The 57,671-nt window shown below is 37.8% G+C and carries 54 protein-coding genes (1 of these 54 running past the window's edge); 39 read left to right on the plus strand and 15 right to left on the minus strand.

Annotated features, from left to right (window positions below; all coding sequences use genetic code 11):
- Window positions 1–313 precede the first annotated feature (313 nt).
- Window positions 314–946, plus strand: a complete 633-nt coding sequence (locus QYB95_RS16510; protein ID WP_301139478.1) for a FusB/FusC family EF-G-binding protein — start codon at window positions 314–316, stop codon at window positions 944–946.
- A 46-nt stretch (window positions 947–992) separates the two neighbouring features.
- On the opposite strand, the gene QYB95_RS16515 is transcribed toward QYB95_RS16510, so the two are convergent.
- Window positions 993–1,763 carry a TSUP family transporter gene (locus tag QYB95_RS16515; RefSeq protein WP_301139479.1) on the minus strand — a complete coding sequence of 257 codons (771 nt, stop codon included), beginning with the start codon at window positions 1,761–1,763 and terminating at the stop codon, window positions 993–995.
- A gap of 327 nt (window positions 1,764–2,090) precedes the next feature.
- On the opposite strand from QYB95_RS16515, the gene QYB95_RS16520 reads away from it, so the two are divergent.
- From QYB95_RS16520 to QYB95_RS16585, 14 genes are all read left to right on the plus strand, one after another.
- A complete protein-coding gene (locus QYB95_RS16520) occupies window positions 2,091–2,438 on the plus strand; it encodes a PadR family transcriptional regulator (RefSeq protein WP_301139480.1) in 348 nt (115 codons plus the stop codon).
- A complete protein-coding gene (locus QYB95_RS16525; RefSeq protein WP_345783729.1) occupies window positions 2,422–3,420 on the plus strand; it encodes an HAAS signaling domain-containing protein in 999 nt (332 codons plus the stop codon). The genes QYB95_RS16520 and QYB95_RS16525 overlap by 17 nt, the downstream gene beginning before the upstream one ends.
- A gap of 566 nt (window positions 3,421–3,986) precedes the next feature.
- Entirely contained in the window at window positions 3,987–5,624 is a 1,638-nt protein-coding gene (locus tag QYB95_RS16530; RefSeq protein WP_301139542.1) for a peptide ABC transporter substrate-binding protein, read from the plus strand.
- Between the two features lie 131 nt (window positions 5,625–5,755).
- On the plus strand, window positions 5,756–6,685 hold the full coding sequence (locus QYB95_RS16535; RefSeq protein ID WP_301139481.1) for an ABC transporter permease: 930 nt from the start codon (window positions 5,756–5,758) through the stop codon (window positions 6,683–6,685).
- Complete coding sequence (locus QYB95_RS16540) at window positions 6,685–7,620, plus strand: ABC transporter permease (RefSeq protein WP_301139482.1); 936 nt, start codon at window positions 6,685–6,687, stop codon at window positions 7,618–7,620. Before QYB95_RS16535 ends, QYB95_RS16540 begins: the two co-directional genes overlap by 1 nt.
- A 14-nt stretch (window positions 7,621–7,634) precedes the next feature.
- Window positions 7,635–8,687: an ABC transporter ATP-binding protein gene (locus QYB95_RS16545; RefSeq protein ID WP_301139483.1), complete on the plus strand. Its 1,053-nt coding sequence runs from the start codon at window positions 7,635–7,637 to the stop codon at window positions 8,685–8,687.
- Complete coding sequence (locus tag QYB95_RS16550; protein WP_301139484.1) at window positions 8,680–9,588, plus strand: ABC transporter ATP-binding protein; 909 nt, start codon at window positions 8,680–8,682, stop codon at window positions 9,586–9,588. The genes QYB95_RS16545 and QYB95_RS16550 overlap by 8 nt, the downstream gene beginning before the upstream one ends.
- Window positions 9,589–10,004: 416 nt before the next feature.
- Window positions 10,005–11,639, plus strand: coding sequence for a peptide ABC transporter substrate-binding protein (locus QYB95_RS16555; RefSeq protein ID WP_301139485.1), 1,635 nt, complete (start codon window positions 10,005–10,007; stop codon window positions 11,637–11,639).
- Window positions 11,640–11,768: 129 nt separating this feature from the next.
- Window positions 11,769–12,698 (plus strand): ABC transporter permease, encoded by a 930-nt coding sequence (locus tag QYB95_RS16560; RefSeq protein WP_301139486.1) that lies wholly within the window; start codon window positions 11,769–11,771, stop codon window positions 12,696–12,698.
- A complete protein-coding gene (locus QYB95_RS16565; protein ID WP_301139487.1) occupies window positions 12,698–13,633 on the plus strand; it encodes an ABC transporter permease in 936 nt (311 codons plus the stop codon). Before QYB95_RS16560 ends, QYB95_RS16565 begins: the two co-directional genes overlap by 1 nt.
- Window positions 13,634–13,649: 16 nt before the next feature.
- Window positions 13,650–14,708 (plus strand): ABC transporter ATP-binding protein, encoded by a 1,059-nt coding sequence (locus QYB95_RS16570; protein ID WP_301139488.1) that lies wholly within the window; start codon window positions 13,650–13,652, stop codon window positions 14,706–14,708.
- Window positions 14,698–15,606: an ABC transporter ATP-binding protein gene (locus QYB95_RS16575; RefSeq protein WP_301139489.1), complete on the plus strand. Its 909-nt coding sequence runs from the start codon at window positions 14,698–14,700 to the stop codon at window positions 15,604–15,606. Before QYB95_RS16570 ends, QYB95_RS16575 begins: the two co-directional genes overlap by 11 nt.
- Before the next feature lie 635 nt (window positions 15,607–16,241).
- Window positions 16,242–17,312 (plus strand): ribosome small subunit-dependent GTPase A, encoded by a 1,071-nt coding sequence (rsgA, locus tag QYB95_RS16580; RefSeq protein WP_301139490.1) that lies wholly within the window; start codon window positions 16,242–16,244, stop codon window positions 17,310–17,312.
- A 202-nt stretch (window positions 17,313–17,514) separates the two neighbouring features.
- A complete protein-coding gene (locus QYB95_RS16585; protein ID WP_301139491.1) occupies window positions 17,515–18,123 on the plus strand; it encodes a DedA family protein in 609 nt (202 codons plus the stop codon).
- A 41-nt stretch (window positions 18,124–18,164) separates the two neighbouring features.
- Here the strand turns inward: QYB95_RS16585 and QYB95_RS16590 are convergent, their stop codons facing one another.
- The 6 genes from QYB95_RS16590 to QYB95_RS16615 form a co-directional block, all read right to left on the minus strand.
- Window positions 18,165–19,376: an MFS transporter gene (locus QYB95_RS16590; RefSeq protein WP_301139492.1), complete on the minus strand. Its 1,212-nt coding sequence runs from the start codon at window positions 19,374–19,376 to the stop codon at window positions 18,165–18,167.
- Window positions 19,377–19,561: 185 nt separating this feature from the next.
- A complete protein-coding gene (locus tag QYB95_RS16595) occupies window positions 19,562–20,746 on the minus strand; it encodes an NAD(P)/FAD-dependent oxidoreductase (protein WP_301139493.1) in 1,185 nt (394 codons plus the stop codon).
- A 38-nt stretch (window positions 20,747–20,784) separates the two neighbouring features.
- Entirely contained in the window at window positions 20,785–21,207 is a 423-nt protein-coding gene (locus tag QYB95_RS16600; RefSeq protein ID WP_301139494.1) for a DUF1641 domain-containing protein, read from the minus strand.
- Between the two features lie 389 nt (window positions 21,208–21,596).
- The gene (locus QYB95_RS16605) at window positions 21,597–22,160 is read right to left on the minus strand and encodes an isoprenylcysteine carboxyl methyltransferase family protein (RefSeq protein ID WP_301139495.1); all 564 of its coding nucleotides are present in this window, start codon (window positions 22,158–22,160) and stop codon (window positions 21,597–21,599) included.
- 2 nt (window positions 22,161–22,162) lie between these two features.
- On the minus strand, window positions 22,163–23,245 hold the full coding sequence (locus QYB95_RS16610; protein ID WP_301139496.1) for a type III polyketide synthase: 1,083 nt from the start codon (window positions 23,243–23,245) through the stop codon (window positions 22,163–22,165).
- A 577-nt stretch (window positions 23,246–23,822) separates the two neighbouring features.
- A complete protein-coding gene (locus QYB95_RS16615) occupies window positions 23,823–24,587 on the minus strand; it encodes a MerR family transcriptional regulator (RefSeq protein ID WP_301139497.1) in 765 nt (254 codons plus the stop codon).
- Window positions 24,588–24,763: 176 nt separating this feature from the next.
- Here QYB95_RS16615 and QYB95_RS16620 point away from each other — a divergent pair, with 176 nt between their 5' ends.
- The 5 genes from QYB95_RS16620 (at window position 24,764) to QYB95_RS16640 (ending at window position 29,619) form a co-directional block, all read left to right on the plus strand.
- Window positions 24,764–25,399 carry a GntR family transcriptional regulator gene (locus tag QYB95_RS16620; protein ID WP_301139498.1) on the plus strand — a complete coding sequence of 212 codons (636 nt, stop codon included), beginning with the start codon at window positions 24,764–24,766 and terminating at the stop codon, window positions 25,397–25,399.
- Window positions 25,400–25,586: 187 nt separating this feature from the next.
- A complete protein-coding gene (locus QYB95_RS16625; RefSeq protein WP_301139499.1) occupies window positions 25,587–26,786 on the plus strand; it encodes a quaternary amine ABC transporter ATP-binding protein in 1,200 nt (399 codons plus the stop codon).
- Window positions 26,779–27,627 carry an ABC transporter permease gene (locus tag QYB95_RS16630; RefSeq protein WP_301139500.1) on the plus strand — a complete coding sequence of 283 codons (849 nt, stop codon included), beginning with the start codon at window positions 26,779–26,781 and terminating at the stop codon, window positions 27,625–27,627. Before QYB95_RS16625 ends, QYB95_RS16630 begins: the two co-directional genes overlap by 8 nt.
- Before the next feature lie 16 nt (window positions 27,628–27,643).
- On the plus strand, window positions 27,644–28,549 hold the full coding sequence (locus tag QYB95_RS16635) for a glycine betaine ABC transporter substrate-binding protein (protein WP_301139501.1): 906 nt from the start codon (window positions 27,644–27,646) through the stop codon (window positions 28,547–28,549).
- 155 nt (window positions 28,550–28,704) lie between these two features.
- The gene (locus tag QYB95_RS16640) at window positions 28,705–29,619 is read left to right on the plus strand and encodes a glycine betaine ABC transporter substrate-binding protein (RefSeq protein WP_301139502.1); all 915 of its coding nucleotides are present in this window, start codon (window positions 28,705–28,707) and stop codon (window positions 29,617–29,619) included.
- A gap of 73 nt (window positions 29,620–29,692) precedes the next feature.
- Here the strand turns inward: QYB95_RS16640 and QYB95_RS16645 are convergent, their stop codons facing one another.
- The 5 genes from QYB95_RS16645 to QYB95_RS16665 all read right to left on the minus strand — a co-directional run bounded on the left by QYB95_RS16645 (window position 29,693) and on the right by QYB95_RS16665 (window position 34,069).
- On the minus strand, window positions 29,693–30,142 hold the full coding sequence (locus tag QYB95_RS16645) for a hypothetical protein (RefSeq protein WP_301139503.1): 450 nt from the start codon (window positions 30,140–30,142) through the stop codon (window positions 29,693–29,695).
- 255 nt (window positions 30,143–30,397) lie between these two features.
- Window positions 30,398–31,099, minus strand: coding sequence for an ABC transporter permease (locus tag QYB95_RS16650; protein ID WP_301139504.1), 702 nt, complete (start codon window positions 31,097–31,099; stop codon window positions 30,398–30,400).
- Entirely contained in the window at window positions 31,096–31,944 is an 849-nt protein-coding gene (locus QYB95_RS16655) for an ABC transporter ATP-binding protein (RefSeq protein ID WP_301139505.1), read from the minus strand. Before QYB95_RS16655 ends, QYB95_RS16650 begins: the two co-directional genes overlap by 4 nt.
- Before the next feature lie 147 nt (window positions 31,945–32,091).
- Entirely contained in the window at window positions 32,092–33,042 is a 951-nt protein-coding gene (locus tag QYB95_RS16660; RefSeq protein ID WP_301139506.1) for a LytTR family transcriptional regulator DNA-binding domain-containing protein, read from the minus strand.
- Between the two features lie 160 nt (window positions 33,043–33,202).
- On the minus strand, window positions 33,203–34,069 hold the full coding sequence (locus QYB95_RS16665) for an AraC family transcriptional regulator (RefSeq protein WP_301139507.1): 867 nt from the start codon (window positions 34,067–34,069) through the stop codon (window positions 33,203–33,205).
- A 165-nt stretch (window positions 34,070–34,234) separates the two neighbouring features.
- Here QYB95_RS16665 and QYB95_RS16670 point away from each other — a divergent pair, with 165 nt between their 5' ends.
- The 13 genes from QYB95_RS16670 (at window position 34,235) to QYB95_RS16730 (ending at window position 46,680) form a co-directional block, all read left to right on the plus strand.
- Complete coding sequence (locus tag QYB95_RS16670; RefSeq protein ID WP_301139508.1) at window positions 34,235–34,900, plus strand: nuclease-related domain-containing protein; 666 nt, start codon at window positions 34,235–34,237, stop codon at window positions 34,898–34,900.
- Between the two features lie 184 nt (window positions 34,901–35,084).
- Entirely contained in the window at window positions 35,085–36,341 is a 1,257-nt protein-coding gene (locus QYB95_RS16675; protein WP_301139509.1) for an MFS transporter, read from the plus strand.
- A 60-nt stretch (window positions 36,342–36,401) separates the two neighbouring features.
- Window positions 36,402–37,238, plus strand: a complete 837-nt coding sequence (locus tag QYB95_RS16680; protein ID WP_301139510.1) for a putative RNA methyltransferase — start codon at window positions 36,402–36,404, stop codon at window positions 37,236–37,238.
- A 78-nt stretch (window positions 37,239–37,316) separates the two neighbouring features.
- Window positions 37,317–37,913, plus strand: a complete 597-nt coding sequence (locus QYB95_RS16685; RefSeq protein WP_301139511.1) for a lysophospholipid acyltransferase family protein — start codon at window positions 37,317–37,319, stop codon at window positions 37,911–37,913.
- A 54-nt stretch (window positions 37,914–37,967) separates the two neighbouring features.
- Window positions 37,968–38,423: a GNAT family N-acetyltransferase gene (locus QYB95_RS16690; RefSeq protein WP_301139512.1), complete on the plus strand. Its 456-nt coding sequence runs from the start codon at window positions 37,968–37,970 to the stop codon at window positions 38,421–38,423.
- 1 nt (window position 38,424) lies between these two features.
- Window positions 38,425–38,886, plus strand: coding sequence for a low molecular weight protein-tyrosine-phosphatase (locus tag QYB95_RS16695; protein WP_301139513.1), 462 nt, complete (start codon window positions 38,425–38,427; stop codon window positions 38,884–38,886).
- Window positions 38,887–38,993: 107 nt separating this feature from the next.
- Window positions 38,994–39,848 carry a KPN_02809 family neutral zinc metallopeptidase gene (gene ypfJ / locus QYB95_RS16700; protein WP_301139514.1) on the plus strand — a complete coding sequence of 285 codons (855 nt, stop codon included), beginning with the start codon at window positions 38,994–38,996 and terminating at the stop codon, window positions 39,846–39,848.
- Between the two features lie 153 nt (window positions 39,849–40,001).
- Complete coding sequence (locus tag QYB95_RS16705; protein WP_301139515.1) at window positions 40,002–40,721, plus strand: YebC/PmpR family DNA-binding transcriptional regulator; 720 nt, start codon at window positions 40,002–40,004, stop codon at window positions 40,719–40,721.
- A 210-nt stretch (window positions 40,722–40,931) separates the two neighbouring features.
- Window positions 40,932–42,680, plus strand: coding sequence for a methyl-accepting chemotaxis protein (locus tag QYB95_RS16710; RefSeq protein WP_301139516.1), 1,749 nt, complete (start codon window positions 40,932–40,934; stop codon window positions 42,678–42,680).
- A 259-nt stretch (window positions 42,681–42,939) separates the two neighbouring features.
- Entirely contained in the window at window positions 42,940–44,637 is a 1,698-nt protein-coding gene (locus QYB95_RS16715) for a M3 family oligoendopeptidase (RefSeq protein ID WP_301139517.1), read from the plus strand.
- 198 nt (window positions 44,638–44,835) lie between these two features.
- Window positions 44,836–45,915 carry an AI-2E family transporter gene (locus tag QYB95_RS16720; protein ID WP_301139518.1) on the plus strand — a complete coding sequence of 360 codons (1,080 nt, stop codon included), beginning with the start codon at window positions 44,836–44,838 and terminating at the stop codon, window positions 45,913–45,915.
- Between the two features lie 122 nt (window positions 45,916–46,037).
- On the plus strand, window positions 46,038–46,496 hold the full coding sequence (locus tag QYB95_RS16725; protein ID WP_301139519.1) for a hypothetical protein: 459 nt from the start codon (window positions 46,038–46,040) through the stop codon (window positions 46,494–46,496).
- Between the two features lie 10 nt (window positions 46,497–46,506).
- On the plus strand, window positions 46,507–46,680 hold the full coding sequence (locus tag QYB95_RS16730) for a hypothetical protein (RefSeq protein WP_301139520.1): 174 nt from the start codon (window positions 46,507–46,509) through the stop codon (window positions 46,678–46,680).
- Window positions 46,681–46,721: 41 nt separating this feature from the next.
- On the opposite strand, the gene QYB95_RS16735 is transcribed toward QYB95_RS16730, so the two are convergent.
- From QYB95_RS16735 to QYB95_RS16745, 3 genes are all read right to left on the minus strand, one after another.
- Window positions 46,722–47,738, minus strand: coding sequence for an inorganic phosphate transporter (locus tag QYB95_RS16735; RefSeq protein WP_301139521.1), 1,017 nt, complete (start codon window positions 47,736–47,738; stop codon window positions 46,722–46,724).
- Window positions 47,739–47,755: 17 nt separating this feature from the next.
- Window positions 47,756–48,376, minus strand: coding sequence for a DUF47 domain-containing protein (locus tag QYB95_RS16740; protein ID WP_301139522.1), 621 nt, complete (start codon window positions 48,374–48,376; stop codon window positions 47,756–47,758).
- Window positions 48,377–48,625: 249 nt separating this feature from the next.
- On the minus strand, window positions 48,626–49,786 hold the full coding sequence (locus tag QYB95_RS16745) for a class I SAM-dependent methyltransferase (protein WP_301139523.1): 1,161 nt from the start codon (window positions 49,784–49,786) through the stop codon (window positions 48,626–48,628).
- 272 nt (window positions 49,787–50,058) lie between these two features.
- Here QYB95_RS16745 and putP point away from each other — a divergent pair, with 272 nt between their 5' ends.
- The 6 genes from putP to QYB95_RS16775 all read left to right on the plus strand — a co-directional run.
- On the plus strand, window positions 50,059–51,549 hold the full coding sequence (putP, locus tag QYB95_RS16750; RefSeq protein WP_301139524.1) for a sodium/proline symporter PutP: 1,491 nt from the start codon (window positions 50,059–50,061) through the stop codon (window positions 51,547–51,549).
- Window positions 51,550–51,776: 227 nt separating this feature from the next.
- On the plus strand, window positions 51,777–53,063 hold the full coding sequence (gene hflX, locus QYB95_RS16755) for a GTPase HflX (protein WP_301139525.1): 1,287 nt from the start codon (window positions 51,777–51,779) through the stop codon (window positions 53,061–53,063).
- 296 nt (window positions 53,064–53,359) lie between these two features.
- The gene (locus QYB95_RS16760; RefSeq protein WP_301139526.1) at window positions 53,360–54,847 is read left to right on the plus strand and encodes a peptide MFS transporter; all 1,488 of its coding nucleotides are present in this window, start codon (window positions 53,360–53,362) and stop codon (window positions 54,845–54,847) included.
- A gap of 179 nt (window positions 54,848–55,026) precedes the next feature.
- Window positions 55,027–55,911, plus strand: coding sequence for a DUF6612 family protein (locus QYB95_RS16765; protein WP_301139527.1), 885 nt, complete (start codon window positions 55,027–55,029; stop codon window positions 55,909–55,911).
- Between the two features lie 212 nt (window positions 55,912–56,123).
- Window positions 56,124–57,398, plus strand: coding sequence for a DUF5068 domain-containing protein (locus tag QYB95_RS16770; protein ID WP_301139528.1), 1,275 nt, complete (start codon window positions 56,124–56,126; stop codon window positions 57,396–57,398).
- Between the two features lie 189 nt (window positions 57,399–57,587).
- On the plus strand, window positions 57,588–57,671 hold the start of the coding sequence (locus QYB95_RS16775; protein ID WP_301139529.1) for an ABC transporter permease. It continues 870 nt past the right edge of the window; the window shows 84 of its 954 coding nt (coding positions 1–84); its start codon is at window positions 57,588–57,590; its stop codon lies off the right edge, out of view.

The raw sequence follows: 57,671 nt of genomic DNA on the forward strand, positions 1-57,671 counted from the left end.
CGGCAGGTGCAAGTTTTACTCTGCACCGAAAGTGTAGCGGCAGGTGCAAAGGCACGCAGGCGAGCGAAGACGCGAAGAGAATGGAGAAGTACGCGAACTAAAAACGGCACGTCCTGTGCCAAGGTTCGCATGACAAACATCCAGTTTGCCCCATAAGCGGACGAGCGAGGCAAGTAACGCAGGATGAAAGCGTTTGTCAACAGTCTGGAGCTGGTGTAATGCCAGCTTTTTTATGTATAGATTAATTAAAAAAATACTTGGCATTGCTGTTTTCATTCTTTTTCTGTACGCTAGAAATCAAGGAGTTGAGAATATGTATTTTATGACCCCAGAACAATATCAATTTGTAAAAAAACAAGCTAAGAAAATCTTAAACACATATACAACATCAAAGGATCAAAAAGTGATTCAAGCCATTCAAGCCCTTGTTCAAGAAGAAATTGATGGCAAAATTACCTTCCTGGAAATACAGCAGCAATTAGTACTTCAGCCAATCTTTGATATCCAATCAAAAGAACAGCTCGAATTATTCCTGAAGGAAATAAAGCAATATGTGGAACCGTTTAAACAGCCAACAGAAGCAGAGCTTAAAAAGTTATTTCCCAAAGATAAAAAATTAAAGCTGCCAAAACTCGAAATGTTCGATTGGCAAGAAACATCCTATTTAAGTTGGTTGGATTCAGGGACCAATCGGAAATACATCGTGTACCGAGAAGATGGGAATTTAAAAGGTGTGCGAGGTACATTCAGCAATTCGGCTAAGGTAGGGATTTGTTCGGTATGCAACCAACATGCTAAGGTGGGCATGTTGTTAGTGGCGAAAAAAGGAACCGATATGGGGACTTACACAAAAAAGGGAAACTATATTTGTGAAGATAGTGCAGCTTGTAATGAGGCATTATCAGACCTAGATAAATTCACCAATTTTGTTCATAATTTAAATTAATATAAAAAATCGAGGTGCGCTAAAAAACGCAGTCTCGATTTTTTGCTTAGTTGGTAAAATAATCATATGTATTCTTAGTTAGTAAAAGAACCGTCACGACGATAAATAATACACGAACGTAACCACTACCTTGTTTTATTGCAAATTTCGAGCCGCATATAGCTCCGATTATTTGGGCAGCTCCCATAATAAGACCATAGGCAAAATTGATTTGACCTAAAAATAAGAACATCACTAATGCCCCAATGTTACTAGCAAAATTTAAAAATTTCGCATTTCCTGCAGATTTTAAGAAATCAAAGCCAATCATTAAGAAAGCAAACATAAGAAATGAACCTGTTCCAGGCCCCAAGAAACCATCGTAAAAACCAATAGCAGAAACTAATAGTAAAAACCCTATGTATTTCTTTGTAGTAAGCTTTTTATAGGTTGAAATGCTTCCCCAATCTTTTTTAAACACTGTATAAACCGCTACGGCAGCCAACATCACGAGCATCAACGGTTTTAATAGACTTGGGTCCAATAAGTGGACAACCCATGCACCCAGCATCGATGCTATAAAAACAAAGGGAAAGATTTTAGCGATCGATTTTAAATCGATATTTCCCGAACGGTAGAATGTAATGGTGCTCGTTAAAGAACCCATTGTTCCTGCGAGTTTATTTGTTGCAACAGCAGCTGAGGGGCTCAGGCCGGTAAACATCAAGGCAGGTAGCGCTATTAATCCCCCTCCACCAACAACAGAATCAATAAATGCAGCTAAAAATCCAAAAATAAATAAGGTAACGATAAGAGAAGGATCTAAATCAATAAACATATGTAGTAACTACCTTTCAAATGAACTTAGAATATGCGGTATTTATCTATTTGAAAAAATAGTAGGAATGGAACCTTCGAGTAAAGGAGTTTTCCTACTAGGAAAGTATTTTTTGAGTTTTAAAGATTAATAGTGTTGTCATACACATATTAGTCCTAAAATTGATGGTTTTCAAGATGTTTGGGAAATAAACCCATGGATGGCCTTTGCTTTGGAGCGATTTCAAAGTGAAGGTCTATTTATTTAAATCATATTAAATATTGGTAAACATTTAATACTGTATTACATATACTGTACTATACACAGTATCAAGTAGGAGGTGAGCAGTTGAGCAACATACTGGATTCATTAAGTATAGAACTTAGAAGAGGTACCTTGACTTTAGCTGTTTTAAGTCAATTACGAACACAACAATATGGCTACTCATTAGTCCAGAAGCTGGAAAAGTCAGGAATCATCATTGAACAAAGCACTTTGTATCCGCTCTTGCGCCGCCTTGAAAAGCAAGAGCTAGTAAAAAGTATTTGGGATACGACAGAATCCAGACCCAGGAAGTATTATCTTTTAACTGAATTCGGACGTGACGTATACGAAACGCTTAAGGAAGAATGGTTAAAGAACTCAAGTGAGCTTTCTAAATTACTGGAAGGAGATGGTCATGATGAATTTAATTGAAGTTTATATAAATGAAGTAACAAGAAGATTACCGATTAAAAATCGAGAAGATATAGGTCTTGAATTGAAGTCGACAATCGAAGATATGCTCCCTGATCAATATACGGAAGAAGATGTGAAAAACGTACTTGAAGAGTTGGGAAACCCGGCAGTTTTGGCAAGCGGCTATAATGAGCGACCGATGCATCTAATTGGCCCAAAATTTTATGATATCTATGTTTCATTATTAAAAATGATTGTACCTATAGCTGCAGTTATCGCTTTTATCGTAGTTTTGACAGAATATGTTGTGGGGTTCGGTAAGGGAGATACAGTTCTAAATGTTGGCCTGATGATTTTAGGAGAAGGGATATGGAATATCGTACATGTATTTATACAGGTTTTCTTTTGGCTGACATTAACCTTTGTAATACTTGAACGAATGGATTGCAGTAAAGACGATTACCCACGTACAATGAGCTTGAATAAATGGACACCGGATGACCTAAAGAATATCCCTTATATTCCAAAGGAGAGAGTGGTTTCAAAAGGCTATGTATTGGGTAGTTTGCTTTGGACGGCCGTTTGGGGAACAATTTATTTTAATGCGGATCACTTGGCCGGTGTATATAAAGATTCCGGCAGTGGACTTGAATTTCTAATGCCGGCATTAAATCAAGATGTCCTGAACTCATTTTGGCCGTTAATCATTCTAGTTCTAGGGTTAGAGGTCGCCTTTGCCTTATTTTTGTTTATTAAGCATCAGTGGACTAGGCAAGCCGCAATCCTTAATACGATTCGTGAAATAGTGGCTATAATTGTGCTAGTTTTGCTAATATCAAATTCTAATTTCTTCAACCCGGAATTCCTGGCATATATGAACACCATCCTTGAATTTACTGAAGAACAAATTAAGCGTTTTATCATAATAATAACATTGATTTTATTCCTCCTATTTTCAATCATCAATTGTATTGATGGCTTTCGAAAAGCCAACCGATAATGTTTTCGCAAGTGCGGGTGATCTGTGATTTAGAACGCTTGGAAAATGAATGATTTACTTTGTGCATATTAATCAAAATATCCGGGGTAAAATTTACCTTTCTGCTATTAAACGGATGCTTTTTTTGCACTCCTTTCCTCCTAGAATCCAACTACTTTTTTAATAAATTTACATTATAATTACAAATATTTATTATGTATTTAAAAGTATTTTGCAACTTGAAAATTATAATCATAGAACTATTAATAAATAAAAGTCCGCAGTTGGTTTCAATGAATGAGAAGTGAACTTAATCATATCTTTATAGAGTTTGAAGGGGCATGGAGCGGGAAATAAAATAGGTTCAAAAATAAAATTTAACTTTAAAAATAGATTAATTAATAATTTTTGTGAGTGTCTTAAATTATACTAAGATAGGAAATTATCAAAATATTCAATAAAAAAATAATTTTTTGTTTATTTCGTAAATATTTTTTGCTATGATGAGAATTGTTACTCCTATTATCAGAAAATAGGGAAAAAACAAAAAAGGGGGATTTGCATTGAAAAAGAGTAATTTATTTTTGATGCTAATGTTACTAGCTTTAACTCTAGTACTTGCAGCGTGTAACTTCGGTGGCGAAGAAGAAGAACCGGCATCTGAAGATGGATCAACAGAAGGTTCTACTGAGGAGACTGCAGAAGGTGGTACAAAGGAACTTAATTTAGTTGTTACATCTGAGCCGCCATCAATGCATCCGCAATTAGCGACGGATAGTACTTCAAGTGCTGTGCTAAAACAAATTTATGAAGGTTTAACAACTTATAAAGACGGCGAAGTAGTTGAAGGTGCTGCAGAAAAGATAGAAACTAGTGAAGATGGCTTAGTTTATACATTCACTTTACGTGATGCAAAGTGGTCAAATGGAGATACAGTAACTGCTGAAGATTTTGCATATGCGTGGACTTTTGCACTTACTCCGGAAAATGCATCTGAGTATGCTTCAATCCTTTACCCAATTAAAGGAGCACAAGCTTATAACTTAGGCGAAGGTTCTGTAGAAGATTTAGGAATTAAAGTGGTTGACGAAAAAACTTTAGAAGTAACTTTAGAAAACCCAACGCCTTATTTCTTAGAATTAACAGCGTTTAAAACTTATTTCCCTATTCATAAAGCAACAGCGGAAGCAAATGAAACTTGGTATGCAGAAGCTGGGGAAACATATATCACTAACGGACCGTACACTTTAGCTGATTGGCAGCATAGTGGTTCAATGACATTGGAAAAGAATGCAAACTACTGGGATGCTGACAATGTAGCAATCGATAAAGTTAATATCGGTATGGTTGAATCGGAAGCTACTGCTGCAACAATGTTTGACGCAGGAGAAATCGATTTCTTGGGTGCTCCTTTCCAAACTGTAGCTTTAGATGTAATTGATCGCTACAAACAAGAAGGTATTTTAAATATTTCTGATTATTCAGCGATCTACATGTACAAATTCAACACAACTGACGAAGTGATGGGTAATGCCAACATTCGTAAAGCATTAACTCTTGCTATTGACCGTCAAGGGTTAATCGACAATATTACTAAAGGGGAACAATCTCCTGCACTAGGTATGGTTCCAACAGCAGTTAAAGGATTCGAAGAAGATGCTGGATATATGAAAGATAATGATGTTGAAGAAGCGAAAAAAGCGCTTGAGTTAGGTTTGCAAGAACTTGGTTTAGGTGATGCTAGCGAATTGGAGATTAAATTATCATTCAATACAAGTGAAGCACACGCTGCTATCGCTCAATTCATCCAAGAAGGATGGCGTACAAATCTAGGAATCGAAGTAACTCTGGATAACTCTGAGTGGCAGGTATACCTAGATAAATTAACTAACTTAGATTACCAAGTTGGTCGTCTAGGCTGGATCGCGGATTACAACGATGCTTATACATTCTTGGAACAATATGATTCTGCAGAAAACGGCAACAACGATACTGGTTGGGAAAATGCTGAATACACAGAGTTATTAAAGCAATCAAATAGTGAAACAGATCCGGAAAAACGTATTGAATTACTAAAACAGGCAGAAGCAATCTTAATGTCTGAATACCCTGTAGCACCAATTTACTACTATACAAACCTTTCTGTTAAGAAAGACTACGTAGAAAATATGGAACTTGACCAATTGGGTAATGTCTACCTTAAATATGTAGATATCAATAAATAATCAATAAAATAAAAAGAGTACAAACTTACCTAGGCTGCTTACAATCGAATAATCGATTCAAGCAGCCTTTTATAATGGTTGATACTTGGTTTCTGAACTGTTCGGAGTGAATAAAAAAAGGAGGTATTCATGTGCTGAGGTACATTTTTAAACGGTTGGTTTATATACTGATTGCGTTATTTATTATTATTACAGCAACATTTTTCCTAATGAAATTAGCACCTGGTAGCCCGTTTGCTAGTGAACGTGATTTCCCGCCGCAAATAGAAGAACAATTGAATGCAAAATATGGATTGGACAATCCTTGGTATATTCAATATAAGGATTACTTGGTTGATACAGTTTCTTTTGACTTCGGAGAATCGATGAAATATAAGGGGCGCTCCACAAATGATATTATTTCCGAAAGTTTCCCCATTTCTTTAACTCTTGGTATCGAAGCAATGATTCTATCAATAGGGTTGGGGATTTTCCTCGGAGTTGTTGCCGCCCTCTATCATAATAAGTTTCCTGATTACCTTGCCTCCACAATCGCGGTACTTGGGATCTCTGTACCTTCCTTTATTTTGGCAGGGCTTATGCAGTATTTCTTGGCTTTCAAACTGGATCTTTTCCCTGTTAGTGGTTGGAAGGGCTTTAATTATAGTATATTGCCAGCCCTTGCGATTGCTATTACGCATGCAGGTTTTATTGCGAAACTGACAAGGTCGAGTATGCTCGAACAAGCCAATAGTGATTATGTAAAAATGGCCCGTTCGAAGGGACTTGGAAAGTGGTCTGTCGTAATACGCCACTCCTTAAGAAATGCTCTTATGCCCGTTATAACTTATTTGGGTCCTCTTACAGCGGGAGTAGTTACAGGAAGCTTTATTATTGAACAAATATTTGCCATTCCAGGACTGGGAAGGCATTTTGTTACCAGTATAACAAACCGTGATTATACGGTGATTATGGGAACAACTGTGTTCTATTCGATTATTCTTCTATTTGCAGTACTTGTAGTTGATATTTTATATAGTGTAATTGATCCGAGAATAAAACTGAAAGGAGCGAAAAAATAATGGCTAAGAAAGATTTGCAGTTTGGAAATATAGAACCGGATAAGTTTAGAGTTGTCGGTATAAAACAAGATGAAACTGAAAAGCTTGCAGATAAATCTGTGTCATTTTGGAAAGAAGTATTTCTTCGCTTTTCACAAAATAAGCTAGCTATCTTTGGAATAATTGCTTTGGTAATTATTGCTCTATTAGCCATTTTCGTTCCTGTTTTTTCGCCTTACAGTTATCGGGAGCAATTGGGGATCTACAATGCCCCGCCATCAGCAAGCCATTGGTTTGGGACGGATGACTTGGGACGTGACGTATTCGTCCGAGTTTGGCAAGGAGCACGCATCTCGTTATTTATCGGGATTACTGCCGCAGTCATTGATTTAATTATCGGTGTTTTATGGGGAAGTATTTCCGGCCTTGCGGGGGGAAGATTAGACAACATCATGATGCGTATTGCGGACGTTTTGTCAGCGGTTCCTTATTTGCTTGTCGTTATTATTTTACTTGTAGTACTAGAACCAGGATTACTTCCGATGATTATCGCCTTGTCGATAACAGGATGGATCAATATGGCCCGAATCGTACGTGGGGAAGTGCTATCGATCAAGAATCAGGAGTATGTGCTGGCGGCTCGCACACTTGGTGCAAGTACCTGGCATTTAATCAAAAGGCATTTGGTGCCGAATGCATTGGGTGCAATTTTAGTAACGATGACTTTAACCATTCCTTCTGCCATTTTCACGGAATCTTTCTTAAGTTATTTAGGGTTGGGTGTTCCTGCACCGACTGCGAGTTGGGGAACGATGGCCTCAGAGGGAAATAAAGCACTAACCTCTGCACCATGGAGACTTTTCTTCCCGGCGTTCTTTATTTCATTAACAATTTTTGCATTCAATGCAGTGGGTGATGGACTGCGGGATGCTTTGGACCCTAAATTACGAAAATAGAGGAAGGTGAAAAAATGAAAAAGAAGTTACTGGAAGTAAATGATTTGAAGATAAATTTCAAAACGTATGCAGGAATTGTTCAAGCGGTAAGAGGAGTTAGTTTTGAGTTGTTTGAAGGAGAAACGTTGGCAATCGTGGGTGAGTCGGGTTCGGGGAAAAGTGTAACAAGCAATGCAATCATGAAACTGATTCCGCAACCACCCGGGCTCTATGCAGGCGGTGAAATAAAATTGGAAGGCCGGAATCTGATTCCATTAACAGAAAAACAAATGTCCAAGGTGCGCGGAAATGATATTGCCATGATTTTTCAAGACCCCATGACGGCTTTAAACCCAACGATGCGTATTGGACGGCAAATCACCGAAGTAATTTTAAAGCATCAAAAGATCTCGGCAAGCGAAGCAAAAGACCGAGCGATTAAATTATTGGATCTGGTTGGCATCCCAATGCCGGAGAAGCGATTTAAGCAATTTCCACATGAATTTAGTGGAGGGATGCGGCAACGGGTCGTGATTGCGATCGCACTGGCAGCTGATCCGAAACTATTAATCGCAGATGAACCAACAACTGCACTGGATGTTACCATACAGGCGCAAATTCTAGAATTAATGAAGGATATACAAAAAAAACGTGGTACATCGATTATATTCATCACGCATGATTTAGGTGTTGTTGCAAATGTAGCAGACCGTGTAGCTGTTATGTATGCTGGTCAGATTGTGGAGTACGGGACTGTAAATGATATTTTCTATAACCCCAAGCATCCTTACACTTGGGGATTGTTAGGGTCGATGCCTGATCTGAAAAACAACGTCAAGGAAGAACTGCGAACAATCCCTGGATCACCGCCCGATTTAATTCATCCCCCAAAGGGTGATGCATTTGCACCTCGTAATGAGTATGCGATGGCCATCGATTATGAAGAAGAACCGCCGATGTTCCAAGTTTCGGAAACGCATTTCGCAAAAACATGGTTATTGCACCCAGATGCTCCCGCAATTGAAGTGCCCGAATCAATATCTCGCAGAATTGAAGGTTATTTAAAGGAGGCACAAGGTAATGGCTAATAAATTACTGGAGGTCAAGAATTTAAAACAATACTTTGGTGCAGCGGGTAACCCGATTAAGGCAGTTGATGGAATCAGCTTCGATATATATGAAGGAGAGACATTGGGATTAGTGGGTGAGTCTGGATGCGGCAAATCAACTACCGGACGTTCCATCATTCGATTATATGATATTACAGACGGGGAAATCTTATTCAAGGGGAAGAACATTCATGGGAGCAAATCGAAAAAAGAATTAAAGGAATTTAATCGCGAAATGCAAATGATCTTCCAAGATCCATACGCTTCATTAAATCCCCGAATGACAGCTGGAGAAATCATTGGTGAGGGCTTTGATATCCATGGTTTATATCGGAACATGAAAGAAAGACGCGAAAGAATTGCAGAATTATTGGAGGCTGTTGGTTTAAATCGGGAGCACGCCAACCGATACGCGCATGAATTTTCAGGTGGGCAGCGTCAGCGTATCGGGATAGCTCGTGCTCTTAGCTTGAATCCAAGTTTTATCATTGCGGATGAGCCGATATCTGCACTGGACGTATCGATTCAAGCACAAGTAGTAAACTTATTAAAGAAACTACAAAGGGAACGGAATTTAACCTATTTATTTATTGCACATGATCTATCTATGGTGAAGTATATAAGCGATCGAATCGCGGTTATGTACAGAGGGAAAGTTGTGGAGCTAGGGAAATCGGATGAAATTTATAACAACCCGATACATCCTTATACAAAATCCCTGCTGTCTGCTGTGCCACTTCCTGACCCATTAACAGAAAGAGTAAGAGAGAGAATTCCATATTCGCATGAGGAAACGGAAGAATCAGGAAAATTGCATGAAGTGTTGCCGGCACATTTCGTTTATGGGACAGATAATCAAATGAAAAAATGGACAAAATGATAGAGATGATAATTCATTCGAATTTTATGGATGAATTATCATCTTTTTTTTTGAAGCATGCTAGGGAAAAATGAAGGCTAGTGGGGGAGTGAGAATATAGTGATAATTATCAATATTCTAAAATATTAGTAAAATGAATATTGTAATCATTCACTATATTCAGAAAATAATAATAACTATCTTTAGGATAGTGTTCCGTAGTATAAATTACAAAAAATTGAAATAAAGAAGAGAAAATAGTGTTTTATAAATAAATTAAATAATTTATTAGAAAAATAAAATTTTTGTTTATTTCGTTAAAACTTTTTGTTAATATAGTAAATGTTAGCTCTAATATTTCTGAAAAATGAAAATTACCAAAGTAAATTTTCTGAAAAATGGGAAATATATTACAACATTATGATAGGGGGATCCTTATGAAGAAAAATAAATTTCTGCTTCTTTCATTGTTATTAGCTCTTTCAGCAGTTTTGGCAGCTTGTAACTTTGGCGGAACAGAAGAAAAAGATAGCAGTTCATCCGATAATGGGACAGGCGCTAAAGAACTTAACTTGGTTATCGCATCTGAACCACCATCATTACATCCTCAATTAGCGACAGATAGTACTTCGAATGCAATTTTACAGAACGTTTTCGAAGGTTTAACAACTGTTAAGGATGGAGAAATCGTAAATGCGGCAGCAGACGATGTAAAAATTAGTGAAGATTTATTAACTTATACATTTACATTAAAAGATGCAAAATGGTCAAATGGTGATGCAGTTACTGCAGAAGACTTTGCTTATGCTTGGAAATTTGCATTGGATCCTGCAAATGCATCTGAATACGCTTCAATTCTTTACCCAATCAAAGGCGCTCAAGCTTTTAACTTAGGTGAAGGTACTGAAGAAGATTTAGGGATTAAAGTAATTGATGAAAAAACTCTGGAAGTTACTTTAGAAAACCCAACACCTTATTTCCTAGAGTTAACAGCATTTAAAACTTACTACCCAATTCACAAAGCAACTGCAGAAGCGAACGAGACTTGGTATGCAGAAGCAGGGGACACTTACATTACAAATGGTCCTTTCACATTAGCTGATTGGCAGCACTCAGGTTCTATCACGTTAGAGAAAAACGATTCTTACTGGGATGCTGAAAATGTTGCGTTAGATAAAGTAAACATCTCAATGGTAGAAAATGAAGCAACTGCATCTACAATGTTCGATGCTGGTGAAATTGACTTCCTAGGTGCTCCATTCCAAACTGTAGGTTTAGATGTTATTGATCGTTACAAAGAAGAAGGTATTTTAAATATCGCGGATTATTCAGGAATTTATCTATATAAATTCAATACAACAGGTGAATTCACTTCAAATGCGAACATCCGTAAAGCGTTAACATTAGCGATTGACCGTCAAGGTTTAATTGATAACGTATTAAAAGGCGAACAAACTCCAGCTTTAGGTATGGTTCCAGAAGCAGTTCCTGGATTTGAAGAGGATCGCGGCTACTTCAAAGATAACGATATCGAAGAAGCAAAAGCTGCGCTAGAAGCAGGTATGAAAGAACTTGGCATCTCTGATCCAAGTGAAATTTCAATCGGCCTTTCAATTAATACAAGTGAAGCCCACTCGGCTATCGCTCAATTTATCCAAGAAGGCTGGCATTCAAACTTAGGTATCGAAGTTACAATTGATAACTCTGAATGGCAAGTATACTTAGACAAGCTTACAAACCTAGACTATGATGTTGCTCGTATGGGTTGGATTGGTGACTACAACGATGCTTATACATTCTTGGAGCAATATGATTCTGCTGACAATGGCAACAATGATACAGGTTGGGAAAACCCTAAATATGCAGAATTATTAAAACAGTCAACTACAGAAACTGATGCAGATGCGCGTATCGATTTAATGAAACAAGCTGAAGCAATCACAATGACAGAATTCCCGGTTGCACCAATTTACTACTACACAAATCTTTCTGTTAAGAAGGACTACGTAGAAAACATGCAAACAGATGCAACAGGCAATATCTATCTTAAATATGTAGATATTAACAAATAATATATTTATTTAAGAAGTTACTATTTACTTTATTCGTAATGGTACTTAGGCTGCTTATTTCGATTTAGTGAAGTCAAGCAGCCTTTTGTACTGTTATTTTTTTCTAAAAATCTAAAGGAGGGGACAATAATGCTCAAATATATTTTAAAAAGATTAGGTTATATCTTGATTGCACTTTATTTAATCGTAACTGCTACATTTTTCTTGATGCAATTAGCACCAGGTAGTCCTTTCGCAAGTGAACGAGACTTCCCACCACAAATTGAAGCGCAGTTAAATGCAAAATATGGATTAGATAATCCTTGGTATATTCAATATAAGGATTATTTAATCGATACTGTGACATTTGATTTCGGGGAATCCATGAAATACAAAGGTCGCTCAACGAATGATATGATTACGGAGAGTTTCCCTATCTCCTTAACATTAGGTATTGAAGCTATGTTATTATCAGTAGGTTTCGGTATTTTACTAGGGGTTATTGCAGCACTATATCACAATAAGTTCCCGGATTATCTAGCATCGACAATTGCGGTATTAGGTATTTCTGTACCATCGTTCATACTAGCTGGTTTAATGCAGTACTTCATAGCATTTAAACTGGATCTTCTACCGGTAAGTGGCTGGAAAGGATTCCAATATAGTATCCTGCCAGCATTTGCAATTGCAATCACACATATGGGATTCATTGCAAAATTAACGCGTTCTAGTATGTTGGAGCAAAGCAGCAGTGACTATGTTAAAATGGCACGTGCGAAAGGACTAGGGAAGTGGACAACAGTATTCAAACATACGTTAAGAAACGCATTGCTTCCTGTTGTTACATATTTAGGTCCATTAACAGCCGGGGTTGTAACAGGTAGTTTCATCATCGAACAAATCTTTGCAATTCCTGGTTTAGGTAAACACTTCGTTACAAGTATTACAAACCGTGACTACACAGTTATTATGGGTACGACAGTATTCTATTCTATCATCCTGCTATTTGCAGTATTAATAGTAGATATTCTATACAGTGTAATTGACCCACGAATTAAATTGAAAGGAGCGAAAAAATAATGACACAAAACAATTTACAGTTGGATAAGATCTCAAAAGACAAGTTTAAAATTGTCGGTAGTCGCCAAGATGAGAACGAAAAATTGGCTGCCAAATCCGTATCGTTTTGGAAAGAAGTTATTCTTCGCTTCTCTCAAAATAAGTTAGCCATTTTTGGCGTAATCGCTTTAATCATCGTAACGCTTTTGGCGATATTTGTTCCAGTCTTCAGCCCATATAGCTATCGTGAGCAATTGGGTATTTATAATGCTGCTCCATCAGCGGCCCACTGGTTTGGTACGGACGATTTAGGGCGTGACATTTTCGTTCGTGTATGGCAAGGGGCACGTATTTCATTATTCATCGGGATTACAGCAGCAGTAATTGACTTGATCATCGGTGTTTTCTGGGGAAGTATCTCAGGACTTGCAGGTGGACGTTTAGATAATATTATGATGCGTATTGCAGATATTTTATCAGCTGTTCCTTACCTTCTGGTTGTAATTATCTTGTTGGTTGTTTTAGAGCCAGGTTTATTGCCAATGATTATTGCGTTATCGATTACAGGTTGGGTAAACATGGCCCGTATCGTGCGTGGTGAGGTATTATCCATCAAAAATCAAGAGTACGTATTAGCTGCAAGAACATTGGGGGCAACTACTGGACATTTAATTATGCGTCACATTGTTCCAAATGCATTAGGTGCTATCTTGGTTACAATGACTTTAACAATTCCGTCAGCTATTTTCACAGAATCATTCCTAAGTTACCTAGGTTTAGGGGTACCTGCACCAACAGCGAGTTGGGGGACAATGGCCTCGGAGGGTAATAAAGCACTAACATCGGCACCATGGCGCTTATTCTTCCCGGCGTTCTTTATTTCATTAACAATTTTCGCATTCAATGCTGTAGGAGACGGCTTGCGAGATGCACTAGATCCAAAATTACGTAAATAGAAGTAGGTGAGAAAAGATGAGTAAAAAACTGTTAGAGGTTAATGATTTAAAAATTAACTTTAAAACATATGCAGGAATTGTCCAAGCCGTTCGTGGAGTTAGTTTTGAGCTATATGAAGGAGAGACGCTGGCAATCGTTGGTGAATCCGGTTCAGGTAAAAGTGTTACGAGTAACTCGATTATGAAATTGATCCCGCAGCCACCCGGTATTTACGCGGGTGGGGAAATCTTGTTTGATGGACGCGATCTTGTACCGCTTTCCGAAAAGGAAATGGCGAAAGTTCGCGGTAATGATATCGCAATGATCTTCCAGGATCCGATGACAGCTTTAAACCCAACAATGCGTGTTGGCCGTCAAATCACTGAGGTTATTTTGAAGCATAATAAGAATGTTTCAAATGCTGAAGCAAAAGAACGTGCGATTAAACTACTAGATCTTGTAGGAATTCCAATGCCTGAAAAGCGTTTCCGTCAATTCCCGCATGAATTCAGTGGCGGCATGCGCCAACGTGTAGTAATCGCTATTGCATTAGCAGCAGATCCAAAATTATTAATTGCCGATGAACCAACAACAGCACTTGACGTTACAATTCAAGCGCAAATTCTGGAGTTAATGAAAGATATTCAAAAGAAAAGCAATACATCAATCATCTTTATCACACATGATTTAGGTGTCGTAGCAAACGTTGCTGACCGTGTTGCAGTTATGTATGCAGGACAAATCGTGGAATACGGAACAGTAAATGATATCTTCTATAATCCAAGACATCCGTATACTTGGGGATTATTGGGATCAATGCCTGATCTGAAGAATAATGTAAAAGAAGAATTACGTACGATTCCAGGTTCTCCACCAGACTTGATCCACCCTCCAAAGGGAGACGCTTTTGCAGCACGCAATGAATATGCGATGGCAATCGATTATGAACAAGAACCGCCAATGTTCAAAATTTCGGATACACATTATGCAAAAACATGGTTGTTGCACCCTGATGCACCGGAAGTTCCGATTCCAGATCAAGTACAACAAAGAATTGATGGTTATTTAAAGGAGGCTGAAGAAAATGGCAAATAAGTTACTGGAAGTTAAAAACTTAAAGCAGCATTTCGGTACTTCTTCTAATCCTATTAAAGCGGTAGATGGTATTACTTTTGATGTGTACGAAGGGGAAACTCTTGGTTTAGTAGGTGAATCCGGTTGTGGTAAATCGACTACGGGCCGTTCGATTATTCGCCTATACGATATCACGGATGGACAAATCCTCTTTAAAGGCAAAGATATTCATGCTGGTAAATCACGCCAGGAATTAAAGGAATTTAACCGTGAAATGCAAATGATCTTCCAGGATCCTTATGCATCATTAAATCCTCGTATGACTGCCGGCGAGATTATTAGCGAAGGCTTTGATATCCATGGTTTATACAAAAATAAAAAAGAACGCCAAGAGCATATCGGTAACCTGCTTGAAGCGGTAGGTTTAAACCGCGAGCACGCCAATCGCTATGCCCATGAGTTCTCGGGTGGTCAGCGTCAACGTATCGGGATTGCCCGTGCATTAAGCTTGGACCCAAGCTTTATCATTGCCGATGAGCCAATCTCAGCCCTAGACGTATCGATCCAGGCACAAGTAGTTAACTTATTGAAAAAACTGCAAAAGGAACGTAACCTGACATATTTATTCATCGCCCATGATTTATCGATGGTAAAATACATTAGTGACCGAATTGCGGTTATGTACCGTGGACGAATTGTTGAACTTGGGGAAGCCAATGAAATCTACAATAACCCAATTCATCCATATACAAAATCATTGCTTTCAGCAGTACCACTACCGGATCCACTGACTGAAAGAAAACGTACAAGAATTCCATACAACCATGAAGAAACAACTGAAGAAATCAAAGTACATGAAGTATTGCCAAACCATTTTGTTTACGGCTCAGATAGCCAAATCAAAAAATGGACAAAGTAACTTTGTGAGCATGACTTTCGATATGCATACGTAGAAGGGACACTCTCAGGATGAGGTGTCTCTTCTTTATTCATTGTGACTTTTGAGGAGCGTAGCATGCTTAAAATACAGAAAATGGCCTATAGAGAACACGCAGCCTACTATGTAAGCTGCGCAATAATTCCGGAAAGCTTAAGAGTTGCAACTTTTGTGGGCGGGCCTTTACATAAGCACCTAGACAAGTCGTAGAGACAACAAGTTGACTCTGCGGCTTGTGTGCTTAGACCGCCCACCTAAGCTAACATAACTTAGTATCTTTATTAGTAATATAACCAGCCATCTCTCGTGTTTAATTGTTAGTCTTACTAAATATTTATTGACATTTCTGAGTAATTTGAATATAATAAGGGAAATAATGTGAAAAAGAGGTGAAGTATTATGACAAATGTATATGCGATTGTAAACAAGCGATTTGGTTTGTCTAATTTCACTCACCTCAAAGTACGGAGTTAAAGCCTTCTTTAATTTTAAATGAAGGTGTATTTAATTTTATTCTCTTTGAATGTGTTGAAACCTTTGACTGCCAAATCGCAGCTCATAGGTTTTTTATTTTGCGGAATTTCAAATTAACAACACATATAACGGAGGAATTAGAATTGAATATAAAATCATTAGGATTTACTAACTTTTTCGAGGATCAATTAAGTGCGCTATTGAAGGAGAAAAAATACGAAAAGTGTGTTCCTGCTCGAGTGACTCTTGAGCATAAACATTCCTATCGAGTAATTTCTGAAAATGGCGAATGGCTGGCTTCTGTATCAGGTCTCTATGCATATGAAGCACTTGAACGAGTGGAATACCCGGCGGTGGGTGACTGGGTGCTTGTCGAGAAAATGGAAGGTGAAAACCGGGCAATCATTCATAAACTTTTGAATAGAAAATCGCAGTTTTCACGTAAAATAGCAGGTCGGGAAATCGAAGAACAGCTTGTAGCCACAAATGTAGACTTAGTCCTTCTCGTAATGAGCTTAAATGCGGACTTTAATATTCGTCGATTGGAGCGTTATTTAGTAGCTGCTTGGGATTCCGGAGCCACTCCTATCATCGTCTTAACAAAGGCGGATTTATGTGAAGATGTCGACAGGTATTTGAAAGAGGCACAGGCGGTGGCATTGGGTATAGACATATTTGTAACGAGCTCTTATACAGGAGAGGGAGTTGAGCAGATTCGTGCTTTATTTAAGGAAGGTATCACCGGAGCTTTACTCGGTTCGTCAGGTGCAGGCAAGTCGACATTAACCAATGCATTATATGGAGACGATTTGATGGAAGTGTCGGGAATTAGAGAAGATGATGCAAAAGGGAGACATACAACTACTCATCGCGAGCTTGTAAGATTACCTGGTGGTGGTTGTCTGATCGACACTCCTGGAATGAGGGAGCTGCAGCTATGGGATCAAGGGGATAGCCTATCTTCAAGTTTTCAGGATATCGAGGACTTAGCCTCTACTTGTCGTTACCGGGATTGTACACACAAGAGTGAACCCGGATGTGCCGTGAACTCGGCAATTGATAATGGCGACCTTGAATACTCAAGATTGCAAAGTTACTTCAAGCTACAAAAAGAACTGGCATTTATAGAAAGAAAAACAAACACTCAGGCAAAACTTGCCGAACAACGCAAATGGAAGCAAATTTCAAAGGGGCAAAAGAAAAAGTATAAATAATCCAATATCAACAGGAACCAATCTACTACCGAAGTAGTCAATATAGTATAATATGCTAAAGCCAACGAAAAACACGTTGGCTTATTTTTTCGTGAATGATTAAAAGAAAATTTGAATAGGGTGTAATAATAGAGTAGCATTAGGATAGAGAAACTAGTGCTAGAGTTGCCACACTATAGATTTATACATAAGGAGAGAATGAATGGAAACCTGGATTACAACAATTATGGAGGACTTTGGATACTTAGGGGTATTCTTATTAATCATGCTGGAAAATTTATTCCCTCCAATCCCTTCAGAAGTGATTTTAACCTTTGGCGGGTTTATGACGATTTCCACAGATTTAACGGTGACAGGCGTTATCATTGCATCTACAATCGGGTCGGTAGCTGGTGCAATAATTCTTTATGGAATTGGTGCGATTGTAGGAATCAAAAGAATTGAAAGATTTGTTGATAAATGGGGTAAAATTCTGCGGTTGACAAGTACTGATATCCATAAGGCCAATGGATGGTTCGAGAAATACGATGTTTGGACTGTATTCTTCTGTCGCTTTATTCCATTGATACGCAGTTTAATTTCATTGCCAGCTGGTCTTGCAAAAATGAATTTCTGGATCTTTTTAATACTTACGACATTGGGTACCTTAATCTGGAATATGGTACTCGTGAATTTAGGAGCAGCATTAGGAAATTCGTGGGAAACTGTTGTTCATTATATGGACATCTACTCAAACTTCGCCTATGCAGCCCTAGTCATCATCTTTATATTGGTTGTCATTCGCTTCTACAGAAAAAAGATGAAAAACTAAAAAAAGAGGAATCCCTAAGCAAATCGGGATTCCTCTTTTTATTATGATGCTGCCTTTTCAACCTTATCTTTTGGTAGGAAGAATGCAACGATGAGGAGGATCGGTAAAATAGAAACGATTTTTATTGTTGTTTCGATGCCAATTGCATCAAGTAAAAAACCTATGACAACAGCTCCGATCGCTCCCATTCCAAATGCAAATCCAGTTGTGAGGCCTGCCATCGTACCAATCTTGCTTGGAACCAGTTCCTGCGCATAAACAACCGTAACAGAGAAACTAATCATGATTAATGTCCCAATAATGATCAGGAAGATAAGCACCAACCAAATCGGCATATACGGAAGTAGCAGGCAGAAGGGAAGTGGACCCACTACAGAGAGAAGAATAACGTTCTTTCTTCCAATTCTGTCGGACAAGGAGCCCCCGAAAAACGTTCCTATGACTCCTACAGCCATAAAGATGAAAATGAAGACTTGTCCTGTTCTTAAAGTTAAATCATAATGATCCATTAAGTAGAACACATAAAAGTTTGTAATATTGGTTGTGTAAAAGGAGCGGGCAAAAATGACAATAAGTAATAGGCCCAATGCAATTTTAACTTGTTTCTTTGTAAGTGGCGGCAGAGAAGAAATAAGCACTTTTTTCTTTTTCTTCTCTAGTTTTTCTGCCTGCAATTGCTGCATATACCATCTAGATATTTTAAGTAAGATGGCGATGCCAATTGCGGTTAATAATAAGACAATCGCTGCTCCATGCTGTCCGTATATATCTAATATGAATGCACTGATCAATGGTGCCAAGGCTTGACCTGAATTCCCCCCGACTTGATAGATCGATTGAGCAAGTCCTCTTTTATTGCCTGCTGACATGAATGATACCCTTGACCCTTCTGGGTGAAAGATGGCTGATCCAAAACCTAAAAATAAAACGGAGACAAGGATCAACCAATAAGATTCTGCTAAAACAAGCATCAGTAAACCTGCAAAGGAACTCACCATGCCAATAGGTAATGCGTATGGCATAGGTTTCTTATCACTAACGAATCCGACAACCGGTTGAAGTGTAGAAGAAAACATATTTAAGACAAATGAAATAATACCAAGTTCGGTAAAAGATAAACCTAAATCACGCTCCAGCAGCGGAAACATGGCAGGTACGACCGATTGCATCGTATCGTTGATTAGATGGGCTACCCCAATTGCAATCATAACCGGATAAATGGGATTGTTGGGCGTAGCATTATGGTCCTTCATAATTGAAATTCACACCTTTATATAAAATTGTATATACCATTATACCCCTTTCTTAGTTGATTTACGGAATATAGTTTACAAACTTATCCTCTAGGTATAGATATGCTGGCTTGCCAGGAGAAGGAAAGCAAATAATATAATAAAAAGAGATTTCGGTAGGGGTACCGAAATCTCTTTTTTAAGTATTAATAAGCTAAGCCGTATAAGGCTTTGATATGTGATAAATAGCGTACGTGACTTGCTTCCTTCATTAATGATGCTGGAAGACCTTTTAGTGGGATATTGTTGCTTCCCACAGTAGCTACACCGTCTTTACGTCCAAGACTTGCTAGTGTACCAGAGTTGACAGGGTTAAATACTTCAAGTTTTTTTCCATCTAATGTTGCATATAAGTTATACCCTGCAGTTTCACCCATTTGCCAAGCTACTTGAGCAGTAGGTGCAAATAATGGGCGACCACCATCAGCCGGAAGAGCAACAGAAGCATCCCCAATAACAAATACTTCAGGGTGAGATTTAGAACGTAAGTATTCGTCAATAATAGCTTTACCGCGATCACATTCAAGTCCTGATTCTTGTACCAATGGAAGTGCTGCAACTCCACCAGTCCAGATGAATGTGTTTGCTTCGATTGTAGAGCCGTCTTTCAAAGAAATTTTATTTCCTTCTACACCTGTAACGGGAAGACCAGTTAAGAACTCAACGCCACGTTTTGTTAAGCTTTCTGTAGCACGTGCGATTAGATCATCAGGGAGAACCGGTAGGATTTTAGGACCGGCTTCAACAAGTTTGATGCTTAATTCCTTGAAATCTATGCCGTATTTTCTAGCGATTTTAGGGAAGTTGTCCACGATTTCGCCAACTAGTTCCACACCAGTTAAACCGCCTCCACCAATTACGATTGTTGCATCTGCAGGATTTTTTGTTTTTGCATAAGCTGCAATTTTGCTCTCGATATGGTGATTGATACGGTTTGCATCATCAACAGATTTTAGGACCATACTGTTTTCTTCAAGACCAGGGATGCCGAAGAAGCCGGTTTGACTGCCAAGAGCAACTACTAGATTGTCATATTCCATTACAGAGCCATCAATCATATGAACTTCTTTATGTTCTACCGAGAATGACTTCACTTCATTTACTACTACATTTACATCTTTATCTTTAAATAGTTTTGTTAAAGGGAAAGAAATTGCACGTTCTGTAGTAGTACCGCCTGCAAGACGGTGTAATTCAGTAATCAGTTGGTGAGTCGGGTATTTATTCACCACTGTTACTCTCGCTTCTTCTTTACTTACAAAGTTACGCAATGTTAGAGCAGTGAGTAGACCACCATAACCTGCACCTAAGATGACGATTTCTTTTGCCATGATAAATCCTCCGTCCATACTAGTTAAATATAAGGAAACTATTCTTGAATTTTACGTTCTGCTTGGATTTCTAAAAATGCATTTGCGAAGCGGAAGAGCTTTTGTGCTTCAGGATCTTTTAATAGTTTTAATAGGCCGAATAAACCAATTGTTTCGTTTGTAGCATCGGCACGATCTTTTGCTTCAATCGCAGTGGCAGCCAAACTTTTAACCGAACCAATAACAGGCTCCGACATCTCTTTAATAGCACTTACAGTATCGCTTTTTAATACTTCATCTGTTGCTACTAATTGAGCTAAATCGTAAGTCTTTGTTAAGAGTGTTACGACTTCAGTCAGCTTTGGTAGTTGTTCTACTAAAGTAGTTAATGATTCTTGAACTTCAGGCTTTAATAATTGGTCAAGTAAATCTGTTCTTCCTGTAAGTAAGCTTTGCTGAGCTTGAGTCAATTCTTCTGACATATCCAATTCTCCTTTACATTTTGCCTCTAGTGCATTTTGCTTTGAAAAAGATTGAAGAAAATTTCACATACAGTCATACAACACACACTGAAATTTAAACAAATTTTTCTCCATAGTGAAAACCTATACATTTCCAATAATAAACTAAATATTCTCGTAATCCTATAGTTCTTTGTTAAAAATCTAAATGTTAGTTTTATATTAGAAAATTTATAATATAAAAACAACTTATAATTAATAACGAAAGATCTTGCTGAGAGAATTGGTCAAATGATTGTGCTGGTGATTTTTACACTATGAATTATACGACTTAATTCTTGCATTTTCTAATAAGAATTATATTTTTACCAAAGCAAAAACATGAATTAGTTACTTATGCATATCGGACTTTAGTGTTTCTGGTCGTTTGGAAGGATAGTGGTTTCTTTCTTTTTAAACTTTTCGCTATAATTTGTTGCCTCCATTAATGCCCTTTCTTCAGTAGGGATTCGGACGGCCAGCATGGCAAAGTTAAGCAGCGTAAAGCATATTGCTGTGAAATAGGCCTGAAACATAAGCGGAAGCAGTAAGATTTCAATACAAACAACAAGATAGTTTGGATGTCGGAATAATCGGTATGGTCCTTTTTTTACAACATTAGCTCCAGGTAGAATGATAATTTTTGTATTCCAGAAAGGACCCAGGGATGCCAGGCACCAAACTCTTAAAACTTGCACTAGGAAGAATAAAATAAAGAGCCATATAAATAATGGTGAAATGGTTCTTTCAAAGACAACGACTTCAATAATTAAACTGATAAAAAAACCTACATGAAGTGCAATCATAATAGGATAGTGGGAAGCACCCGCTTCATAAGCACCTGCAGCAAGCATCCTTTTTTCATTTCTTCTTGCAATAATTACCTCGATTATTCGCTGCAAAATGACGATGGATACAAACAAGACAAAGAACATCGTTAATCCCTCCATTGAAGTAATAATGCCTCTCCGCTAAACCCAGGACCAAGTGCCAGCAACAGACCGTAAGAATCGGATTTTGCTTCTCTCAACATAAATTGTTCCAGTACGTAATGAACCGTTGGAGAGGACATATTGCCGTTATTTTGAAGTATCTCTCTTGAGATGGCAGTATGCTGTTCGTTCATATTTAAAGTTTCTTCATATGCCGCTAAAACTTTTTTTCCTCCAGGATGGGCTACTAGGTGATCAATTTGTTCCTTTGAAAGATTTTGTTCTGCTAAAAACTCGTTAATAAATGGTCCTAACCATTTGCTGATGACTGTAGGGATGTCCCTGGAAAAAATAACATGCAGTCCATCATTTTTTACATCCCAACCCATCACATCTTCCGAATCCGGCATCCATTTCGAAGCAGTGTTTACTATATAAGGCAAGGGCTTGTTTGACTTAAATGATACGTTATCGCCACTAACTAAAAGACAGGATACCCCATCTGCAAAAAGGGAAGCGCCTACTAAATTACTCTTAGAATAATCATTTGGTTGAAATGTCAGGCTGCAAAGTTCCAAACAGACCACGAGTACTTTTGCATCTGGATGTGCTAAACAATAGTCAAATGCCCGACTAATTCCAGCTGCACCACCCGCGCATCCGAGTCCCCAAATAGGTATACGCTTCATGCGGTCCGAAAATTCTAGTTTATTCATGATTCGTGCATCTATGCTCGGCGTAGAAATCCCTGTACTAGATACGAAAATGATCATGTCAATCTCTTTAGGAGAGAGAGGCTGGTTTAAAAAAGTGGTGTTTGAGAGACAGGATTCAATGACTTTAACACCATAATCCACCGCTAAATCAATATATAAATTATTGCGCTCCTCAAAACTATGTTCTTTCTTGTGCCATTCCAAAGGAACACAAAAATGACGCTGTTTTATTTCGCCGTTTTTAAATACTCTTAATAAACGCTCAAGCTGAGGGATATTGTCCGTGAAAAGTTCCTTAGTTAGTTGTTCAATATTATTTTGCTCCAATTTATATGGAGGATTGTATGTACTAATGGATGAAATCTTTGGCATTATAAAACTCCTTTTAGACTTAGTTTCCCCTTGTGAGTATGAAGTATGCATAAATGGAAGTGGTTTCTAAGGGAGAATTTAAAAGAAGTTAAAAAGGAGTTGGTCAAACCCCGGTGGACTATTGTTCGGAAGCTTCGAGGTTCTCATGGGTGATAGGTTTTTAAAAGCAATCTAAGTAGAATAAAAAATAAAGAGGATGAAACGCATTATAGGCTCAATTGGGGTTAGAGACGCGTTTGATAAGGGGGATGAAACGCGTTAAAAGGTCAAAATGGTTTTAAGACGCGTTTGAGAAGGGTGATGAAACGCATTATAAGTTAAATTTGGTTGTAAGACGAGTTTGATCAAGGAGATGAAACGCATCGTAAGTTGAATTTGGGTGCGAGACGCGTTTGATAAAGGGAATGAAACGCATTTTATGCACAATATGGATTTAAGACGCGTTTGATCAAGGAGATGAAACGCATTACAAGCACATTATATCTTGAAACGCGTTTCACCAAACAAACTTAGGACCGTCATTCATTAAGGTATCCTCATCTTAAAGCGCCGTTATAAAAATTTAACTGCTAAATTTCTAGTTCTGCTTATCTACATAAACAAAAATGGCATCTTTTAAAAATTCAGTACCACCCTCAATTCCTTTATCGTAGTAGGCTGTAAATCGCTCGTCGGCAACATACATTTCAGCAAGACCTCTATGGGCTTCCTTTGAGTAGGATGGCCATGAGTAGGTTAGCCACTCTTTATGTTTTGCAGCAAGTTGCTGGGCTAATTCCGAACTGGGATCGCCGGTTTTAAAGGCTTTCGGAAGGAGTTCCAAAATTTCATTGCCCAGCTTTTCCATTGCCTCATAATCTTCTTTCGACATGCCCCGAAACTTTGCATTGGATTCGTCTACCGTTTTGTCGCCGTATTTTTTCCGGATTTCTTCTCCATATTTTTGTTCATTTTCAGTGACCAAGTTGTCTTTGAATGCCTCGAATTTTTCATGATTGTTCAATGTAATTTCCCCTTTCTGGTGAGCAATTGTTTTATCAATTGTCTCGATTAATTTATCTAGGCGGGCACGTTTTTGTACAAGCTGATTATAATGATGGATCAGTGCATTCGACTGGTCGAAATTGGGCTCATTCATGATTTGAATAATCGTTTCGAGATCTACCTCCAATTCACGAAAAAATAAAATTTGCTGCAATCGATCCACTTCTTTTTGGCCGTAAATACGGTAACCGGAGCTATTTATTCTGGATGGCTTCAATAAATCAATTTCATCGTAATAACGAAGTGTTCGGCTGCTTACACCTGCTAATTTTGCTAATTTGCTAATCGTGTACTCCAACGTAATCCCTCCTAATGGTTTCATCATAAAGGTTGACGTAACGTGAATGTCAACAGCATAATAAACTTTTTATAGGAAATAATCATAGCGTGATGCTGGCACATGGTTTAATATAATCTTGGTAAAGAAACAGATAGATTTTTTAAAATTATTTTGTCGTTTGAAAGGTAGTATAAATGATGGAGAATAAGAAAGTTCAAGTAAAACAGCCGAAGTATCAAAAAATTGCAGCTGATATCGCATCCAGAATTGTTGAAAAGAAATACTTGGTTGGCGAAAAAATTTATGCAAGGTCTTCATTGGCAAGTCAATATGGTGTATCGTCCGAAACTGCAAGAAGAGCTATTGCCGTTTTGCAGGATCTTGAAATTGTAGAAGCCACTAAAGGCAGTGGCGTCATGATAAAATCCTATGAAAAAGCAGCACAGTTTGTCCATCAGTTTCTAGAAGTGCAATCCGTTTACCAAGTGCAATTGGAGATGCTCGAAAGTATTAAAAGACAAAAGAATGAGTTGGAAGTATTACAAGAAACAACAGAGCGGCTGGTTAGTCGTACGGAGAGATTTAAATCCATCAATCCTTTTGTCCCATTTCAAGTCGAACTAAATGAAGACACACCTTATCTGTCACAATCCATTGGTACCCTTAACTTTTGGCAAAATACCATGGCAACAATTGTTGGAATTCGACGAGGAGTAGAACTAATTATTTCTCCTGGCCCCTATGCTACCTTTGAACAAGGGGATGTTATTTATTTTATTGGAAATGATGAATGTATAGATCGGGTTCATAAATTTTTATATCCACAATGAGTTAGCGCGTAGATACCGAACAAACCGGTATCTAACGCCTTTTTTTATTGTCTGGAAGATTATTTCCTTTACTAGTTTCCTAGATTGTTGAGTTGACACAAGTAACAACCTTTTGTTAACATGAAGTTGTTGCTTAGTTGTAAACTAATAAAAAACAGTTTTGAGAATAATAGGAAAGGGGAACTGTATGACGAAAATTAAAGTTGAAAATGTAACGAAAATTTTTGGCAAGCATATCAATAGTGCTCTTAAGCTTGTCGAACAGAAAAAAAGTAAAACAGAGATCCTTAAACAAACAGGTGCTACAATCGGTGTTTATGATGCAAGCTTTTCAGTAAATGAGGGTGAAATCTTTGTTATTATGGGGCTTTCAGGTAGTGGTAAATCCACGTTAGTGCGTCTGCTAAACCATCTTATTGAACCTACCAGCGGAAGTATTTACATAGACGGTGAAAACATCTCCAAAATGAATAAACAACAGCTCAGAACCATAAGACGTGAAAAAATGAGCATGGTGTTTCAAAACTTCGGTTTATTCCCACAACGAACAGTCCTTGCCAATACCGAATACGGCTTAGAAGTACGCGGTATCCCTAAAGAAGAAAGAACAAAAAAAGCAGAAGCTGCTTTAGAAAACGCAGGATTATTACCGTACAAAGATCAATTCCCGAGTCAACTATCGGGGGGAATGCAACAGCGTGTTGGATTAGCGCGAGCGTTGGCAAATAACCCGGATATATTATTAATGGATGAGGCTTTCTCTGCTCTCGACCCATTGATTCGAAAAGATATGCAAGACGAATTATTAGATTTACAACAAAAAGTTAGAAAGACCATTATATTCATTACACACGATCTAAATGAGGCATTGCGTATTGGTGATCGCATCGCGTTAATGAAGGATGGGAAAATCATTCAAATTGGCACGGGAGAAGAGATTCTTACAAACCCGGCAAATGACTATGTTAAAACATTCCTTGAAGATGTAGACCGTTCGAAAGTTTTAACTGTAGAAAATGCCATGATTCGACCAATTTCCGTGAATGTGGAAATCGATGGACCAAAAGTAGCGTTGAAACGTATGCGTGAAGAAGAGGTCAGTGTATTGCTTGCAGTTGACAAAAATAGAGAGTTTAAAGGCTATATTACTGCTGATGATGCATTGGAAGCTGCAAAACGTGGCGAAAAAAATGTGGTTGGCATTCTAAAAACGGATATGGAATCAGTTGCACCTGATATGCTCATCCAAGATGTATTAGGAATAATTTCCGAATCATCCATTCCGTTGGCAGTTGTAAAAGAGAATAAATTAGTGGGTGTTTTAATAAAAGGCGTAGTCATCCAATCTCTTGCTTCGGATACTGAGGAGGTGGCCGCAAATGAATAAAATGCTAGATTCGATTCCAAGTTTGCCAGTAGCGGATACAGTCGAAACAATAATGGACTGGTTAACAAGTCATCTATCTGCATTGTTTAGCTTTATCCAAGATGGCGGTAAGAATGCCATGGACTTCATCACGGAAATGCTGGTTGCAATTCCGCCAGTTGTCTTTATTTTAGTAATAGCCATCATTGCCTTTTTCGCTACAAAAAGAAAGTTTGGTTTAGCTATTTTTTCTATCATAGGCCTGTTATTTATTTATAACCAAGGTCTATGGGAAGAGTTAATGAACACAATAACGCTTGTCATTTTTTCAAGTATTATAGCAATTATTATAGGAATCCCACTAGGTATTTTAATGTCGAAAAGCATCGTTGCAGAAAACATTATTAAACCAATATTGGACTTTATGCAGACAATGCCAGGATTTGTTTATTTAATACCGGCAGTTGCCTTCTTCGGTATCGGTGTTGTACCAGGTGTTTTTGCATCGGTCATCTTCGCATTACCGCCAACAGTTCGTTTTACAAATCTAGGTATCCGACAAGTACCAAGGGAATTAGTTGAAGCAGCGGATTCTTACGGTAGTACTGGATGGCAAAAGCTTCTTAAAGTTGAATTGCCATTAGCGAAATCAACGATAATGGCAGGTATTAACCAAACAGTATTGTTATCTCTATCGATGGTTGTCATCGCTTCGATGATTGGTGCACCTGGTTTAGGTAGGGAAGTGTTATCTGCTTTACAACGCGCCCAAGTAGGAAATGGGTTTGTAGCAGGCCTTAGTCTTGTAATATTTGCCATTATTGTTGACCGTTTAACGCAAAGTTTTAATAAAAAGAAGTAATGGAAAGGGAGATTGGATGAATTTCAAAAAAATAAAAATGATGGGCCTAGCTGTTGGGGTGGGAGCAATGCTTGCTGCCTGCAGCGGCGGCTCGGATGAAGGGGCAGAGTCAACAGGAGATGCTAAAGATGCATCAAAAAATGGTGGATCGAATGAAATAAATCTGGCCTATGTCGAATGGGATACAGAGGTAGCGTCTACGCATGTTGTAGGTAAAGTTCTAGAAGACTTAGGGTATGACGTTACTTTGACTCCTTTGGATAATGCCATTATGTGGGAAGCTGTATCCAGTGGGGAAGCAGATGCAACGGTTTCGGCCTGGCTGCCAAATACGCATGCTTCACAATATGCAGAATACAAAGATAGTATGGTGGAGTTAGGTGAAAATCTAACAGGTGCCAAAATTGGGTTGGTTGTACCTGCCTATATGGATGTTGATTCAATTGAGGACCTATCTGACGAAGCGAACATGACGATAACAGGCATTGAGCCAGGTGCAGGCGTTTTGGGCGCAGCTGAAAAAGCTGTAGAAGATTATGAAAATCTAAGCGGATGGGAAGTTTTACCTTCATCTTCGGGTGCGATGAATGTTGCATTGGGCCAAGCAATCGAAAATGAAGAAGAAATAATTGTCACTGGTTGGTCTCCACACTGGATGTTCTCTTCATATGATTTGAAATACCTGGAAGATCCAAAAGGTGTATTCGGCGGTGAAGAGATACTTGGTACTTTTGCTCGCAAAGGGTTAGAAGAAGACATGCCTGAAGCATACAAAGTACTGGATGCATTTAATTGGACAACAGAAGATATTGAAGCAGTAATGCTTGATATTGCGAATGGTACGGATCCGGATGAAGCAGCGACTAACTGGATTAATGAAAATACTGAAAAAGTTGCCGAGTGGACAGAAGGCGTAGAGTAGATTCCTGAGGGCTTTAGCTTTTTAAGAACCTGCTAAGGGATATGCATAGGGATTTATAGTCAATTGAATTAAAAAGATTTATTTTCATTACTGCAATAAACAAAAGGGGTTATCTTTACAATAGATAGCCCCTTCAATTTAAAGGAGGATGAAGAATGTTAAAAATAAAATCAATGGGTATTACTTTAGGCGTATCTGTTTCATTACTATTAACTGGCTGTGGTGATGAAGAAGGAAATCAGGACAGTGTGAACACCACAGGCGAGAATGCGAATTTGGGTGAACAGTTGGATTATACAATTACAGGTATCGAACCAGGTGCGGGAATCACTGAACTGTCCCATAATACTCTGGAGGGGTATGGAAACTTGGAAGGTTGGGAACTTCTAGAAAGTTCAACAGCAGGTATGTTAGGTGTACTAGATGGAGCAATTAAAAACGAGGAACCAATCATAATAACAGGTTGGACCCCACACTGGATGTTCTCTGCATATGATTTGAAATTTCTAGAAGATCCCAAAGGCACATTAGGTGGTAGTGAAAATATAAATACCATAGCAAGAAAAGGCTTGGAAGAAGATATGCCGAATGCTTATAAAATTCTTGACCGCTTCTACTGGGAACCGGAAGATATGGAAACAGTAATGTATGATGCACAAGAGGGTTCATTTGAAGAAGCCGCACAAAATTGGATCGAAGAGAATCCGGAAAAAGTGAAGGAATGGACAGAAGGTATCGAGAAGGTAGAAGGAAAAGAAATTGAGCTGGTTTCAACACCATGGGATACAGAACGTGCTTCGGGCACTGTGATGAAGGCCATATTAGAGCAACAAGGATTCACCGTAACATTGACGCCTGTCGATCCAGCAATTATGTTCGAAGCAATCGCTAATGGCGAAGGGGATGCTAGTGTTGCTCCTTGGTTGCCTACAACACACAAATCTTTCTATGAAAAGCATGCCGAAGACATTGTAGATTTAGGGGAAAATCTCAAAGGAACACAAACTGGTTTCGTAGTTCCAGCTTATATGGAAATTGATTCAATCGAGGATTTACAACCTAAACAATAAAATAAGCAACGGCAATAGCTCGGCGTAAATTCAAAGTGAGGTGATGAATCTAACCGAAATTCATCACCTAATATTATTTATCTATTGTATCGTATCCGATTACCGTCCATATTCCGGAAGAATCCTGCTTAATAAGTCTTTTTAAGTAAACGAGTTTAATGGGAGTATCGCTATCATTTACTGCAACGACAGATGTATCCTTTGTGCTGTGTAAAAGCTTTACGTTTCCTTCCTCAATCGGATACTCTCCTTCAATACCTTCTGGAGAAAGCTGTAAACTCACAAAGACCTGGGTTGTCATAAGAGGGTCCAGTCTCCATGGAGAATGCCCTTCGTCAACACTTTTTTGAGCGTTCTGTTCTTTCTTTAAATCATAAGGCACCTCTACTTGTGGATTGATATCGTACTCTTTCGCTTGAACCGGAAAGATAATATTGTTATAAATATCAACACTTTCAAGCTCAACAATTAATTGATTCGATTCGAGAAATGCGGGAACTGCATTTTCTTCTATAATGTCCACAGTAAAAACCTCCGTCTTTATTAGGTATGTTAAGACATTACCGTTATTATTTGCAAAACTTTAATTTTTACTCTAAAAAGGATAAAATTTTTAATTCAGGTTAATATCCTGCTTATCGACAAAAGTTGTTTTATGATTGATATTAGTTAAGTATGTTGGTTATTGTTTAATTTAATTCCTCGATTTTAATAATCCATCAAAATAGTGTAATTAATGAAAGGAGAAGCAGCATAAAAGCAGCTTCTCCTTATGTAATTAATCAACCATTGTCTTTTTATAGAGTACGATTGTGAAAAACCAAGTAATGATGGACCAAACAAGGATTGTAATAATTGGAACCATAATATCAGTTGCTGTATAGGCTTGCTCGATTGACTCTGCCAATAAAATGATTTGTGCACTAGGTAACCATTCGGCGATTTGCAAGATTGGATACTTTCCGGAAAGTTGCAAAGCAAATGGACCGAACGAGAAAATTAACATGATGGGTAAAATGGCGACAGATGCTTCCAAAATTGTTTTTGTAAAGAGTGCGCATAAAGTTCCGAGTCCAATATAAAATACTGCCGAAAGGAAAAGGGCCATGCCTAAAATCAGCCAGTTGGCAGGATTATAGCCAACAAGATAAACGGAAAGTATGATTGTAATAGCCGAGATTGTAAATACCAACAAGCTTTTTCCAAGTAGAATATCAAACAAGGTTGCTGGTGACAGCATTAGGCTACGGAGCGTATTTCTCTCCTTTTCTTCTGCGATTAAACAACACTGTACAAAGCTGGTCACCGCTACAAACGCCGGGTTGACTGGCAAAAAGTACCCCTGCATGCTCTCTATACCGGTTTGATTGTAGATTAAAGCCATAATTAGCGGCAATAATACCATGGTGGAAACTGCATAGTTACGGGAAAATTCTTTGTAGTCCTTCATAAAGATTGCATGTATGCGCGTTAAATTCATATTAAATCACTCCCTGTCAATTGCATGAATATATCTCCTAAAGTTGGTTCGTTCCTGTAAATACGCGAGAGAAGACCTTGATTCATCCACTCATATACTTTTTTTGCTTCTTTCCTGTTATTTTCGATGCAATGCTCACTGCCATCTACTAATTCCACGGTAATGGTATCATCGCTAAATTGTTTCTTTAAATCCTGTGGAGAACCTATCGCACGAATCTTCCCTTTATGCAAGAAGGCAACACGATTACAAAGTGTTTCGGCCTCGCTCATATCATGAGTGGTTAAGAATATAGTGGTACCGATTTCATTCAGCTTGCGCAAACCATTATAAATATGGTGGGTATTCACTGGGTCCAATGCAGAAGTTGGTTCATCCAAAAATAACAGTTCAGGCTTATGCATAATAGAACGTGCTAATGTCACGCGCTGAGTCATTCCTTTGGATAACTTACTGACTTTTTTCTTTCGATCCTTATATAGGTTTACAAAGTCAAGTGCCTCTTTAACGGAACTTGTTGGCAAGTTGTAAAGCTTGCTGTAAAGCAGAAGATTTTCTTCAACAGATAGCCGGGAATATAGGCCGCTATTATCCGTTAGAATGCCAAATCGCGCTCGATTCTCGGTTTTCTTCATTTCCTCGGCATCCTGCCCTAATACAAATACACTGCCACCAGACCTTGTTAATTGAGCAGTAAGGATCTTGATGGTAGTTGTCTTTCCAGATCCACTAGGGCCTAGAAATCCAAATATTTCCCCTTTTTTAATGCTGAATGAAACATCCTGCAAGGCTTCTTCTTTTTGGAAACTTTTCTGTAAATGTTGTACGTCAATTACATTCATCATCTTCCATTCCTCCAACTTCGTTATTTACACATCTAGCATAAGTTGAAGGAATGGAGTGGGCATTAAAATCAGGATGAAAGGAGTTATTTGGTGATAGGAGGTGTCATAAATTGCTTAAATGGATAACGAAATTTCCCAGGAAATTGGTCAAATACCGATAATTCGTTTTAATTCGACTAACTTATTCTTTGATAGAGGTACTACCGTCTCTGTGGAGGTATGAAGGGATAAACTGTAACTATTTCGGGTCCATGTAATTATTTCCCTTACTTTTTGCAAGTTCACAATGTAAGAACGGTGGCATCGGAAGAAGCCAAATGGTGTCAATTTTTGTTCTAATTCGTTTAAGGTCAATGAAGTGGGATAGGTTTCTCCACTCAGATAAACCGACACTTGGCCTTCAACACTTTCTATATAATCAATCTCAGGAGGATTAAATAAAATAATTTTTTCATTCCGTTTTGTTGGAATCTTTTCAAAACGAAAAGGAATAATGTCGTTTTTCTCCAAAGCAGCCGTTTCTTCCTCTTTTACATCTAGTGGCTGTAAACCTGAAGCCTCGAGACGGAAGACCGAATCGCTGGCAAATAAAATTTCTTCCATATTATTTGATAACAAAATAACTGTTTTTTGTTCCTTCTTTAAAGAGAGCAATAAGTTCATAACAATTCTTTTTGAATGTTCATCAAGGTTTTGTAGTGGTTCTTCGATAACCTGAATTGGTTTTTCGTTCATAAAACAATGGATGAGACGTAACCTTTGTTTTTCCGCACTAGATAAATTATGTAGCCTTGCTTTCTTTTTATCAGCCAACTCAAAAATCGTTAGTAAGTCCCCATGTTCTGTTGAGGGGCTGTATAAGCCTTTTAAAAAGCTGATATATTCATTAATGGTTAGTCGATTATAAAATCCATTATCTCTATACTCGGTATGTATAAGCGGATTGGAACTGAATTGTTTGGTCAAAAAGTTTAATTTTGCTACATCTGAGTAGATGCCGATAATGGAACCTTCCTCAAATTGCATTTCTATACTTGGAGAAATCACATTTCCTTCTACAGCAAAGGAGTCTATTGTTATGGCTATGTTTGAAGTCATAATAAATCCTCTCTACGTATTATTCTAAAATTAATACTATTATAATAATTATACACAAATGGGATAGAGAGGAAAAATGGGAGATTTTTGGGTAGTTTCTGTAAATTCTTTATATCAGAATAAAAAAGTGCTTCTCATCTGAAAGCACTTTTCCGTTTTATTATTGAATTGGGATCCAAATCTCCGAGTAGTAATTCGCGTTTGAAGGGTTATCATTTGTATATACTTCTAATTCGGCTGTTCCTGCAGGGTTGTATGGATTTGAAGGGAACCATTCTGAATAAATTTTTTTCCATGTATCCTGCATCGCATGTGGCATGGGACCATGGACTTCGAAAATTGCCCATTTGGAAGCGGGTATCTTAAAAGCATCCATACTATTCGGTACATCACCTTTAAATGCAGAAGCAATCCAATAATCCATTAAACCAGTTTGTTTTTCGTTCTCATCGACAGAACATACACCAAGAACGCCTTGAATATCTCCATTGTTTAAATCCACTAGCCGATCGTTCGTTCCATCAGCGTGCACATCATTCCAAAACTGCGGAATACCTCTTATATTATCTCCATTTTTGTAATTATACGTTCTTTTAACACCAATAACCTGAAAAGCATCTTTTTCTACAATTTTGTAATTCATCGGTATTGCTCCTTCCAGTTTGATTTTTATGGTGAGGCGATTATAAGATTGCAGGGGACCTAATTTTTTTCGCGCTTCTTTTGGTGAAAGATTATGTTGTTTTCGAAACGCCTTTGCAAAAGACTCAGGAGTTTCATACCCATACTTATAAGCAATGTCGATAATTTTGTCATTTGTATTGATTAATTCCTGCGCAGCCAATGTTAGCCGTCTCCTGCGAATATAATCACCGATTGTGCTATCCGTTAATATGGAAAAGGTCCTTTGAAAGTGAAAAGGCGAGGAATTGCACTTTTTCGCTATTTGTTCAACGGATAAATCGCCATCAAGCAAATGGTTTTCAATATAATCAATCGCCTGTTGAATCGAATCCACCCAACTCATAAGAATCACCTCTATAGATATAATAATTAATGGAGCATATGGTATCTGGTCTTGGACTGCTTTCTTTGGACAGTTTTAATTTACGTAAGATATTTTTATGACATGTTCAACCTTTGCAAATTTTGATAAAATATAGTAATGATTCAATAATTAGGAGGAAACCATGTGGCAATACTTGTCCTTTTCTTCATCATTCTCATTGGGATTGTTTTTGCGATAAATGTTTATGTATATGAAAACAGCGACTTTAGCAAAACAACCGGCCATCCATTTATATCGGTTTGGACAAATGGAAAAGTCAGATTTTTATATAAGTTATCTCAAAAATTGAATAAAGTAAATGGCGAATATAAGCTATTATCCAATATTGCCCTTCCAGAAAGTGAACGGAAAGTGGATTATCTACTTCTTCATCAATCGGGGATCTATATCATTAATGCAAAGGATCCTGGCGGATGGATCTATGGGAATGAACAGGATATTCAATGGGCACAAGTTTTGGAGAACGGGCAAATGAGTACATTCCCAAATCCGGTACTGGACAATAAGCTAAAGATAAATGGGGTAAAAAAGTATATCCCAGAAGTAGACAAAGACCTGTTTCAATCACTCATTATTTTCGGTAATCATTGTTCTTTTAAGAAAATCGAAGTGCATTCACTAGATGTAGAGGTTATGAAGATCCATGAATTAGAAAGCTATTGGAAGAATAGGATGGATCAGGTTCTAACAAAGGATCAAATAATGGCGATCTACTCCAAGCTGAAGCCTTATGTTATCCCAAAACAATCAAAGGAAAATGGCTTGTTAAAGGATGTAGCTTCAAGTTAAGAAAAGATTATCTCTAATGGGATAGTCTTTTTTTATGTTAGGGTGAATACAGACTAAGACCCCGTTCATTAGGTTGACCCAATTTTTGTCGTTACGGCTTCTCACTCCCTTTAAAAAGAGTGAATTTTCTATGAATATGGCAACCTAGCATGTACAATATAGAAAAAGAATTCAGGGTGGATAAATGAGGAAAATTCATTATGGCTGGTATGTCCTGGCTATTACATTCCTGGCTATTATTGTAGCTGGTATTATACGTTCATCTTCAGGCGTATTTCTAGATCCGTTTGAAACGGAATTTGGCTGGGGAAGACCCACAATTTCCTTTGCTTTTGCAGTTTGCCTGTTATTATACGGTTTTTCGGGTCCTTTTATGGCTGCATTTGTTGAGGTATTTGGATTAAAAAGAATGATGCTTTATTCAATGGTAATTTTATCGGTAGGTCTTTGTCTTACTTTTGTGATGAATAGTCAGTGGCAATTAATCTTGATCTGGGGTGTTATGTTAGGTGTTGGATCGGGATTGTTTTTAACAGTATTAAGTACCCAGGTGGCGAATCGCTGGTTTGTAAAAAGAAGAGGGCTTGCAGTTGGGATATTAACCGCTGCTACAGCTACAGGACAATTGATATTACTGCCTATATTGGCGAACTTTGTGGAAAACTATTCCTGGCGCTTTGCGATAGCGTTAATATTCATTTTAAGTGTTTTGATGCTAATCGTTATCGCAATATTCATGAGAAGCAACCCAAAAGATATCGGTCTTGCACCATACGGACAGGTGAAAGAGCCTTCTGAACAAGTACTCTCCTCTGAAAAACGCAATCCATTTAAGATGGCCATTGCATCATTAGTAGAAGGAATAAAAGTAAAAGAATTCTGGCTATTAGCTGGAAGTTTCTTTATATGTGGATTATCGACAAGCGGATTGATCGGAACCCATTTTATTTCCTATTGTGTAAGCTTCGGCATTCCCTTGGTTACAGCGGCTTCGATGTTATCTTTTATGGGTGTATTCGACTTGATCGGTACCACCATATCAGGCTGGTTATCAGACCGGTATGACAATCGCTGGTTATTATTTTGGTATTATACATTGCGTGGGATATCTCTCCTTTTCTTGCCCTTTGCACTTGCGGAAGGATCTTATGCATGGCTTGTTATTTTCTCAATTTTCTACGGGCTCGACTGGATTGCTACTGTTCCCCCGACAATCGGCTTAACAAGGCAGAAATTTGGCCTTGAAAAAAGTGCAATGATGTATGGCTGGATTATGGCAAGTCATCAGGTAGGAGCTGGGGTTGCGGCATATACAGGCGGTGTATTGTTTAATATCTTTGGTTCATATATGTGGGCATTTCTTTTAGCGGGTGGTTTTTGTTTCTTGGCCAGCCTATTTGTCATTTTACTAAAAAAACATAATCCTAGGGAACTTGTTTAGTTTTTCAAACTATATGAATAGATGATATGATACTTACAGCAAATAAAAAGGAGTATGAGTGTGGGAAAGGTATCCAAAAGAGTTGCTAGCATTTTACATATGAAAGAACATGAAACGCTTTTTTCCTGTCCTCTATGTAAAGAAAGTATGCATGTCACGGATGACGGTCACGTAATATGTGGCAATCATCATTCATTTGATATTGCGAAACAAGGCTATGTAAATTTCATGATTAAACCGGCTGCTTCAATGTACAGTAAAAGTCTATTTGAATCCCGACAGGAAGTAATTTCGAGTGGTTTATATAATCAACTGCAACAGACTATTGCAAAGAATATCGGGGATGAAGCGCAAGTAATACTAGATACAGGATGCGGGGAAGGGTCTCATCTAGAAAGAATATGTGATTTGCTGACGCAAGATGTGGTAGCCATAGGAATTGATATTTCTAAAGAAGGTATTCAGGCTGCTGCGAAGTTTTACGAGCAAAAGATATGGTGTGTGGGAGACTTAGCAAATAATCCATACAAGAAACAATCCATCGACTGTATATTAAATATTTTATCGCCTGCAAATTACGATGAATTCAGCAGGTTGTTAAAGCCGAATGGAAAAGTCATTAAAGTCGTCCCTCAATCAGGCTATCTAAAGGAAATACGCAAACAGGCTTTTGCAAATTCCGAAAAAGAGAGTTATTCAAATAATCAAACCGTAGAGCGGTTTAAAGAACATTTCACAAATGTATGGCAAGAACGTATTACGTACACCGTGCCTCTAAGTGCACAGCTAGTACCCAAGCTCCTGGAAATGACACCTCTTGGGTGGCATCTGCAAGAAGGCATTTCATTAACTGAAATTACAATAGATCTTGATGTATTAGTTGGAGAGCATGACTGATAGTCAAATTTTAGATATCGATAAAAAAGTGCGAATAGATTGGTAAAACAAAAAGTATAAAAAGGTAGGAATGGAACAGTGTTATATGATTTTGCGGCAAGATTAGTTGGAGTATTTTTAACCCTTAATGGTTCTAAAGCCAAAGTGTATGGAAAAGAAAATTTACCAAAAGAAGGCGGCTATATTATTGCTTGTACACATAATGGATATGTGGATATCTTTAATTTAGGTGTATCGATGTTGCCTAGGCATATTCACTTTATGGCGAAAAAGCAGTTGTTTGATATGAAGGTGCTCGGTCCACTCGTATCAAATCTAAATGCTTTCCCTGTGGACCGGGAAAACCCGGGACCAAGTGTGATTAAAATTCCTCGACAACTTATTAAAGAAGGTAAGATTGTCGGGATCTTCCCAAGTGGAACTCGCTCTACAGAAAATGCGGAGTTAAAACAAGGTGCCATTACGATTGCTCAGCTTTCTAAGGGGCAAATTGTTCCGGCGGCTTACATTGGACCAAGAAATGTAGGGGGAGTATTCAAAAGACAAAAAGGTTATTTAATCTATGGTAAGCCCTTTACAGTAGGAGCAGGTAAAGAAGCTCGCGAAGAAGCAACACAACATTTGGAAAACGAATTATTACGTCTAACGGAAGAGTTAAAATCAAAGTCCAAATAGTAAAACAAACACTTTCCCATAGTTGGAGAGTGTTTTTTAAAAGGGGGAAATATTGTGGAGATTGTTGACGTCAAAGAAATCCAAGCGCGTTTCAATGAAGCAGTCGATCTCTTCTGGGGATATTGGGGGTCTGGGAACAATCGTTCTTTTTATGAGCAATGTATGCAAAATTCCCATGGTCCTGATGGCATCCCACGCTTCTATGTAGCGATTTCAGAAGGTGAAATGGTTGGTACATATTCTTTACTGCGAAATGACATTAATAGTAGGCATGACTTGTATCCATGGTTTGCATGCCTCTACGTAAAAGAGGAATATCGTGGAAAAGGAATAGCAAAGAATCTATTGCAGCATGGTGTGGAACAAGCCAAAAAACTTGGCTTTAAAATGCTCTATTTAGAAAGTAATATAGATGGCTTCTATGAAAGGTTGGGCTGGAACGAAAATGGCCTAACCTATGACCCATTTGGAAATCATGCAAAAATATACGAGATCAATTTGGAGGAATAAAATGAAGCGTGTTCTTTTTGTTTGTCTAGGAAATATTTGCCGATCGCCAATGGCTGAAGCAGTCATGCATGATTTAGTGGAACAACGGGGGTTAAGTAATTCCATTAAAGTAGATTCTGCAGCTACAAGTTCATGGCATGTTGGGGAAGTACCACATAAGGGGACACAGAAAAAACTAAAAGAATTTGGGATATCAACTAGCGGTATGAAAGGACGCCAGCTATCTGATGAGGATTTCAAAGCATTTGATTATATTGTAGGAATGGATAGCAGTAATGTACAGAACATACGTGAAATGCTGGGACAGCCCGATCATCCCAAGATTTTTAGGTTCCTGGACTTAACACCACATCGCAAGGATGTTCCCGATCCCTATTATACAGGGGATTTTCAAGAAACGTATGAATTAGTAGTAGATGGCTGTGAGGCATTGCTGCATAAAATTCTAGCAGATTTAGAGTAAAGCCCTGCTCGTCTCCGACTTGTAAAATATTCCCTTTGCCTTTTTTGTACTGTTCTCCATAAAACAGGGTATTACTAAGAAAAAGGTAAATTCTTGGGGGGAGAACTATGAAGATAAATGGCAGAAGAAAAAGTAGTAATGTAGAAGATCGCCGCGGGATGAGTAAGGGTGCCATTGGCGGGGGTATCGGAGGAATCGGGATTATTATTGCCATCATTTTTACGCTGCTGAATGGTGGGGATGCCGGGGATATATTCAACCAAGTGAACCAAGGGCAGATACAAAGCGGAAGTAATACCGAATACACTCCTACTGCTGAAGAAGAAGAGCTGGCGGAGTTTGTATCGGTTGTACTGGCAGATACAGAAGATGTTTGGCAACAGCTATTCGAAGGACAGGGATTAACTTATGAAAACCCAAGCCTTGTACTATTTACAGATAGTGTCCAATCCGGATGTGGTGTTGCTGGGGCTGCTGTTGGTCCTTTTTACTGTCCAGCCGATCAGAAATTATATATTGATCTAAGTTTTTATCAGGAGCTTAAAAACAGGTTCGGTGCGCCGGGTGATTTTGCAATGGCTTATGTTGTAGCCCATGAAGTAGGTCACCATGTACAAACATTATTAGGCACTTCCCAAAAAGTACATGCCCTAAATGGGAGAGTGAGCCAGGAAGAGTACAACGCGCAAACCGTAAGACTTGAATTGCAAGCGGATTATTATGCGGGTGTATGGGCAAATCATGTTCAGGATTTAGGTTATTTAGAAGCAGGAGATGTCAATGAGGCATTGACTGCAGCAAATGCAATTGGTGATGATACCCTGCAAATGGAGGCCCAGGGATATATTGTACCTGAAAGCTTCACACATGGTACAAGCGAGCAGCGAGTAAGATGGTTTAAAAGAGGTTTTGAAAGAGGTACAATCGAGGGCGGAGATACATTTAACGCCAATGCACTGTAATTCCTTTGAAATGTTTATTTGACTACGAACCAACTTTCACCTTTTTCTTTAATAATAGAATAGTGTATAATATTACAGTCTCATTTACTTTAAGGGTTTGTTATAAACCTTCATCTAAATATATCTATCATAACGGAAAAGAGAGTGAAATCAATGGGTCGTAAATGGAATAACATTAAAGATAAGAAAGCCGAAAAAGATAAAAATACTAGTCGAATTTATGCTAAATTCGGAACTGAAATTTATGTGGCTGCTAAAAAGGGCGAACCAGATCCAGAATCAAATACAGCATTAAAGTTTGTATTGGAACGTGCTAAAACATACAATGTACCAAAGCATATCATCGATAAAGCAATTGACAAAGCTAAAGGTGCAGGCGGAGAAGACTATGACGAATTGCGTTATGAAGGATTCGGTGTAGGTGGAACAATGGTCGTTGTTGATGCTTTAACAAACAATGTAAACCGTACTGCTTCAGATGTTCGTGCGGCATTCGGCAAAAATGGCGGGAACATGGGTGTATCAGGTTCTGTTACGTATATGTTCGACTCAACTGCCGTATTTGGTATTGAAGGAAAAAAAGCCGATGAAGTATTGGAAATTCTTTTGGAAGCTGATGTGGATGCACGCGATGTATTTGAAGAAGAAGACAATGTAATTGTTTACGCTGAACCAGATCAATTCCATGCTGCCCAAGAAGCATTTAAAGCAGCGGGCATTACCGAGTTTACAGTAGCGGAGTTAACAATGCTTCCTCAAACAGAAGTAGCGCTTTCTGGTGACGATGCAGCTAAATTCGAAAAAATGCTTGATGCCTTGGAAGACCTTGATGATGTACAACGTGTTTACCACAATGCTGATTTAGGCGAGTAATCTTGCTCAGTAATTGAATATACTAAACCCCGGTAGTGTTTTGTTGCTGCTGGGGTTTTTGTTTTGTTTAAAAATCAAATATATATAGAAAATCATGTTTGTGTTAGTAATTGAAAATAGGACATTGGCTATAAACAATTTAAATTTTGTCATTTTCTGTCGATAAAAGAAAAGGAATAATTTAAGTTGTGCTAAAGGAGTTTACATATAATGAAGAAAGAAAAAAAACTATCAAGGCAAATACTTTCCATCATTGTAATTATATTCATTTTTTTATTAGGACTGTATGTATTTACGATGAGCTATAACTCAAAGGAATCTGTTAAAGCGGCAATTGGAGAGCGAACTATTGAAATTGCAGAGAATATGCTAAATTTCATAGAAGTTGAGCAATATAAAGAACTAGCAGAGAATCCGGTAGAAAATAATCTTTATTGGGAATTAAGAGAACAGCTAAATGAATTACGTGAAATGAATGGCGTGTTATATGCTTATACATATGCAGTGCCCGAAGAGGGGGAAGATGTTACATTTTTAGTGGATGGTATGCCGGCAGATGATACTGAAAATGCGGGTGCAATAGGGGAGACATCCGGTTCTACAACATATGAGCATCTTCAAAAGGTACTGAAAGATGGTTCCTTCCACTCGGATCTACTAAGCAGTGATTATGGTGAATACATTTCAGGAACAATCCCGATGAAAGATGCTGATGGTGAGGTCATTGCCTTTTTGGGAGTGGATATCGATGCTTCCTATGTCGATGAAGTAAGTGCATCGGTTGCAAAAGATATTGTACCGAAAGTAAGTATGATATTCTTACTTATTGTGTTAATGGGATTGTATATAACATACCGTTATGTAAATAGATCTTTAAAACCTTTAAATCTGTTAAAAGCGGCTTCTGAGCAACTAGCTGATGGAGATTTAAAAGGAGTGGATGAAACACTTTCTTCATTGAATTTAAAGAATAATAATGAGATTGCTATTTTCTCAAAAACATTCTCACAAGCCCTTAATAGTTTGTCAAATTCATTATTAAATCTGTATATGAAATCTAACAACTTAGAGAAGGCGGTTGCTGATATAGATCTTACGGCTGCTCAAGTTACAAAATCAAACAATATAATTGCCTCTAGTATCGTTGAAATTGCATCAAGCAGTGATCAACAGGAAGCTAGCAATAATGAAGTCACTCAAGCGATGAATGAAATGTCCATAGGTATTCAGCGATTAGCGGACTCGACATCGGATATGGCTGAAGCCTCAACTGATATGACAAATTTAGTTAAAACAAGTGTCAACCATGCAAAACAAGTAGTATCGCAAATACAAAATGTAGAAGCATCTGTGTTGCATACGGAAGCGTATGTACGTGAGATGAGTGATAAATTCAAGTCAATCAAAGAAATGGTATTAGTTATTACGAGCATTGCTGATCAAACAAATCTATTAGCATTAAATGCGGCGATTGAAGCAGCACGAGCTGGGGAAGCAGGTAAGGGCTTTGCTGTAGTTGCTGATGAAGTTCGAAAGCTAGCAGAAATGTCCAGAAGCTCAGCAAGTGAAATTCAATCTTATCTAGAAAACTTTGTTCTAATTAGTGAAAAAGCTTTAGTGGAGATGGACAATAGTACGCAAGAAGTAAAAGCAGGTAATCAAGCAGTTATAGAAATTGACGACAACTTAAAACGTATTTTAACTGTCGTGGTTGATGTAAACTCTAAAATCCAGGATGATTCAGCAGTAATTGAACAAATGTCTGCAAGCTCTGAAGAAATTCTGGCTTCAACAGAGGAAATGCAGAAATTGGTTATTATTACAACAAGCCAAACTAAAGAAGTAGCAGGCTCTTCAGATATACAAGTAGAGATGGTTCATAAACTTGAGGAAGTGGTTCAGCTACTTGATTCAACTTCAAAAGAAATGATTGAAGAAATAAGCAAATTTAAATTTTAAGAGGTAAGCACATTCATCGGGGATTGATGGATGTGCTTATATCTATTGTAGGTGAATTATTTACGCAGCATGAAATCAGATAAGAATAGTAAAAATCGAAAGAATTGCAACTTGGGAAGGCTTAGCACAACTAACTAAAATAAAACTTTTACGAATAAATTGCGAAACAATTATCAGAATAGTTGCTCTTTTGGAAGAAATCGTTAATAATAGAATAGTAAACTTCGATTTGCTAAATATTAGAGGGGTGTAAGAGAGAATGGTAACTTTTAAAGAGTATGAATATAAAAGACCGAATTTAGATGAAACAAAGGATAAAGTAAGAGAATTAATTCAACAGTTTAAAAATGCTGATTCCGTTGAAACACAAAGTGAAGTAATTGAAAAGATCAACGAATATCGCAATGACTTTTCAACGCAGGCCAATCTTGTATATGTGCGCGCATCGATTGATACGAATGACGAGTTTTACCAAAAGGAACGAGATGTTCTGGATGAGCTGGAACCGCAATTTGAAGAACTACTTTTCGAGTATTATACAGAGCTTGTTAAAACACCATATAGAAAACAATTGGAAGAAAAATGGGGCACTCAACTTTTTGCATTGGCCGAAAGTCAGATTAAGGCGTTTTCTCCGGAAATTATCGAGCTAATGCAGCAGGAAAACAAGCTTGTTTCAGAATACAACAAGTTAGTAGCTTCAGCGCAAATTGAGTTTGACGGGAAAACTTTAACGCTTGCCCAGCTTACTCCATATGGAGAGTCTACTGATCGCAATGTCCGTAAACAAGCGATGGAAGCCAGATTTAACTTCTTTAACGAAAATGGCGAAAAGTTTGATGACATTTTCGATCAGTTAGTAAAACTGCGCCATAAAATTGCTACAACACTAGGCTACAAAAATTACGTTGAATTAGGTTATGTCAATATGAATCGCATTGATTATAATGCGGAAATGGTAGCAAACTTTAGGGAACAAGTACAAAAGTTAATTGTACCTCTTGCTACGAAGCTATATGATCGCCAAGCAAAACGTATCGGTATTAATGACTTTAAGTATTACGATGAAGGGTTAAACTTCCTAACTGGAAATGCCAAGCCGCAGGGGAGTCCGGAATGGATTGTAGCTAATGGCAAGAAAATGTATGAAGAACTTTCGCCTGAAACAGGAGAGTTTTTCAACTTCATGATTGATCGTGAATTAATGGATCTAGAAGCGAAGAAAGGGAAGGAAAGTGGTGGCTATTGTACTTTTATAGATAATTATGATTCGCCATTTATCTTCTCCAACTTTAATGGCACCTCTGGTGATATTGATGTCCTGACACATGAAGCAGGACACGCCTTCCAAGTATACTCAAGCCGTAATATCGGGATTCCTGAATATCTATGGCCAACATATGAATCAGCTGAAATTCATTCAATGAGTATGGAATTCTTTACATGGCCATGGATGCAGTTATTCTTTAAAGAAGAAACAGAGAAATATAAATTCTCCCATCTAGCGAGCGGCTTATTATTCTTGCCTTACGGAGTTGCAGTAGATGAGTTCCAGCATGTTGTCTATGAAAACCCTGCTATGACACCGGCTCAGCGTAAGCAAGCATGGAAAGAAATTGAAGAGAAATATCTGCCGCATCGTGATTACGACGGCTACGAATACTTGGAATCTGGCGGCTTCTGGCAACGTCAGGCACATATATATGCAAGTCCATTCTATTATATTGATTACACGCTTGCCCAAGTTTGTGCATTCCAATTCTGGAAACGCTCAAGAGAAGATTTTGATTCTGCGTGGAAGGATTATCTTCACCTCTGTGGATTGGGCGGGTCAATGTCATTTACAAAGCTAGTAAAAGAAGCAGGCTTAATCTCGCCGTTTGATGATGGTTGCGTTGAATCTGTGATTGATGCAATTGAAGAGTATTTAAACTCTGTGGATGATGCAAGTTTGTAAGTGTAGTAACTCTCGGAAAATAATTTCCGGGAGTTTTTTTATCTGTTAAGATATAATAAGGGCTGGTATAAATTTTATAAATTAGAATAATATTCATATGTTTATAAAATGCATACATAAGATGTTTTTAAATTTACCCTATTATGGATGAATAGGAAATCGTTATCAATGCAACAATATGGAAAGAGGTGATTGTCGGTGACAAAAAAAGTCTGGTTCCAAGTAGGAATTGGCATGATTATTGCGCTTTTAATTATAAAATATGTGGTAGAAATTCATTGGATCTTTAATCCATTCTATATCATCATCAAAACAATCTTTATCCCATTATTACTGGGTGGGGTGCTCTATTATATATCAGAGCCCTTGCAAAGGTTTATGGAAAAGAAGGGTGCCCCACGGTGGGGAAGCATATTAACGATTGTCCTGTTGCTGGCGGGTATCGTGACAGGGATTTTGTTGATGATTGGTAAGCCTATTTCTGAGCAGGTGAATAATTTAGTGGAAAATGCACCATATATTGAAGATAAAATTATGGATGCTGCCGATATTGTTTGGGATAATAAGGAAATACTGCCTCCGCAAGTGGAAACGTTTGTGGATTCCGTTTCAAGCTCCATTCAAAGTGTTATGATGACAGGCGGTAAATATATTGTAAGCTTTGTGAGTGGAACAGTAACTGCAACCTTTACATTGATCTTGGTGCCGTTCTTCTTTATATACATGCTGAAAGATCACGAAAAATTTGCACCAAATATTTATAATATTTTTGCTGGTGAAAGAAGAACTTGGGTAAAAGAAACCCTGGCCGATATTGATAATGTTTTAAGAAATTATGTTCAAGGTCAAGTGCTGATCAGTTTAATCCTGGCTAGTATGATGTATATTGGCTACTTAATAATACAATTGGATTATGCACTGTTATTAGCACTTTTTGCTTTCTTTATGAATATGATTCCGTTTATTGGACCATGGATTTCTTTGGCGCCCGCTCTTGTCATCGCTGTCATCCAAGATCCAATCTTGGTGGTGTGGGTTGCTGTTATTACATTGGTTGCGCAACAATTGGAAAGTAACCTAATCACCCCGAATATTATGGGGAAATCATTGGATGTCCATCCTCTGACTGTTATTACGATTGTATTGGCAGCGGGGAATATAGGTGGCTTCCTATTTATCATTATTGCGATCCCAACATATGCTGTAATTAAAGCAGTCGTAAAAAATATTTACGAAGAACGCAAAAAGATAAAGGAAGCAGCAACAAAGTCAGTTTAAAAAGATTGAAACGAGTCACAGTATACCATAAGTGGTGTACTGTGTTTCATTTTAGTGTATTGTATAACTAGAAATGGAAAGTAGATTTTGACAACAGAAGGATAAAGGAGTTCATCATATACATGTTATCATTCCAACAAAAACAAGAGATAATTGAAACGTTTCCGGAGCTGACGAAAAAAGAGATTTCCATGAAACGAGTAAACTATCATTTTGAAGACAGCTTATATGAAAAAACGATTGTGGTAGAAAAATTACACCCAAATGGAAATGGTTTTGTCTATATCGGGGATTTATTGAAATACGACAAACTTGCAAATGACAAAGGATTAGTCAATATACGCGATTTTGATGAACAGGCATTACGTGAAATTATCCAGGACGCCATTGATTTCTTATCGGAAGACTTGGACATTCCGGTTGTTGAACAGTGGACCTCGCGGGATGGTGTGACATTGGAGTTAAGACATCATAGACGTGATTGGAATATATATTATCAAGATAATTTGGAAGAGACTTTTGGAACACGTGAATCTGCAATAGAGTATTTGCAAGAGGAAGGATTTAAACTGAAGAAATAAAGGAGCAGCTATGATGAATGGGAAAAAAGTAGCCATATACTTTGTAGGATTTATAATCTTGGTTTGCATATTGATAGTAGTAATTATGCAAGTATTCTTCGCGACATATGAACCTAAACCGACTAATGTAGAAGCAGAAACATCAATTGTCCTCCCTGTAGAAGACAATATGAACACTTTGTAAACAATAAAAACCAAACGAAATACTCGTTTGGTTTTTTGTATTTAGAAGAATAAATTAAGGATGAAGAAAATGATAGCCGCCATTAAAGCAGATATTGGCATTGTGATCAGCCAAGTAAGTACAATTTTACGAGCGACGCCCCATTTAACGCCTTTAACACGTTGTGCAGATCCTACACCCATGATGGCTGAGGAAATAACGTGTGTTGTAGAAACGGGTAAATGGATGACAGTTGCTCCGAAAATAATGGATGCCGATGCTAAATCAGCTGCAACCCCGTTGACCGGTCGGATCTTCATAATTTTACCGCCGACAGTTTTGATGATTTTATAACCACCAATTGAAGTTCCAAGCCCCATAGCGATCGCACAGGCAATTCGAACCCATTCCTGTACTTCATCGTCTGTTTGTAACCCTGCAGCAATCAATGCCATTGTAATAATCCCCATTGCTTTTTGGGCATCATTTGTACCGTGCGTAAAGGATTGAATTGCTGCAGTAATGATTTGTACAATCCGGAAACCCTTATTCGTTCGATAAAGGTTTAAGTTTTTAAATAATATTTTAAACAGTGACATGAATATAAAACCGATGGCTAACGCTAAAAATGGAGAAGCAATTAACCCGATTAAAATACTGCTGAACCCACCATAATTTAAAATAGTAAAGCCACCTGCAGCTATTGCTGCACCGGCAATGGAACCGATTAATGTATGAGAGGAACTCGATGGAATACCGAAGTACCATGTAAGTAAGTTCCAAGTGATAGCAGAAAGTAGTGCTGCTAAAATAACGATCGTACCAGTTGTATCATCTGCAGTAGCATTTAGTGCAAAAGGGTCAACAATGTCCTTGGCAATCGCCTTTGCTACACCAACGAACGTAATTGCCCCAAGAAAGTTCATAACTGCGGCCAATAACACAGCAACGCGCGGTGGTAATGCACGAGTAGAAACAGAAGTAGCAATTGCGTTTGCTGTATCATGGAAACCGTTAATAAAGTCGAATGCTAAAGCAAAAATTACGACTAATATTGTCAGTAATAATATTATATCCATTTTAAGACTCCTGACTCTTACGCGTTACGCATAATAATTGTTTCTAATGTGTTCGCTACATCCTGGCATGAATCTGCAATCTCTTCTAATTGGTCATAGATATCACGCATCTTGATAAGACGAATTGGATCTTTTTCATTAAGGAATAATTGCTTTGTTGATGAACGGGAAATTTCATCACACTCACGCTCATAGTCTTTAATAAGAATAATGTGTTTACGCATTGCAATTAAGTCTTTTTTATTTAAAAGATCTGTTGCTGCAACGATTTCATCTGCACTACTTGAAATATAATCAAAGAATTTTCTCATTGATTCATCGACTTCCGTAAATGAAAACATCTCGAAATGTGCGATACAATGTTCTGCACCGTCCAGCACATCATCCATCTTATTAGCCAAAGCTAAAATATCTTCACGTTCGATCGGCGTCATGAAGGACTTATTTAACATAACGATTAACTCATGGATTAAGTTATCCCCATCAGTTTCGTACTTCTTCATTTTTACGCTGATCTCTTTTAAATCAGCAACAGTTTCAATTCTGAAATCTCTGGCATAATGTACAGCTTCTCTCATATTTTCTGCTATCTTGTGCAAAGATAGGAAAAATGGGTCTGGTTTTCTTGAACTAAACATGGAATTGCCCCCTGGTATACGTGTGAATTTAATAGTAAATTAAAACCTAAATCATCATATCAAAATATTTATAAAATCTATACATATTTCAACTTGAAAATAACAAAATTTACATTGCTGTAATATAAATCATGAATTCAAGATACAGTTTCTGTATAATATGGGAAATACCAAACGAAACTGCACTTCTAACTAAGAAATTCTTACTTAATATACTTGCCTGTTTCATTCATTTTATGTGAGTGCACTTCAAAAAAATTCTTTTAATTCATTTTCCAAAAAGGGTTTGGCTGACAAAAATTGAGTAAATGCATGGTAACGTTCCAGTTGCTGCTGGGATGGTCTTTTACCGGTAAAATACGCACGAATCAATATATTTTTCGGAGTATGTTCGATATCGATAAACTCCAGTATTTGCGTTTCATATCCGACAAGGGATAATACCTCAGCCCTAATTGAATCAGTGGCAAGAGATGCAAAACGTTCTTTTATTAAGCCGTGTTGCGTCATTATTTCCAAGCTAGGGGAATCAAGCTGGCGATTTAATTCATGCTGGCAGCACGGGACACTTAAAATGACTTTGGCTCCCCATTTAACGGCACGTGCCAAGGCCATATCTGTTGCTACATCGCAGGCATGTAATGTAACCACCATGTCTACTGAATTTTCATCATTATAATCGTTTATGTCACCAACCAAAAATTCAAGCTGATCATAATTTAAATCCTGGGCAATTTGATTACATTCCTGGATAACTTCTTTTTTCAGATCGAGCCCCGTTACCCGAATATCCAGCCCTTTTTCTATTTTAAGGTAGTGGTATAGGGCAAACGTTAAATAAGATTTGCCTGATCCAAAATCAAGAATGCGTATTTGGCGATCCTTTGGTAAATGTTCTAGAGAATCATGAATAAATTCAACAAAACGATTAATTTGTTTAAACTTATCATATTTTTGTTTTTTTACTTTTCCTTCTTCCGTTTGAACGCCAAGGCGAATCAAAAAAGGATAAGGAGTTGTGTCGTCGAGCAAGTATTGTTTCTTTCGATTGTGCGACAGATTGATTTCTTTTGTTTCTTTTGCTTTTTCAGTTTTCCATAAAACTTTGTTTTTCTTGGAGAGCTGAATTTGAATGTTCTCGTTTTTAAATTGCGCATGTATTTGCCGGAACTGTGGTATTAATATATCGAAGGAATCTGAAAACTTTTCAAGAATAACGTTTTCGTGTTTTAAAATCCGTTCAAATTGATATTCAATTTGAATATGATAGACACCCTTCAACTCGATGGGCTTCAATTTAACTCGCTTCAAATCATTCGATTTAAGCCTAGGTTGACTAATCGTAGCATTAATTAGGTCTTTATTTAAAATAAGTTTTAATAATTCTTCTTTCATTAGTTGGAAGTCCATGGATATCAGCCTTTTCTTATAAAATGTTGGCACTAGTTTATCACAGCTATCAAAGGAAGTGGTAGATTCTTATCTGAGTGAGTCATAAAGTATCGCGTATAAAATAATTAATAAGTATGGAAATATTATCTTTTCAAAATTTTTAAACATTATGCTGATGAAATATGATAAATTAAAATTAATGAAGTAGCCTTTTTCTGAAAAATGCTATCATTTACATTAAATTAGTCGCTATTTCATTATTAATCTAAATTTTTAAAGGGGGATTAGGGATGTCCGGTCACGCATTTCAATTATTAGCAATTATTATTTATATGCTCGCCATGATTATTATTGGATGGTTTGCATATAGAAGAACAAAAAACTTGAATGATTATATGTTGGGTGGGCGAGATTTAGGTCCGGCGGTTACGGCATTAAGTGCCGGGGCTGCAGATATGTCCGGATGGCTGCTGATGGGGCTGCCTGGAGCTATTTATGCAGTAGGTTTAGTGGAGGCATGGATTGCAATCGGGTTAACAGTGGGTGCTTGGTTAAACTGGTTTTTAGTTGCACCTCGTTTGCGCGTATATACACAGGTTTCAAAAGATTCCATCACAATTCCGAGTTTCTTGGATAACCGCCTTCGTGATAATACGAAATTGATTCGTATTGTTTCAGGTATAGTTATTTTAGTCTTTTTCACATTCTATGTTTCTTCGGGGATGGTATCCGGAGGGAAGTTCTTCGAAAGTTCTTTTGGATTTGACTATCATACTGGATTGTTGATTGTTAGTGCAGTTACAGTTGGTTATACATTATTTGGTGGATTCCTGGCTGTTAGTTATACTGACTTTTTACAAGGCTTAATCATGTTTTTAGCTTTGGTGTTAGTTCCTATTGTTGGTGTGTTTGTTACAGGTGGTATTGGAGAAACAATTGATTCAATTCAAGCTGTCAATCCAGAGCAATTCAGCTTATTTGCATCAACGGCAACAGCTGCGGGGATTATCTCATCTGTAGCTTGGGGACTTGGATATTTCGGCCAACCTCATATTATTGTACGCTTCATGGCGATAAAATCGGTAAAAGAAACAAAACAAGCTCGCCGAATCGGAATTGGATGGATGATTTTAAGCTTATTGGGAGCAACTTGTACTGCGCTTGTAGGATTGGCCTACTTCCAGCAAAATGGAGGAAATGTAGATGATCCTGAAACAATCTTTATTGTTATGGGGCAAATCTTATTCCACCCATTCATTGCGGGGATTATGCTGGCGGCTATTCTAGCGGCAATTATGAGTACAATTTCTTCACAACTAATTGTAACTTCTTCTGCACTTGTAGAGGATATGTATAAAGCGTTATTTAAAAAAGATGCCTCAGATAAGCATTATGTAATGGCAGGAAGACTTGCAGTACTTGTTGTATCTGTTATCGCAGCAATTTTAGGGTGGAATCCAGACAGTTCTATTCTTGATTTAGTAGGATTTGCATGGGCTGGATTTGGTGCAGCATTTGGACCGACTATTCTGCTAGCTTTATATTGGAAAAAGCTTACTAATATTGGAGCGTTAGTCGGGATGGTTGCGGGTGCAGTCGTTGCCTATGTTTGGGGACAAAGTGAAGCTTTATCAGCAATGTTGTATGAGATTGTTCCTGGTTTCATTATTAACTTGATCCTGGCAGTTATCGTAAGTTTAGTTACTTATAAACGAAATCCGGAAATTGAAAAAGAGTTTGAGGATACATTAGCGTTATTGAAATCCGAAAAAGAAAAGTAAAGAGTAATGCCTCAAAAGTATCAACTTTTGAGGCATTTTTTATATGTAAAGATTCAAACGGGGTATATTACAATAAGTTGTGGAACGTTATTGAAATGATAATTAAGCATATACTATATGATACAATAGAAGGGAATACACAATATAGTAGTAAAAAGAGTGTAGCTAACTTTGCGATTCAGCATAAAAAGCTTATAAGCCGCGTGTTTAAACAGGGAGGTATCTTAGTGACAAATTTGCAAGAGGTAGAAACAATTATTGAAAAAGCTGTCTTGGTAGGCGTCAATTTGCAAAATGATCGTAATTTTGATTATTCAATGGAAGAATTGGAAAGTTTAGCGGAAGCCTTGGAAGTAGAAGTAATCGGAAGTGTTATACAAAACCTGGAAAGAGTTAATCCTTCCCATTATGTAGGGACAGGTAAAATAGTGGAAATAAAAAATTTTATAGATGAAGCAGAAGCAAACCTTGTCATATTTAATGATGAATTATCACCTTCGCAGATTCGAAACCTTGAACACGATTTGGAATGTAAAGTCATTGACCGGACGATGCTCATTTTAGATATTTTCGATCGCCGTGCGAACACAAGAGAAGCACAAATGCAAGTTGAATTGGCTCAATTGCAATATATGCTGCCTCGACTAGTGGGTTTGCATGCTTCACTTTCCCGCCAAGGTGGCGGCACGGGTGGAGGATTTAGAAACCGTGGTGCAGGGGAAACAAAATTAGAATTAGATCGACGAAAAATCGAAGATCAAATTGCAAAGCTTCGCAAAGATCTCGAAGTTGTTAAGAACATCAGGGAAACCCAAAGGAAGAAACGACGTAAAAATGAAGTGCCTGTTGTATCGCTGGTGGGATATACAAATGCCGGGAAATCTACAATTATGAACAGACTTCTGAAAAAGATTGGACAAGAGGATAATAAACAGGTATTCGAGAAGGACATGCTCTTTGCAACACTCGATACCTCCGTCCGTAATATCGAATTACCGGATAGAAAGACATTCTTGCTGACAGACACGGTTGGATTTGTTAGCAAACTTCCGCATCATTTAGTAAAAGCCTTCCGTTCTACATTAGAAGAAGCAAGAGAAGCGGATCTTCTGTTGCATGTTGTGGATGTGTCAAATGAACAGCATCCATTTATGATGGATGTCACGAACAAGACGTTAAGTGAGGTAGACGTTGAGGGAATCCCAACTATTTATGTGTATAACAAATCGGATTTGGCGAATGTCAAGTATCCCTTAGTTAGCGGCGACAATATTTGGATTTCCGCTCAGAATGATGAAGGTTTAGATGAATTAGTGGAATTAATACGGCAGTATGTCTTTTCGGATTATGTGGAATGCGAAATGCTGATTCCATTTGACCGTGGGGATGTTGTATCCTACTTGAACGCCAATGCACAAGTAAAAGGTACGGAGTATGAAGAACAAGGCACGAAGCTTCTTGTTGAGCTTAAAGATGCTGATTTAAAAAAATACGAACAGTATGTTATAAAATAACGTGAGTGGGTAACGATGAATATGTCGTTACCTCTTTTTTTGCTTCCATAGGTAAGTGGAATGAAGGTAATATTATGAGTAACTGGATGTTTAAATTATTCTAATATAATATAAAAATATGGAAATGCCAAAAATATAGCGAAAATAGAGAAGAAAGAGAAATTTCTAACTTTTATATAATATATTGAAAAAATTTTAAGAATGCTTTAATGTAATAAAATGCACGATTCGGACAACTAGCTATCTAATATAAATTGTCGGAAAATATGAAAAATAAAACGGAAGAGGGTATCTTTATGTATAGTAAAGACGAAATAGTCAAATCCGTTCCTCAAAAAGGTTTTTTTGGACATCCTAAAGGATTATTGACTCTATTCTTTACAGAATTTTGGGAACGATTCTCCTATTATGGAATGCGTGCCATTCTTATCCTTTACATGTACTATGAATTACATGAAGGTGGATTGGGATTAGATCGAGGAACTGCAAACTCAATCATGGCTCTTTATGGGTCGTTAATTTATATGTCTGGTATTATTGGTGGTTGGTTTGCCGACCGAATTTGGGGTACACGCAAAACTGTATTCTATGGTGGAATACTGATCATGATCGGGCATATTGCCTTAGCATTCCCAGGGGGAGTAACGGCATTATTAATCTCCATGGCATTTATTATCATTGGTACAGGGTTATTAAAATCAAATGTATCAACTATCGTTGGAGATATGTATGCTGAAGGCGATAACCGCCGTGATTCAGGTTTCAGCATTTTCTACATGGGCATCAACATGGGGGCATTTATATCCCCATTAATCATCGGCTTTGTTGGGGAAAGATATAATTTCCATTTTGGCTTTGGTATTGCTGCTGTTGGTATGCTTATTGGGTTAATTGTTTATTACGTAACTCAAAAGAAATTCCTTGGGTTAGCTGGTCTTGAAGTACCTAACCCACTAAAGGCAGAAGAGAAGAAGAAAACTATTCGAAATGTTGTCATTGGTATTATTGCTGTATTAATCATTGGAGTGATTTTATACAGTACTGGAAATTTAACAATGTCAATCTTTAGCTTGATCATTACGACACTTGGTGTATTAATTCCGACTATTTTCTTTATCGTCATGTATCGTAGTCCTAAAACAACGAAAGATGAAAAATCGCGTGTACTAGCTTATATTCCATTATTTATTGCGGCAGTTATGTTCTGGGCGATTCAAGAACAAGGAGCCACAATTCTAGCGACATATGCTGATACCCGTACAGATCTTACTATCGGAAGCTTTGAAATTCCGGTATCATGGTTCCAATCTTTAAATCCTTTATTCATTATTATCTTTGCACCGGTATTTGCGTGGCTATGGTTGAAACTTGGAAGTAGACAACCTTCTACACCTAAGAAATTTGCCATTTCATTATTCTTTGCTGGAGCTTCTTTCTTGGTAATGATTATTCCAGCGACAATTTCTGGTGGTACTGAGCTTGTTAGCCCATGGTGGTTGGTTCTGTCATTCTTCCTAGTAGTGGTAGGAGAGTTGCTATTATCACCGGTTGGTCTATCGGCAACAACCAAACTTGCACCAGCTGCCTTCGCGGCTCAGACAATGTCTTTATGGTTCTTAACGAGTGCAGCGGCTCAAGCAATCAATGCTCAGTTAGTTAGAATTTATGAGGCAGTTACTGAAATTACTTATTTCGGTACTTTAGGTGGAATCTCTATTGTATTAGGTATTCTTTTACTAGTATTGACACCCATCATTTCAAAAGCGATGCGTGGAGTAAATTAAAACAAGTTAACATTAAATTAGTGCTTTGGGTATAGAAAGTGGGCATCTCAGATAAGGTCTGGGGGCCCGCTTTTTTTAGTAGAAATGGATTATTTTTGGTCATTATAGAAAAATATGACATCTTTTCCAATACCCGTTCGTTATTAAATGGTACCCTTTAATCGAAAGGATGGGATAAAGTGAAAAAATGGGCAATGATTTGTTTAGCAGGTTTCCTTTTACTAGTATTATCCGCGTGTAATAGTACGGCGGAGCCTACATCAGATTCAGAGGATGCGGTAGAAGGTAAAGAGGAAAGCAACGTAAGTGAACTAACTTTGGAAGAAGTATATGAAAAGGCAATGGAGCGACAAAGCGAATTAAAAAGCAGCAGTGCAGATATCAAGATGGACCAAAAAATGACCTTTGGCAATGGTACTGAGGGTATGGAAATGAGTACTGCTAGTGATATGAAGATGGATATGATTGTTGAACCGCTTGAAACATACATGGATGGAACGATTCAAACGGCTGACCCCGTTAGTGGTGAAGATACGACAATAGATATGGAAATGTACATGACCCAGGAAGGGATATTCATGCACGAACCTGATACGAAGCAATGGTTGAAACTGCCATCAGAGCAATTTGATGCAATAGTTGGACAAACTGCGAATCAAGTAGATGTTTCAGACCAATTAAAACAGCTGCAAACATTCATCGATGATTTTAAATTCGAACAGACAGATTCCGAGTATATTTTAACTTTAAATGCAGCTAGTGAAGAGTTCAGCGACTTCATTCTGGAGCAAATGCAACTAAGTGAAATGCTTGGAATGACTGAGGAAGATAAACAATTGTTCGAAAATATTAGTTTTGATACTGTGAACTATGTTATTTCGATTGATAAAGAAACATTCGATATTCATAAGATGGATACGGTTGTGGATATGACGCTTGAAATTGAAGGTGAAGCAATCACGGTGAATACAGATGCTAAAATAGCGTTCAATAACTTCAATGGAGTTGAGGATATAACAGTGCCTCAAGAAGTAATTGATCAGGCGGTAGAAATTCAGTACTAAATTTTTCGAGCTAGACCCGGGGATTCTTGGGTTTGGCTCTTTTTTATTTTAAAAGATTCTAATTTTATAAGATAAGTACCGAATAATTTACAAAATATGTAAAAATAATAAGTCGCCCTACAGTTCTTTGATTCACCTCCTTTTACTTATATTTCCAATACATCTTATATGTTAGGATGTTACTAGTTTGTAAAATTGGAGGTTTTAGGAAATTGGGTAAACTAAGTAAAACATGGGGATTTCTTGTGGCAATCATTTTAACATCATTAATTCTTGCTGCTTGTGGGAGTGACAAAGAATCAACGAAGGCTGAACAAGAGGTAGATGTAAAAGCAAAAGCATCTGAAGAAACTACTGAAGAGGTTGAAAAATCTGAGGAAGAAGCCGTTGAAACAACATCTAGTGAAGCTAACTCCGGCGATATTTCAGGCTTAATTAAATATATGGAAGAAGAAACACAAGGGACAGCGAAAGTTCTTTATGAAAATACAGAACCACAAGTTCATAAAATGGAAGGTGTAACAGTTACGCTAGATAACTATACACTTGTTGAGCTAAATGATTTCCATACGGACTTTAGTATTCCTTTTAATGATCAAACTAATGGCGGTGTTATTGTTGCACAGTATACAGTAAAGAACGAATTGGATAAAGACGTGTACTATACGCCATTTTTCTATCTATCTTTCACGGGTGCGCAAAAAGCATATAACAATTATCGTGATCTGCTGCCTCTTGAAGATCAGTTATCTGAAAAATTATCCCCAACAAATGATTACTTGCTTAAAGCTGGCGAGTCGGTAACAGGCTACTATACTTATCCGTTTGGCCAGGATGACTTGCAAGCTGCATTAAACGTATCCACAACAGCTGTTGAAGTTCCTGCAGCGCTGGCTGTAAAGGAAGATTTTGGCTCGGCAATCGGAAAAAAAGGACAGTTTACTTTAAGCTTGAATACAGCAGGAGCTGAAAAAGTTAAATCTAATGAAGCATTTTATCAAGATAAAGCAACTGTTGGTGATATGGGTGAAAAGAAGATGTTGAAAGAAGAAAGTGGTATCGGCAAAAGTGAAACACTGGGGGATGTTACAGTGACACTGGATGGATATCAGTTTACGGACTTCACTCCGAACGAAGTAGAAGCACCACGTTTTGAAAACTTTAAAACTGGAGTCGTGTTGCTGACGGTCAAGTTCAATTTAGATAATAAGGGATCTGACGCTATCGGACTATCTTCGCTCTCTTCCAAATTGACGGTGAACGATGGTACCCAGTACATGTTTGGAGAAGGTATGCTGCTGGAGTATGGCTACAATGATTTAATTGCAGCTGGTGAATCAGGGGAACTATTGCAAGTATATGTACTTGATAAAGAACAGTATGTGAAAATCTGGCAAAATAAATCCTTTGAAGTAGAAGTTGGACCAATTCGCAATCAGGATGCAGAGGATATTTCCAAGGGGAAGACAGCTGTATTCAGTTTCTAGAAGTAAAACAGGGAGCACATATTATTCCGGTAATATGTGTTCTTTTTTACGTTTTTTTGGAATTCAATGATTATCATTCTCAATCAATTATTGATTTTTTCCGATTCAATAAGCTATACTTATAATGGACTCGAGGTTGAGAATAATTTTCATTACATACTTGAGAATAAATAGAATATGGGGATAAAAATGAGACTGTGGATGTTAATTGTCGCAGCAGTCATCCTGTCGTTTATTTCGCTCTTTATTGGTGCAATTGATATAAAACCAAGT

Source organism: Ureibacillus aquaedulcis, from assembly GCF_030418165.1.
Classification (GTDB): domain Bacteria; phylum Bacillota; class Bacilli; order Bacillales_A; family Planococcaceae; genus Ureibacillus; species Ureibacillus aquaedulcis.

Coding starts and splice junctions, on each gene's coding strand:
- QYB95_RS16510 (WP_301139478.1), top strand. CDS start 314: ATGTATTTTATGACCCCAGAACAATATCAATTTGTAAAAAAACAAGCT.
- QYB95_RS16515 (WP_301139479.1), bottom strand. CDS start 1,763: ATGTTTATTGATTTAGATCCTTCTCTTATCGTTACCTTATTTATTTTT.
- QYB95_RS16525 (WP_345783729.1), top strand. CDS start 2,422: ATGATGAATTTAATTGAAGTTTATATAAATGAAGTAACAAGAAGATTA.
- QYB95_RS16530 (WP_301139542.1), top strand. CDS start 3,987: ATGCTAATGTTACTAGCTTTAACTCTAGTACTTGCAGCGTGTAACTTC.
- QYB95_RS16540 (WP_301139482.1), top strand. CDS start 6,685: ATGGCTAAGAAAGATTTGCAGTTTGGAAATATAGAACCGGATAAGTTT.
- QYB95_RS16545 (WP_301139483.1), top strand. CDS start 7,635: ATGAAAAAGAAGTTACTGGAAGTAAATGATTTGAAGATAAATTTCAAA.
- QYB95_RS16550 (WP_301139484.1), top strand. CDS start 8,680: ATGGCTAATAAATTACTGGAGGTCAAGAATTTAAAACAATACTTTGGT.
- QYB95_RS16555 (WP_301139485.1), top strand. CDS start 10,005: ATGAAGAAAAATAAATTTCTGCTTCTTTCATTGTTATTAGCTCTTTCA.
- QYB95_RS16560 (WP_301139486.1), top strand. CDS start 11,769: ATGCTCAAATATATTTTAAAAAGATTAGGTTATATCTTGATTGCACTT.
- QYB95_RS16565 (WP_301139487.1), top strand. CDS start 12,698: ATGACACAAAACAATTTACAGTTGGATAAGATCTCAAAAGACAAGTTT.
- QYB95_RS16570 (WP_301139488.1), top strand. CDS start 13,650: ATGAGTAAAAAACTGTTAGAGGTTAATGATTTAAAAATTAACTTTAAA.
- QYB95_RS16575 (WP_301139489.1), top strand. CDS start 14,698: ATGGCAAATAAGTTACTGGAAGTTAAAAACTTAAAGCAGCATTTCGGT.
- QYB95_RS16585 (WP_301139491.1), top strand. CDS start 17,515: ATGGAAACCTGGATTACAACAATTATGGAGGACTTTGGATACTTAGGG.
- QYB95_RS16590 (WP_301139492.1), bottom strand. CDS start 19,376: ATGAAGGACCATAATGCTACGCCCAACAATCCCATTTATCCGGTTATG.
- QYB95_RS16595 (WP_301139493.1), bottom strand. CDS start 20,746: ATGGCAAAAGAAATCGTCATCTTAGGTGCAGGTTATGGTGGTCTACTC.
- QYB95_RS16600 (WP_301139494.1), bottom strand. CDS start 21,207: ATGTCAGAAGAATTGACTCAAGCTCAGCAAAGCTTACTTACAGGAAGA.
- QYB95_RS16605 (WP_301139495.1), bottom strand. CDS start 22,160: ATGTTCTTTGTCTTGTTTGTATCCATCGTCATTTTGCAGCGAATAATC.
- QYB95_RS16610 (WP_301139496.1), bottom strand. CDS start 23,245: ATGCCAAAGATTTCATCCATTAGTACATACAATCCTCCATATAAATTG.
- QYB95_RS16620 (WP_301139498.1), top strand. CDS start 24,764: ATGATGGAGAATAAGAAAGTTCAAGTAAAACAGCCGAAGTATCAAAAA.
- QYB95_RS16625 (WP_301139499.1), top strand. CDS start 25,587: ATGACGAAAATTAAAGTTGAAAATGTAACGAAAATTTTTGGCAAGCAT.
- QYB95_RS16630 (WP_301139500.1), top strand. CDS start 26,779: ATGAATAAAATGCTAGATTCGATTCCAAGTTTGCCAGTAGCGGATACA.
- QYB95_RS16635 (WP_301139501.1), top strand. CDS start 27,644: ATGAATTTCAAAAAAATAAAAATGATGGGCCTAGCTGTTGGGGTGGGA.
- QYB95_RS16640 (WP_301139502.1), top strand. CDS start 28,705: ATGTTAAAAATAAAATCAATGGGTATTACTTTAGGCGTATCTGTTTCA.
- QYB95_RS16650 (WP_301139504.1), bottom strand. CDS start 31,099: ATGAATTTAACGCGCATACATGCAATCTTTATGAAGGACTACAAAGAA.
- QYB95_RS16655 (WP_301139505.1), bottom strand. CDS start 31,944: ATGATGAATGTAATTGACGTACAACATTTACAGAAAAGTTTCCAAAAA.
- QYB95_RS16660 (WP_301139506.1), bottom strand. CDS start 33,042: ATGACTTCAAACATAGCCATAACAATAGACTCCTTTGCTGTAGAAGGA.
- QYB95_RS16665 (WP_301139507.1), bottom strand. CDS start 34,069: ATGAGTTGGGTGGATTCGATTCAACAGGCGATTGATTATATTGAAAAC.
- QYB95_RS16675 (WP_301139509.1), top strand. CDS start 35,085: ATGAGGAAAATTCATTATGGCTGGTATGTCCTGGCTATTACATTCCTG.
- QYB95_RS16695 (WP_301139513.1), top strand. CDS start 38,425: ATGAAGCGTGTTCTTTTTGTTTGTCTAGGAAATATTTGCCGATCGCCA.
- ypfJ (WP_301139514.1), top strand. CDS start 38,994: ATGAAGATAAATGGCAGAAGAAAAAGTAGTAATGTAGAAGATCGCCGC.
- QYB95_RS16705 (WP_301139515.1), top strand. CDS start 40,002: ATGGGTCGTAAATGGAATAACATTAAAGATAAGAAAGCCGAAAAAGAT.
- QYB95_RS16710 (WP_301139516.1), top strand. CDS start 40,932: ATGAAGAAAGAAAAAAAACTATCAAGGCAAATACTTTCCATCATTGTA.
- QYB95_RS16715 (WP_301139517.1), top strand. CDS start 42,940: ATGGTAACTTTTAAAGAGTATGAATATAAAAGACCGAATTTAGATGAA.
- QYB95_RS16725 (WP_301139519.1), top strand. CDS start 46,038: ATGTTATCATTCCAACAAAAACAAGAGATAATTGAAACGTTTCCGGAG.
- QYB95_RS16730 (WP_301139520.1), top strand. CDS start 46,507: ATGATGAATGGGAAAAAAGTAGCCATATACTTTGTAGGATTTATAATC.
- QYB95_RS16735 (WP_301139521.1), bottom strand. CDS start 47,738: ATGGATATAATATTATTACTGACAATATTAGTCGTAATTTTTGCTTTA.
- QYB95_RS16740 (WP_301139522.1), bottom strand. CDS start 48,376: ATGTTTAGTTCAAGAAAACCAGACCCATTTTTCCTATCTTTGCACAAG.
- QYB95_RS16745 (WP_301139523.1), bottom strand. CDS start 49,786: ATGGACTTCCAACTAATGAAAGAAGAATTATTAAAACTTATTTTAAAT.
- putP (WP_301139524.1), top strand. CDS start 50,059: ATGTCCGGTCACGCATTTCAATTATTAGCAATTATTATTTATATGCTC.
- QYB95_RS16760 (WP_301139526.1), top strand. CDS start 53,360: ATGTATAGTAAAGACGAAATAGTCAAATCCGTTCCTCAAAAAGGTTTT.